This is a genomic window from Pontibacter coccineus (assembly GCF_030546575.1).
Taxonomy (GTDB): Bacteria; Bacteroidota; Bacteroidia; order Cytophagales; family Hymenobacteraceae; genus Pontibacter; species Pontibacter coccineus.
Map to the genome: position 1 here is coordinate 115,343 of NZ_JAUOTN010000010.1, position 57,671 is coordinate 173,013.

Annotated in this window: 44 protein-coding genes (2 of these 44 running past the window's edge); 23 read left to right on the forward strand and 21 right to left on the reverse strand. The window is 49.7% G+C overall.

The features are described 5' to 3' along the window. Nucleotides 1-1,771, reverse strand: partial view of a GH92 family glycosyl hydrolase gene (locus tag Q4E40_RS19145; RefSeq protein ID WP_303414544.1) — the 5' portion only. Its footprint begins 548 nt before the window's first position; only the first 1,771 of its 2,319 coding nucleotides appear in the window; the start codon lies at nt 1,769-1,771; the stop codon falls past the left edge of the window. A gap of 392 nt (nt 1,772-2,163) precedes the next feature. Here Q4E40_RS19145 and Q4E40_RS19150 point away from each other — a divergent pair, with 392 nt between their 5' ends. Continuing rightward, nucleotides 2,164-2,718 (forward strand): 3'-5' exonuclease, encoded by a 555-nt coding sequence (locus tag Q4E40_RS19150; RefSeq protein ID WP_303414546.1) that lies wholly within the window; start codon nt 2,164-2,166, stop codon nt 2,716-2,718. A gap of 129 nt (nt 2,719-2,847) precedes the next feature. On the opposite strand, the gene Q4E40_RS20445 is transcribed toward Q4E40_RS19150, so the two are convergent. From Q4E40_RS20445 to Q4E40_RS19160, 3 genes are all read right to left on the reverse strand, one after another. Further along, nucleotides 2,848-3,024, reverse strand: a complete 177-nt coding sequence (locus Q4E40_RS20445; protein WP_368411184.1) for a DcaP family trimeric outer membrane transporter — start codon at nt 3,022-3,024, stop codon at nt 2,848-2,850. A 304-nt stretch (nt 3,025-3,328) separates the two neighbouring features. Further along, nucleotides 3,329-4,456 (reverse strand): formylglycine-generating enzyme family protein, encoded by a 1,128-nt coding sequence (locus tag Q4E40_RS19155; RefSeq protein ID WP_303414549.1) that lies wholly within the window; start codon nt 4,454-4,456, stop codon nt 3,329-3,331. Between the two features lie 210 nt (nt 4,457-4,666). Next, on the reverse strand, nt 4,667-6,463 hold the full coding sequence (locus tag Q4E40_RS19160; protein ID WP_303414552.1) for an arylsulfatase: 1,797 nt from the start codon (nt 6,461-6,463) through the stop codon (nt 4,667-4,669). Between the two features lie 644 nt (nt 6,464-7,107). On the opposite strand from Q4E40_RS19160, the gene Q4E40_RS19165 reads away from it, so the two are divergent. The 3 genes from Q4E40_RS19165 (at nt 7,108) to Q4E40_RS19175 (ending at nt 9,340) form a co-directional block, all read left to right on the forward strand. Continuing rightward, the gene (locus Q4E40_RS19165; RefSeq protein ID WP_303414555.1) at nt 7,108-7,539 is read left to right on the forward strand and encodes an SRPBCC family protein; all 432 of its coding nucleotides are present in this window, start codon (nt 7,108-7,110) and stop codon (nt 7,537-7,539) included. A gap of 346 nt (nt 7,540-7,885) precedes the next feature. Further along, a complete protein-coding gene (locus tag Q4E40_RS19170) occupies nt 7,886-8,851 on the forward strand; it encodes an HNH endonuclease (RefSeq protein ID WP_303414558.1) in 966 nt (321 codons plus the stop codon). 252 nt (nt 8,852-9,103) lie between these two features. Further along, nucleotides 9,104-9,340 carry a hypothetical protein gene (locus tag Q4E40_RS19175; RefSeq protein WP_303414560.1) on the forward strand — a complete coding sequence of 79 codons (237 nt, stop codon included), beginning with the start codon at nt 9,104-9,106 and terminating at the stop codon, nt 9,338-9,340. A gap of 99 nt (nt 9,341-9,439) precedes the next feature. Here the strand turns inward: Q4E40_RS19175 and Q4E40_RS19180 are convergent, their stop codons facing one another. After that, the gene (locus Q4E40_RS19180; protein WP_303414563.1) at nt 9,440-9,751 is read right to left on the reverse strand and encodes a hypothetical protein; all 312 of its coding nucleotides are present in this window, start codon (nt 9,749-9,751) and stop codon (nt 9,440-9,442) included. A gap of 365 nt (nt 9,752-10,116) precedes the next feature. Then, nucleotides 10,117-10,377, reverse strand: coding sequence for a hypothetical protein (locus Q4E40_RS19185; protein WP_303414565.1), 261 nt, complete (start codon nt 10,375-10,377; stop codon nt 10,117-10,119). 508 nt (nt 10,378-10,885) lie between these two features. On the opposite strand from Q4E40_RS19185, the gene Q4E40_RS19190 reads away from it, so the two are divergent. The 8 genes from Q4E40_RS19190 to Q4E40_RS19225 all read left to right on the forward strand — a co-directional run bounded on the left by Q4E40_RS19190 (nt 10,886) and on the right by Q4E40_RS19225 (nt 21,836). Further along, nucleotides 10,886-11,311, forward strand: coding sequence for a hypothetical protein (locus tag Q4E40_RS19190; protein ID WP_303414568.1), 426 nt, complete (start codon nt 10,886-10,888; stop codon nt 11,309-11,311). Between the two features lie 107 nt (nt 11,312-11,418). Continuing rightward, nucleotides 11,419-14,583 (forward strand): DEAD/DEAH box helicase, encoded by a 3,165-nt coding sequence (locus Q4E40_RS19195; protein ID WP_303414571.1) that lies wholly within the window; start codon nt 11,419-11,421, stop codon nt 14,581-14,583. A gap of 34 nt (nt 14,584-14,617) precedes the next feature. Continuing rightward, a complete protein-coding gene (locus Q4E40_RS19200; protein WP_303414573.1) occupies nt 14,618-15,016 on the forward strand; it encodes an NUDIX hydrolase in 399 nt (132 codons plus the stop codon). A gap of 70 nt (nt 15,017-15,086) precedes the next feature. Then, nucleotides 15,087-17,312 (forward strand): FUSC family protein, encoded by a 2,226-nt coding sequence (locus tag Q4E40_RS19205; RefSeq protein WP_303414575.1) that lies wholly within the window; start codon nt 15,087-15,089, stop codon nt 17,310-17,312. 93 nt (nt 17,313-17,405) lie between these two features. After that, nucleotides 17,406-17,741 (forward strand): hypothetical protein, encoded by a 336-nt coding sequence (locus Q4E40_RS19210; RefSeq protein WP_303414578.1) that lies wholly within the window; start codon nt 17,406-17,408, stop codon nt 17,739-17,741. 387 nt (nt 17,742-18,128) lie between these two features. Continuing rightward, nucleotides 18,129-19,130 (forward strand): WG repeat-containing protein, encoded by a 1,002-nt coding sequence (locus Q4E40_RS19215; RefSeq protein WP_303414581.1) that lies wholly within the window; start codon nt 18,129-18,131, stop codon nt 19,128-19,130. A 149-nt stretch (nt 19,131-19,279) separates the two neighbouring features. After that, nucleotides 19,280-21,112, forward strand: coding sequence for a hypothetical protein (locus Q4E40_RS19220; protein WP_303414582.1), 1,833 nt, complete (start codon nt 19,280-19,282; stop codon nt 21,110-21,112). A 4-nt stretch (nt 21,113-21,116) separates the two neighbouring features. Then, nucleotides 21,117-21,836: a hypothetical protein gene (locus Q4E40_RS19225; RefSeq protein ID WP_303414584.1), complete on the forward strand. Its 720-nt coding sequence runs from the start codon at nt 21,117-21,119 to the stop codon at nt 21,834-21,836. Nucleotides 21,837-21,840: 4 nt separating this feature from the next. On the opposite strand, the gene Q4E40_RS19230 is transcribed toward Q4E40_RS19225, so the two are convergent. Beyond that, complete coding sequence (locus Q4E40_RS19230) at nt 21,841-22,737, reverse strand: aldo/keto reductase (protein ID WP_303414586.1); 897 nt, start codon at nt 22,735-22,737, stop codon at nt 21,841-21,843. A gap of 987 nt (nt 22,738-23,724) precedes the next feature. Between Q4E40_RS19230 and Q4E40_RS19235 the strand changes: the two genes are divergently transcribed. From Q4E40_RS19235 to Q4E40_RS19245, 3 genes are all read left to right on the forward strand, one after another. Next, entirely contained in the window at nt 23,725-24,192 is a 468-nt protein-coding gene (locus Q4E40_RS19235) for a MaoC family dehydratase (protein WP_076666409.1), read from the forward strand. Nucleotides 24,193-24,227: 35 nt separating this feature from the next. Further along, nucleotides 24,228-25,466: a cysteine desulfurase-like protein gene (locus Q4E40_RS19240; protein WP_303414591.1), complete on the forward strand. Its 1,239-nt coding sequence runs from the start codon at nt 24,228-24,230 to the stop codon at nt 25,464-25,466. A gap of 426 nt (nt 25,467-25,892) precedes the next feature. After that, a complete protein-coding gene (locus tag Q4E40_RS19245; protein ID WP_303414743.1) occupies nt 25,893-26,600 on the forward strand; it encodes a fasciclin domain-containing protein in 708 nt (235 codons plus the stop codon). Nucleotides 26,601-26,759: 159 nt separating this feature from the next. Here Q4E40_RS19245 and Q4E40_RS19250 read toward each other — a convergent pair whose 3' ends face one another. The 3 genes from Q4E40_RS19250 to Q4E40_RS19260 form a co-directional block, all read right to left on the reverse strand. Next, the gene (locus tag Q4E40_RS19250; RefSeq protein WP_303414593.1) at nt 26,760-28,274 is read right to left on the reverse strand and encodes a SpoVR family protein; all 1,515 of its coding nucleotides are present in this window, start codon (nt 28,272-28,274) and stop codon (nt 26,760-26,762) included. 323 nt (nt 28,275-28,597) lie between these two features. Beyond that, complete coding sequence (locus Q4E40_RS19255; RefSeq protein ID WP_303414596.1) at nt 28,598-29,857, reverse strand: YeaH/YhbH family protein; 1,260 nt, start codon at nt 29,855-29,857, stop codon at nt 28,598-28,600. Nucleotides 29,858-30,066: 209 nt separating this feature from the next. Beyond that, nucleotides 30,067-31,995: a PrkA family serine protein kinase gene (locus tag Q4E40_RS19260; protein WP_303414599.1), complete on the reverse strand. Its 1,929-nt coding sequence runs from the start codon at nt 31,993-31,995 to the stop codon at nt 30,067-30,069. A 520-nt stretch (nt 31,996-32,515) separates the two neighbouring features. Between Q4E40_RS19260 and Q4E40_RS19265 the strand changes: the two genes are divergently transcribed. Further along, entirely contained in the window at nt 32,516-32,977 is a 462-nt protein-coding gene (locus tag Q4E40_RS19265; protein WP_303414601.1) for a hypothetical protein, read from the forward strand. A gap of 56 nt (nt 32,978-33,033) precedes the next feature. Beyond that, nucleotides 33,034-33,357: a hypothetical protein gene (locus Q4E40_RS19270; RefSeq protein WP_303414603.1), complete on the forward strand. Its 324-nt coding sequence runs from the start codon at nt 33,034-33,036 to the stop codon at nt 33,355-33,357. Between the two features lie 64 nt (nt 33,358-33,421). Here Q4E40_RS19270 and Q4E40_RS19275 read toward each other — a convergent pair whose 3' ends face one another. After that, complete coding sequence (locus Q4E40_RS19275; protein WP_303414604.1) at nt 33,422-35,839, reverse strand: T9SS type A sorting domain-containing protein; 2,418 nt, start codon at nt 35,837-35,839, stop codon at nt 33,422-33,424. A gap of 442 nt (nt 35,840-36,281) precedes the next feature. Between Q4E40_RS19275 and Q4E40_RS19280 the strand changes: the two genes are divergently transcribed. Continuing rightward, complete coding sequence (locus Q4E40_RS19280; RefSeq protein WP_303414605.1) at nt 36,282-37,568, forward strand: citrate synthase; 1,287 nt, start codon at nt 36,282-36,284, stop codon at nt 37,566-37,568. Between the two features lie 969 nt (nt 37,569-38,537). Here Q4E40_RS19280 and Q4E40_RS19285 read toward each other — a convergent pair. The 5 genes from Q4E40_RS19285 to lepA all read right to left on the reverse strand — a co-directional run bounded on the left by Q4E40_RS19285 (nt 38,538) and on the right by lepA (nt 45,281). Beyond that, entirely contained in the window at nt 38,538-40,463 is a 1,926-nt protein-coding gene (locus tag Q4E40_RS19285; RefSeq protein WP_303414606.1) for an OmpA family protein, read from the reverse strand. A gap of 6 nt (nt 40,464-40,469) precedes the next feature. Further along, the gene (locus tag Q4E40_RS19290; RefSeq protein ID WP_303414608.1) at nt 40,470-41,123 is read right to left on the reverse strand and encodes a 7-carboxy-7-deazaguanine synthase QueE; all 654 of its coding nucleotides are present in this window, start codon (nt 41,121-41,123) and stop codon (nt 40,470-40,472) included. Between the two features lie 797 nt (nt 41,124-41,920). Beyond that, nucleotides 41,921-42,802: a bifunctional 5,10-methylenetetrahydrofolate dehydrogenase/5,10-methenyltetrahydrofolate cyclohydrolase gene (locus tag Q4E40_RS19295; protein ID WP_303414610.1), complete on the reverse strand. Its 882-nt coding sequence runs from the start codon at nt 42,800-42,802 to the stop codon at nt 41,921-41,923. 36 nt (nt 42,803-42,838) lie between these two features. After that, on the reverse strand, nt 42,839-43,339 hold the full coding sequence (locus Q4E40_RS19300; protein WP_303414613.1) for a class IV adenylate cyclase: 501 nt from the start codon (nt 43,337-43,339) through the stop codon (nt 42,839-42,841). A gap of 157 nt (nt 43,340-43,496) precedes the next feature. Then, nucleotides 43,497-45,281 carry a translation elongation factor 4 gene (gene lepA, locus Q4E40_RS19305; protein WP_303414614.1) on the reverse strand — a complete coding sequence of 595 codons (1,785 nt, stop codon included), beginning with the start codon at nt 45,279-45,281 and terminating at the stop codon, nt 43,497-43,499. 185 nt (nt 45,282-45,466) lie between these two features. Here lepA and Q4E40_RS19310 point away from each other — a divergent pair, with 185 nt between their 5' ends. The 3 genes from Q4E40_RS19310 (at nt 45,467) to Q4E40_RS19320 (ending at nt 50,031) form a co-directional block, all read left to right on the forward strand. Continuing rightward, the gene (locus Q4E40_RS19310) at nt 45,467-46,168 is read left to right on the forward strand and encodes a LuxR C-terminal-related transcriptional regulator (protein WP_303414617.1); all 702 of its coding nucleotides are present in this window, start codon (nt 45,467-45,469) and stop codon (nt 46,166-46,168) included. Nucleotides 46,169-46,327: 159 nt separating this feature from the next. Continuing rightward, on the forward strand, nt 46,328-49,714 hold the full coding sequence (locus Q4E40_RS19315; RefSeq protein WP_303414619.1) for a methylmalonyl-CoA mutase family protein: 3,387 nt from the start codon (nt 46,328-46,330) through the stop codon (nt 49,712-49,714). 155 nt (nt 49,715-49,869) lie between these two features. After that, complete coding sequence (locus Q4E40_RS19320; protein ID WP_303414622.1) at nt 49,870-50,031, forward strand: hypothetical protein; 162 nt, start codon at nt 49,870-49,872, stop codon at nt 50,029-50,031. A gap of 97 nt (nt 50,032-50,128) precedes the next feature. Here the strand turns inward: Q4E40_RS19320 and rnk are convergent, their stop codons facing one another. Together rnk and Q4E40_RS19330 are read right to left on the reverse strand one after the other, a co-directional pair. Then, nucleotides 50,129-50,539 (reverse strand): nucleoside diphosphate kinase regulator, encoded by a 411-nt coding sequence (gene rnk, locus Q4E40_RS19325; protein WP_303414624.1) that lies wholly within the window; start codon nt 50,537-50,539, stop codon nt 50,129-50,131. Between the two features lies 1 nt (nt 50,540). After that, nucleotides 50,541-52,097, reverse strand: coding sequence for an FMN-binding glutamate synthase family protein (locus tag Q4E40_RS19330; protein WP_303414627.1), 1,557 nt, complete (start codon nt 52,095-52,097; stop codon nt 50,541-50,543). A gap of 747 nt (nt 52,098-52,844) precedes the next feature. On the opposite strand from Q4E40_RS19330, the gene bamJ reads away from it, so the two are divergent. After that, on the forward strand, nt 52,845-53,444 hold the full coding sequence (gene bamJ, locus Q4E40_RS19335; RefSeq protein ID WP_303414632.1) for a BamJ family beta-barrel-assembly machinery protein: 600 nt from the start codon (nt 52,845-52,847) through the stop codon (nt 53,442-53,444). Nucleotides 53,445-53,529: 85 nt separating this feature from the next. On the opposite strand, the gene Q4E40_RS19340 is transcribed toward bamJ, so the two are convergent. Further along, nucleotides 53,530-54,021, reverse strand: coding sequence for a hypothetical protein (locus tag Q4E40_RS19340; RefSeq protein WP_303414635.1), 492 nt, complete (start codon nt 54,019-54,021; stop codon nt 53,530-53,532). Nucleotides 54,022-54,337: 316 nt separating this feature from the next. On the opposite strand from Q4E40_RS19340, the gene Q4E40_RS19345 reads away from it, so the two are divergent. Continuing rightward, the gene (locus Q4E40_RS19345) at nt 54,338-55,762 is read left to right on the forward strand and encodes a Glu/Leu/Phe/Val family dehydrogenase (RefSeq protein WP_303414638.1); all 1,425 of its coding nucleotides are present in this window, start codon (nt 54,338-54,340) and stop codon (nt 55,760-55,762) included. Nucleotides 55,763-55,790: 28 nt separating this feature from the next. Here the strand turns inward: Q4E40_RS19345 and Q4E40_RS19350 are convergent, their stop codons facing one another. Together Q4E40_RS19350 and Q4E40_RS19355 are read right to left on the reverse strand one after the other, a co-directional pair. After that, nucleotides 55,791-56,180, reverse strand: coding sequence for a hypothetical protein (locus tag Q4E40_RS19350; protein WP_303414641.1), 390 nt, complete (start codon nt 56,178-56,180; stop codon nt 55,791-55,793). Between the two features lie 406 nt (nt 56,181-56,586). After that, nucleotides 56,587-57,671, reverse strand: partial view of a M61 family metallopeptidase gene (locus Q4E40_RS19355; protein ID WP_303414643.1) — the 3' portion only. Its footprint extends 718 nt past the window's final position; the window shows 1,085 of its 1,803 coding nt (coding positions 719-1,803); its start codon lies off the right edge, out of view — the gene reads right to left on this strand; it ends in the stop codon at nt 56,587-56,589.

Here is a 57,671-nt window from a genome sequence, read left to right on the forward strand (position 1 = left end):
AGCGGGTCTTCCCTCCCATCATGGCGATCATCTGGGCTGGGTCGTGGGGCACATAGAGACTGTAGTTCCAGGAGTTGCCTTCAATAAAGCCCTGCCCATGCGTGTCCAGCGGGTCAAATTCTTTCTTCCAGGTGCCATCGCTCAGCTTCGGGCGCATGAAACCGGATTTGGCGTCGTACACGTTTTTGTAGTTCTGGGCTCGTTTGCTGAATTCCTCGTAAATATCCTGCCGGTTCAGCTTCTTGCCCATCTGCGCAATGCACCAATCGTCGTAGGCGTACTCCAGGGTTTTCGACACCGAAGATCCATTCTTGTCCTCCGGCACGTAGCCCATGTCCATGTAGTAGTCCAGGCCGTCGTAGTAACGGGTGCGGGCGGTCTGCACGCAGGCATCCAAGGCACGGTTCGCGTCAAAGTTGCCGTTCCCCTTCAACACCGCATCAGCAATCACGGGCACGGAGTGGTAGCCAATCATGCACCAGTTTTCGTTGGCGTAATGCGACCATACGGGCAGCATCTTATGCACACTCTGGTCGTAGTGCGTCAGCATGGATTTGATCATGTCGTTGTTGCGCGCGGGCTGCAGGATGTTGAAGAGCGGGTGCAGCGCCCGGTAGGTATCCCAGAGCGAGAAGCTGGTGTAGTTTGTAAAGCCATCGGCCTGGTGCACGTTCAAATCAATGCCTCTATACCTGCCATCCACATCCATGTAAGTGGTTGGGCCAAGGAAAGAATGGTACATGGCAGTATAGAAGTTCACGAGGTCGTCTTTGCCGGCATCCACGACCACTTTGCTCAGTTCCTTGTTCCAGGCAGCCTGCCCTTCGCGCTTCACCCGCTCAAAGTCCCAGTGCGGAATCTCGGCTCTCATGTTGGCCAAAGCGCCCTCGGTACTCACCGGCGACAAGGCAAACTTGATCTTGATCTTCTCTCCTTCCTCTGTTTTAAAATCGAAGTAGGCGCGGATCTTTTTACCGGCAAACTCAGGAAAGTTTTTGGTCTGGTCAAACTTGCGCCAGAAGCCTTTATATACCTGCGCTTCAGCAAAATCCTGGTTGCCATACTGGTGGAACGGCTTGCTGAAGGACATGGCAAAGTATACCGTGCGGGTGCGGGCCCAGCCATTGGTCTGGCGGTAACCGGTGATCAGGGTATCGTTCTCCACGCGCACAAAGGTCCAAGTGGTTTTGCCGTCGTAGTTGTAGATGCCCGACATCAGGTCCAGGACAATGTGCGATTCGTCAGACTTCGGGAAGGTATACTGGTGCATGCCCACGCGGTTGCTGGCCGTGAGTTCTGCCAGGATGTTGTGGTCGTCGAGCTTTACCTTGTAGTAGGCCGGTTCTGCTACTTCATTTTTATGCGAAAAAGCTGAGCGATACCCACTTTCCGGTCTCTCGGCGGTGCCCGGATTCAGCTGTAGTTTGCCGGTAGTCGGCGCGATCAGAAAATCGCCCAGGTCGGAGTGGCCGGTGCCGCTGAAGTGGGTATGGCTGAAGCCGACAATCGTCTTATCATCGTACTGGTAGCCGGCGCAGTACTTGTACACGTCCTTGTTATACTTGCCGTTCACCTCATAAGGGATAGTATCGGTATCGGGACTCAGCTGCACCATGCCGAAGGGCACCGTGGCACCCGGATAGGTATGGCCCATCTTGGCCGTGCCGATCATGGGGTTGACGTACTTCACCAGATCAGGCGCTGCAGGTTTCTTTTGCGCAAAGGTCAGGCAAGGTATAAACAGCAGAACGAATAGGGTAAAAACTCTCATAGTTCAGGGGTTAGGTATAGCTCTTAAAGTTAAAATTTATTTTTTAACTACAGCCAGAATAGCTGTTTCGGATTTATCAATCCGAGGGCCCCTACCCCCAACTGTTGCGGGTCTCCAGACCCGCGTAAACCGATAAACGGGGATGTGGACATCCCCAACAGTTTACTTCGGGACATGGATGTCCCAAAGAGCGTGTATTAAGCGTGTAGTAAGTGCTACCTCATGTCATTTCGACCTTTGGGAGAAATCTGAATTGTTAACATTACACAAACTTCCTCCAGCTCTCCGCTATCGTCGAGATAACAAAAGAGGTCAACTCCTCCCTCATACCTGCAAATTGACTAACTTGCGACCTCGCTTTTAACACCCTGCATTTTACACGTAGCCACCTGATGGATTTTATTGCGCTTGATTTTGAAACGGCCACGCCCCAGCGTGACAGCCCTTGTGAGATAGGTATAACTGTGGTGCGCGACAGGCGGATTGTAGAAACACGATCCTGGCTGATCAAGCCTTTGTATTACCCCAATTTCAATTCCTTTAACATCGCCGTGCACGGCATCCGGGCGACTGACGTACGGGACCAGCCTGATTTCGCGGAACTTTGGCCGGAGCTAAAACCTTACCTCGAAAACCAGTTGCTGATCGCCCACAATGCGAGCTTCGACATGAGTGTGCTGCGCAAAACACTGACAACCTATGGTATCCCGCTGCCGGAGGCACGCTATACCTGCAGCCTGAAGTTTTCGAAGAACATCTGGAAAGGAATGCACAAGTACGACCTCAAAACGCTCTGCAACATGCACCGCATTGATTTCCTGCACCACCGCGCCGCCTCCGACGCAGATGCCTGCGCCCGCCTCTCGCTCAAGGCTCTCGACCTGACGGGTACCAGCTCAGAAGCGGAATTTGATGCACGCATGGGAAGTAAAATTGCCAGGGTATAGCAGAGCCTTACCGGCTCTCCTTTTATGCCCAGAAGAAGACAGAAACCTGCTATAAAAATAATTTTGTATCAATTAGGCATTGTGTTTACTTGTTGAAGAAATCACCATAACCCTCTATCATTAAATACATTACCTGTAATCCAGGATATTGGGGTCTACATCAGTATCTGTGAAAATGCATTCGGTTTGCCCGACTAAAAATCTACCCAATTTTACAAAAGCCTTACGGAAGTGAAAAGTAGTCTGGCCTTCATCCGGCACCGATCCATAAAAACCAAACTCAAAACTTCCTTTGAGCTGGCCCATAGACGCCTGCTTCCAGCTCCTGCTAAAAGGGAAGCTGTTTTATTTCTGTAGTATAATAAAAGCAGGTGCCGGTTATCAGGTGAATGTTTGCCTGTGGGTGGTTCATGCAGGGGAAACTGTAGAAAGTGTAGCGGTTACACTACTTAACAGAGAGCTTGATCGGTCCGTGCGCAGAATCCTTCACATTAGCCTTTACAAATGCAAGGGAGGACTTCCGCGGCGCGCACTCCCTCCGGTAGGTATACCTGAGCAGGGTGAGGACTATTACTAGTATCGCAGAAAGCGGCATTCTATCTCGCCCTGCTTACTGCGAAGAAACGCATCGGAAGCCAGAATTCTCCAGCCCTGTATCAGGAGAGGATTTCATACGTGCCGATACTCTGTACCCTTTGCAATAGGAGGCATGACACATAAATGAGCCGCCCCTCATCACTCTTTTGGGAACAGTCGGCTCCATCGGATCAAAACTGGTAGCTGGTCCTTTGGGGTTTGCCATCACTTGGTCTGGGGAGCTGTTGTAGTAGTTGGGATCGTACCAGTCAGTGCACCACTCCCATACGTTACCGGCCATATCGTACAAGCCATAGGCATTGGGAGCAAAAGAACTGACCGGAGCTAAACCGCTATACTTGTCCCAGCCGTTGTTCCGGTTCGGGAACTGCCCCTGCCAGGTATTGGCTTTCGGCTTTCCTTGCTCTACCTGCTCGTTTCCCCAAGGGTATGGCTGGTTTTCAATTCCACCCCGTGCGGCAAACTCCCATTCTGCTTCCGTGGGCAGGCGCTTGCCGGCCCAAGTGGCATAAGCCACCGCATCATCCCACGACACGTGTACGACCGGATGGTTTTCTTTGCCTTCCAGGTTGCTGCCAGGCCCCTGCGGGTGCTTCCAGTCAGCCCCTTTTTTCCAAGACCACCATTGCCGTGCATCCTGTAGCCCTACTTCATAAGCAGGCGGCATAAAGACCAGAGAAGCGGCAACAAGCAAGCTATCGGCAGGTCTTGGCGTGCCAGCTGGCAGTTGTTTCCTGAGCTCTTCCCAATCCGGCGCTCTTTCCGCCGTGGTCACGTATCCTGTCTCCTGCACAAATTTGGTGAACTGGGCATTGGTCACCTCAGTGGCGTCCATCCAGAAACCATCCACTTCCACCTTATGCTGGGGATATTCGTCCTGCCTTCCTTCTGCATCGGCAGCGCCCATGTCAAACGCTCCCCCTTCGATCCATACCATACTATCGTGTGATACGTCGCCTCTTTTAAAAGGGACTGTCTTGCCGGTGCCTGCAAACCGGGAAGGCAGGCCTTCATGGCACGAAGCAGGTTCTCCCGTAACCATATTAGCATTCTCCTCCTGCGCACTTTGCTGTTGGCAGGAGATGGTGAGGCAGAGCGCACCATATAAAAAAAGAGAAGCCGGTGTTGCAGAAGTCAACATGTAGGATGTTCCGTTTTTAAGTATATGTTTTTTGATAGTTGCCCTTTGGCTGCAGCATCTTAACCCATCGAATCCAGGTATAACCGGCTTGATCGTGCTCCTGAAAGCAAAAGCAGGGCTTAGTCTGTATTGATAGCCTGATAGTTACACAGTACAACCAGGAAAAGCGGTATTGAAAAAGGAGCTGCAACATGCATGGCATCTTGAATACTACTCTCCACCACGTTGCAGCTCTAGCGTAGCTTTTCCTATGATGGCCCTATTCGTGGAGTCTAGCTTGGATTTAAAGAAATTCTCTGGTCCGAGCACACTATAGGCTCTGCCTCCATGAAATGGTATATAGCCCACTGCCTGTGTATATCCAATCCAGCCGCTTAACATTTCGTGGAGCTTTTCCGGTTTCTGATCGGCAAGGTCATGTTGCTCCCGGGGATCCTCCTTCACGTTAAACAGTTGCCAGTTCCTTCCCTCTCCGAAAGGTGGCATCAGGAACCGGATTTTCCAGTCACCTTTGAGGTAGGCTTTATTTTCCAGGCTTTCAATCCCAAAGCCGGCGTTTTCATCCCGCACAGTAGCTCGTTTATTACTCAACATTTCATTAAAAGGAGTTCCGGTCATGGCGGCGAGCTTGTTGTTTCTGTACGTATCCGGCCGCTTGGTCCCGGTGATTTCGAGCAGCGTAGGCATGATGTCGGTGCCTAAAATTTTGTTGCTGGCATCTATTCCTTTTAAGGTAACGCCTGGTCCGGAGATAATAAAGGGCACCCGGATACCTCCCTCGCCTGTGGTGGTTTTGAAATAAGAATAAGGCGTAGCGGTCACCTCTGCCCACGCCCCTTCCAATGAAATAAAGGAGTTGGGCTTCCCTAAATTCTCCAGGCTATTGTCGAACGGCTTCATGTTAGTCTTATAAAACGAAGGGTCTTTGGGGTTAGCACCGTTGTCACCGATCAGGATGATCAAGGTATTTTCCAGCTTGCCAGCTTTTTGCAGGGCATCCAGCACGCGGCCGATATTCAGGTCCATGATCTCCAGCATGGTGGCGTAGAGCTCCATCCGGCGGGCTTCCACTTTTTTCTGCTGCGCTGAGAGCTCGTTCCACTTTTTATATTCCCCTGAACCCGGGTTCATCGGAAGGTCTTTGGGAATCAGGCCAAGCTTTTTCATGTTGTCCATCCGCACCTGGCGAATGTGGTCATAGCCTTTGTCGTAAGCGCCCTTGTACTTATCCATCCATTTGTCTGGCACATGCAGCGGGTCGTGGGGCGCCGTGAAAGCCAGGTAGCCGAAGAAAGGCGCGTCGTCTTTCTGTTCGGTGATGTACTGGATCATTCTGTCTGCGTAGTAATCGGAAGAGTAAAAATCATCCGGAAGCTTTTTCACCAGCACACTGTCATCGTAGTACACGGTGTGTATCACTTCTTCTGGGCCCAGCGGAAACATGTTGTTGAAATGGCTCACGCCCCCGCCCAGAAAGGAGAAGCTGTGCTCAAAGCCTTCCTCAAACGGGCGCCTGCCTTTTTCATGCCCCAGGTGCCACTTGCCGCTCATATAAGTATGGTAGCCGTTTTCGCGCAACACTTCCGGAAGGGTCATGACCCGGTCGTTCAGGTACCCCTCATAGCCGGGCTGCATGTACTGGTTGGCTGCCTGAAATGGAGGCATCGAGCCAATGCCGCTGATATGGTTGTCCATACCGGACATAAACATGGCCCGGGAGGGCGCGCAGAGCGGCGTGGTATAGCAATGCTGCACAATCAACCCGTTGTCGGCCAGGCGCTGGACGTTGGGGGTACGGATCTCCCCTCCGAACGGCGACAGGTCTGAGTACCCCAGATCGTCCACCACGATCAGGAGAATGTTCGGCCTGCTTCGGGTAGAGGACGCATCGGTACCAGTATCTGTCTTGGCTTCATTTCCGTCTTTTGTTTTACGCTCCCCGCAGGAGCAGATAGTGAGGGGAAGTCCTATACACAACAGGAAAAGCAAAGTGGATACATTTTTCATACCCTTCGGTCATTAAATACTTTCAACTGGACGGTCTGGCATCAATGCACAAAGCAAAATTTCCATCAAGTACAATTGATGGCAACCTGCTTTCAGTGGGATAGCAAAAAGAATAATTTAATACAGCAGCAACGTTATCAGAAAGATACCGCTGAAGAAAAGGGTGTTGCTCACTGCTTGAAGCAGATGTTGATAGAAGTCAGATCGATTAATACAATTGCACCTTAATGTAGGTAGCAGATATCTTTACGTTATAAAATTCACTTTGATCATTAGGTAAGATGCATCTGTACGGTGACAGCAGCTAAAGCATTTGTGCTTTTATTGTATAATAACTTATGAATATTACTAAATTTTGAATAAAATTATACTTTGGAAAGAGCTCCGACAGCGGTAGGGAGCATAATCAGTTACGAAGGACATTTTTAGCCGAATACAGGCCCTCGGTTGAAGTACAGACTACCGGCCTTTACCTGATTAATCATAGGTATGCTTCCAAAGTCTATATAGTAAACTGGAAAGCCTACGGCCGATCCTCCACATCAACAAGTTCCAAAACCGTGTATGATGAGCTAAATCAAACAGTTGTCTGCATTACAATACCAGCTTTCTAATTTATATAGGAAACTCTTCAAATGATTACTATGGAAAATACTTCAAAAAATACGACCATCACCATCAGCGCAAACATACAGGCACCTGTAGCGAAAGTCTGGCAATGCTGGACTGAGCCGCAGCACATCACTCAATGGAACAACGCTTCTGCTGACTGGTATACCCCACGCGCAGAAAACGACCTTCGGGTGGGCGGCACCTTCCTCTCCAGAATGGAGGCCAAAGACGGCAGCATGGGTTTTGACTTTACGGGTACCTACACCGATGTGCAGGAGCACGCCCGCATTGCCTATATCCTGGAGGACGGCCGCACAGTCACGATCAGTTTCGAGCCAAATGGCACGGAAACCCGCCTCACGGAGGTCTTCGATGCAGACCCTAGCCATTCGGTAGAGATGCAGCAGGCGGGCTGGCAGGCTATTCTGGATAACTTCAAAAACTACGTGGAAGCCGCCGCCTAACCCCGCGCACTGCACAACAAAATTAATATACAGGCGCCCAACGAAAAGGTATACAGCATCCTGCTCGACGCGCCGACTACTATGGCAGTTTCGAAGACAAATTCAACGTGCACTGGATGTTCAACTGCGATCAGAAGTAACAGAATCAAAAGAGCCGCTCTTTCAGTTATTGAAGGCGGCTTTTTTGATTCGTAGCATGAATGTCTATTGCTCGTAGGTATAGCTTTCGCTTATAGTTGGCACCAGTTCCGTTGGACATCCTCACAGGTATAGCACTTGCTTTAGTTAGCTGATTTCGACCTAACTTTAAAATGTAAGTCTATCAGCAAATCGCTATATTGTCGAGATGAAACAGATGGGCTCCGTTACAAACAACCCGGCACTCAAAATCTACCTGAAGAAATTCACGAAGTTGCGCCAGGGCGTAACTCAATATGGCAAAGCACCACACAAACCGGTTCTGTTGCTAACTTTTATAGAGTTATTTGAGAAAGGCGAGCTCTCTGAGAATAGGATATACATTGCACCAGAGCTGGTTGCGCAGTTTAAAGAGACTTTCGCACTACTGGTGAGGACAGCACACACATCTGACTTCTCTTTACCTTTTTATCACTTGACAACTGAAGGTTTTTGGAGTGTTAAAACTAAAATGGGTACAGCTCTCCAAGTTCATATCAGAAGCATCCATACCCTTAGTGAAGTAGTTGACTTTGGTTTTTTTTCTGAAGACCTCTATACCTTATTGTTGGACACAGAGTCCCGAAATATTCTAAAGACTGTTATTCTAGACTATTATTTTCCGGATACCAAAGCTGAGTACCTCAGTGCAAAACACGGTGGGTACATCCAAAACCTGCAAAGCTATCTGCTTAACGAGAGTCCTGCCAGCTATACCTTGGCAGTGAACGAAACAGACGAGGAAGAGCAATTTATCCGGGGCGGGATGTTCAAAAAACTTGTGCCGCAGGTATACAACCACACCTGTTGCATTTCTGGTATGCGGTTGGTTTCCAACCACGGATTTTCTATGATCGATGCCTGCCATATCGTGCCTTTCAGTTTAAGCAAAGACGACAAAATCAACAATGGATTAGCTCTCTGTCCCAACCTTCACCGGGCTTTTGATCGTGGTCTAATATCCGTAGATGAAAAGCTCAAAGTGCTAGTATCATACGCAATAGCAGAAGACCTGACAAATGACTATGCGCTCTTACATCTAAGAGGCAAGCCACTTACCTTGCCCTTTGGAGAGAAGCATTTCCCAAATGCCTACAACTTGGCCTGGCACCGGGATCAGGTGTTTAAGAAGTAGCTAAAAGAGTCACTTTCAACTTTAAACACTGCCAGTACTCAAGGGCGGGTTCGCCTTTAAGCAATCCGAAATTAACTGGTTACAAGCTATCACTTAATAGGCTTAGAGTAGCAATAAATGCCTGAGCGGAGAGTTTGCAAAAGAAATTCACATATCTTATTGATTTAGTTGGCGTATGCTTTTCTCTATTGTTTCCACCATTTTTTATTTTATCTAATTCTTAACAAGTTGGGGAGAGCATTTTGATTAACTATGGAAAACGTTACAAGACAGGAATTAGAGGAATTGATTAGCCGATACAAGCACTACATTCATCTGAACGAAACGATTATTAAAACAAAATTAGATGTCATCAATAGCGATAACATCTACATCAATGTTGGTGGTAACCATGGCGATATTCTGGAACTAGTAGAATGCAGAGTTAAAATGCAGTCTTTTCACTCAGTCATAAAAGACTTGGAAGATATTTTAAGCCGTATTAAATGAGTTTGTAAAATGACCTTTTTACCTATCGCACTTTGCTCCTGTACAAAGCTTACTTCAGTTCCTTTTGAATAGATCGTATAGGTAGCTGGCCCTTATCATTTATTCAGAATCTGCAGCAAGGGTAATTGAAAAGAATGGTTCGCGAAGTATATGTTTTAACTCGATTTTATAGATTCTTCCGTCGGTATAGTTTCTCCATTCAGTATCTGATATCCTGACAAAATCCTCATTAAACCACCTTATAAATTCATTAACTCCATTTTCGATTTCTGGAATTAGTGTCTGTCGAATTACAACGCCATTAGTATTTAACACCAAAATCATTTGGTATCCGTTTTCAATTATCCACGATATTCGACTTGTGGTGTCTGTTACAATGTCTTCCGTAAACTTAATCTCTTTCTTCTCCAAAACAGTTTTTGCAAACTCTCTTGAGTCGCCGACGAAGAATTGAGAATAACCTAGTACCGATTGAGTGAGCAAGAAGAAAAGAAGTATATACTTCATGATATTATCCCATATTGTTAATTGCGCAAGTATAATTTAGTAGTCGAGTAATATGCCCATAATGGACTCAGCTTTAAATTGCGCTATGTATTTGCTTATACTATCCATTGTAAACTGATTTATTCATTCTCTTCAAACCATTTCACAATGGAGGGCATGTTTCTTTCAAATCCACCAGGGATAAAGAATTCAGCAGGCCTATTCGCTTGTCTGTTTGGTTTTTAAAGTCGTGCGCTGTCTTTGACGGAATTCTGATAAAAGCTCCTTTATCAGAATTCCGTCAATCCATTTGTCGCCAATGAATGTTGAGGCTGTTCCTTCCAGTAAATAAATACTTCGTCATTATCTTCATGTTGGTGCTGACCAGGACCATTAGCATTAGGCTCTAACCACCATTCCGAAATACTGTTTTTCTCATTCGTTTCATTTTCATCGGCTTTAAATATGGCTGTCATATTGCCACAGTTATAAACTCGCCCTTCTCCGCTTGAAAGAATCAGAGCATCCGTATGCTTGTCTTTATGTTTCATATATTTTCTTAATGCTGATAACATCTCCCATTCGCACTGGTTGTCATGCGCTTGCACCTCGCTCCGGCCTTGGTAGTGCCTGAACACTGCCTGCTGCTGGTCGATGAATTGCTGCTCACACGGGTACCTTGGTATGCAGCGGGGGCAATTGCATTTCCAGCTGAACCTGTCGAAGGCTTGCACACGCTACAGGCCGTTAGCCCCTCGGCCTGAGCCTCTGCTACCGTTGTTTCGAACGAGCTTTTGAGGTAACGACAGGTCTGAACGTGGTACTTGGCACCCGTCCTTGTTTTGTAAACCGTTTGTGCCTGGCATACCACTGCAATAAACAGGAACAGAACTAGTAACGCTTGTTTTCTTATTATAACAGCCATTTAAATATTTTTATTTAAATATATAATATCTTTAAAATAAAGCAAAAGATCCCTATTATTACCTAGTAAATTTCCATAGTGGCATTGATAAGCGTATTGTGCTATGGATGTATTGTGTGAATTTAACTTACTTTATGAGAGCAAAACTTCTATTCCTACTGACCCTCTCCCCTATTTTACTAAGTAGCCTTAGCGGCTGCGATTCCGGCTACTCCAATAGTCATACTTCTTACGAAGAGGCTAAGCTTACACTGGAAGAACAGGAAAGAATGTACCCTTCCAATTTTTTATCAACAGACGGTACACATCGGAAAAACCTGCTTGGGGAATGGGTTATGGAAGGGACTATAAACAGTACAGCCAGTGTTGCCACCTACAAGGATGTGGAGCTTGTGATCAGTTATTACAGCAAAACTGAGACACTTTTGGGCACTGAGCGGCAGACCGTTTATGACTATTTCAGACCGGGCGCCAAAGTAAAGTATAAGCTAAAGTCCTACGGTATTAAAGGCACTAAAAAGATAGGTGTTGAGGTCTTAAATGCATTGCCTGCAAACTGATTGACATCCTCCGAACACATCTAATCCAGCCTGGCATCGGGAACATGTGTTTAAAGGCTAAACGAGTAAAAAAATCTTCTTAATTTAGTCAGTCATATCACTACTCCATGCTCAAAGAAGGAATCTATGAACAGTTAATCACGGCTTCGCTGAAAGACAAGATCAATAGTATTCCTTCTGACAAGTTCTTCATAGCGCAAGCTCAGATTGATAAAGAGGAAGCTGCCAGTATTCTTTCTGACTATCTGATAAATCTGCTTCAATTAGCTTTAAGAGAGCTGAAGAAAGATAACATTCAGCAACAGGTTAAATTCTGCAATGAGATCATTCAGTTTGTGGATGAAAGGTTAAACCTAGAGGCGAGCGATAGTCTGATTTACCATGAAGGCCAAATTCTGACAGCTGTTTTGTCTAAGATTGGTAAAACTGACAAACAACTACAGGACGATTTGAACCGGAAAATTCCTCAAACTGGATTATCTGTTAGCAGTCTATTTACAGGAAGTAACTCGGATATTTCAATTGATACGGAGATCGAACGCGACATTGTATCGGCGGACAAAATCTATTGGATCATCTCCTTTATCAGGTGGTCTGGCCTGCGAATTTTTGAACGTGCCCTGAGAGAATTTACAGCCCGTGAAGGTGCCGAGCTTCGGATTATCACAACTTCTTATATGGGTGCTACGGAGGCAAGAGCGCTGGATTTTTTATCAAAACTTCCCAATACGCACATCAAGATCTCATACCAGACCAAGATCGAGCGACTGCACGCCAAGGCTTACATCTTTGAAAGAAATACCAATTTCAATACTGCATTTATTGGTTCATCCAACTTATCTAAATCGGCTTTAACTAAAGGCCTGGAGTGGAATTTGCGCGTAACCAGTCAGGAGAATCCTCACATCATAGAAAAGGCAAAAGCCACTTTCGATCATTACTGGAACAGCATCGATTTTGAGGATCTAACTGTCGGTGGTATAGCTAAATTCAAAGAAGCCATACAGCAAGAGAAACAACGTGAAAATGTAGTTTCCCTAACGGACTATTTTAAAATTAACCCTTTCCCATTTCAGAAGGAAGTGCTGGAAAAACTGCAGGTAGAACGGGAGATGTACAATAACTACCGAAATCTTGTGGTAGCAGCCACGGGCACGGGTAAAACCATTATTTCCGCCTTCGATTACCAAAGGTTTTTCCTGGCGCAGAAAGGCAAAGCCAACCTGCTTTTTGTAGCGCACCGAAAGGAGATTTTGGAGCAGGCCATTGCCTCTTTCAGAGCAGTGCTCGGATCCGGGTTCAATGATTTTGGACAGCTCTGGGTAGGGAACTATACCCCTCAGGATGGGGATTTAAAGCACCTCTTTGTTTCCATTCAAACTTTTAATTCACAGAAAGAACTCTTTCAGGAAAGGTTCCCGAAAGATTATTATGATTATATAGTCATAGACGAAGCACACCACAGCCAAGCCGATACATACCGTAGCATCTTTGCGCTGTTCGAGCCAAAAATTCTGCTCGGACTTACTGCCACGCCGGAGCGTATGGACGGCAAGAGTCTGTTGCCAGATTTCAATAATAAAATATCGGCTGAGATAAGATTAGCAGATGCGCTTACCTTAAAACTGCTCAGTCCATTCCAGTACTTCTGTATCTCTGATGAAAAAAGTGTTAACCTGAAAAACGTCAAGTGGGAAGCCGGTAGGTATAATACTACTGATCTGACAGCGGTGCTCTCTACCAGGCAAAGAGCGGCCTTGATTATAGAATCAGTAGAGCACTACTTGACAGATCCTTTCGAATCGAAAACGCTAGGGTTCTGTAGCTCAAAGGCGCATGCTCAGTTCATGAGCGATGCCTTTAATGCGGCTGGCTACAAAGCTGTTTCTTTAGTTAGCGGCAATGGCAATGATACCGAACGAACGACTATCAGGCAGCGGCTGATAAGAGGCGAAGTCAACTTTGTTTTCGTGGTCGACATATTTAACGAAGGGGTAGACATACCTGAGATTGATACCGTCCTGTTCCTGCGCCCTACCGAGAGTTTAACAATATTTCTGCAGCAACTTGGCCGCGGACTTAGAATTTCGGAAGGCAAGGAATGCCTGACTGTACTCGATTTTGTAAGCCAGGCACATGTTAACTATAACTTCTCCGATAAGTTTAGAGCACTCGCTGGTAAGTCGAGATTTAGTATTCAGAAAGAAATTGAAAACAACTTCCCCCATCTCCCCGCTGGTTGTAACATCCGCATGGAGAAACAAGCCAAAGAGTATATACTCGAAAATATCAAGAATGCCGTTTTCAACCTCCGTAGACTCCGAAGAGAGGTAACTAATTTTCAACATGTTGCGCATCAGCAACTGACGCTTACTAACTTCCTGCAGTTTCATCAATTAGATATCCGCACCATATACAGTACCAGTACCTGGTCTGAACTGAAGCAGGATGCAGGGCTCGTAATATATGAAGCTAAAGGCTTCCATACCCAGATAGCAAAGGGCCTGAAGCGAATAGTTCAAATCGATTCTCCCTCTTATCTTGCCTTCATCGCAAAACTTATAGCGCATGATTTTAATTATGCCTGCTCGAATTCAATAGATGAACAGTTTGCGCTGATGTTCTATTATGACATCTGGCAAAAAGGTATCAGGGAATATGGCTTTACAAGTATACAGCAGGGATTGAAGGAACTAGCAAAGTATTCGGTGCTCAAGGAAGAACTGCACGAGATCATCTCATTTTTGCAAAGCCGACTTGAGCATACTACTAAGGAGGTTGATTTAGAATTCCCCTTAGCACTGGAAGTACATGCGCGCTATTCGAGAGATGAAATTTTGTGTGCCTTTGGTAAAACAACTCCCGAAAGACCATTTCCTTCTCAAGAAGGAGTTATCAATATTCCCATATTAAATACAGAGTTACTTCTCGTTACTTTAAACAAATCAGACAAAGACTTCTCTCCTAGCACACAGTATGAAGATTATGCAATTAGCGAAAAGATATTCCACTGGCAGTCTCAGAATAAAACAGCCCCTGAAAGCCCTATAGGTACATCCTACATCACTCACAGAGAAATCAATAAAAACCTGCTGCTCTTTGTACGTGAAGAGAAGAAAGATAATCATGGATTTACAAGTCCATATTACTTCTTAGGCCCTGTAGATTATATCTCTCATAAAGGCTCAAAACCTATGAGTATAAATTGGGAGTTACAAGAACCTATGCCTGCCTTCTTATGGAAGGGCGTAGCTAAAATGGCTGTGGGGTAATTTTTCTAAACCAAACTTAAAAAATATCATAGTCTTGAAGCTGATCGACAAACTCGCCTGGATCGAGATCCAGGACGGTAAAATACTGAGTACCCGCAGCAAGGGAAGAACCAAATACTATTTTCCCGGTGGGAAACGGGAACTGGGAGAGAATGACTTTGAAGCTTTGTCGAGGGAAATAAACGAGGAGCTCAGCATATCCCTGATCGAAAACAGTACCCGATTCCTGGGTATATTTCTGGCGCAGGCCGACAGCCATCCGGATGGCGTGCAGGTACAGATGACCTGCTATACCGGTGCTTATACGGGAACGATCGCTGCAGCCAGCGAAATAGAGGAAGTGGTATGGCTCACCTATCAGGACAGACAAGCGGTGTCACCTGTAGACCAGATTATCTTCGACTGGCTAAAAGAAAGGAAGCTTATCCTGTAACCCTACACCAGTTTCTAAAACTTCCCCAATCAAATACTACTTCCCGCCCGCAATCCCGTAAATTTGCGGTATGCTGCAGGAGCTGAGACAATTTTTCAAGAGTATCGACTTTGTAAAGGCGCTGGTGATTTCGTTTGGGGCCGCTGTGCCCGTTTCACTGGGGCTATGGCTCGATCAGTTGCCCTACTTTCTGAGCATCGCCATGGGTACGGTGCTGGCTTCAGGGAGCGATGTGCCGGGGAGCAGAAAGCATAAAACCGTAGGTATATTGGCGGCGGCAGCTATTGCTATGCTGGCCAGTATCGTCATTGGCCTGGCATCGGGAAGTCTATACTTGCTGCTGCCGGTACTGGCCGTGCTGGTGTTTGCCATCTCCTTTATTTCCGTATATGGCTTCCGGGCCTCGCTGGTATCTTTTGCCGGACTGATGGCCATTGTGATGAGTTTTGTGCATGCCCATTCGGGCGCCGACATATTTATTCACGGCCTGCTGATGGGTGCGGGTGGCCTGTGGGCGCTGATGCTTTCGCTTGTTTTCCATTCGCTGCTCCAAAGGCGGCAAACCGAAAACCTGATCATTACCTGTCTGCGGCAGACGGCCCGCTACATACAGCTGCGCGGCAAGCTGGCCACGGATAGCGAGGACCAGGAGGCGCTCCTGAAGGAGTTCTACAACCTGCAGGTGAAACTGAACGAAACGCACGAGGCCCTGCGCGAGGTCCTCCTGCACGAAAGGCAAAGCTCCGGTACCTCCAACTACCACCGCAAACAGCTCCTGATCTTCATCGACCTGATCGACATCCTGGAGTTATCACTTGCCAACCCGGCCAACTATGCGCGTGCCAGGGAACTCTTCGGCCACTCCATCCGGGTGTTGCTGCCCTTCATCAAGCTGGTTTTTGAGCTGTCGGATAAGCTGGACAAACTGGCGGACAGCATGCAGCAGGAGCGCGCCCTATCCATTGAAAGCGACCTGGAGCCTTTGCTGGAAAAGTGCCGCGACAGCATCCGCCAGTACGTGGAAGAACTGCAACTGCCCCAGGCCCGGGAAGGTGCGCTCCTGCTCCACAACCTGCTGGACTACGAAGAAAAGCTACTGCAAAAGATCTCGTCGATCGAGCGCGTATACCTGGACCTGGAGGACAAGCAAAGTATCGGTATGCAGAGCAGGGAAAGCCGGCAATTTATCACCCAGCAGGATTATGACGTGCGAATCTTACGCGATAACCTCTCCCTGGAGTCGCCCATCTTTAAACACGCCGGCCGGTTAACGATCGCGATGCTGCTGGGCTATGTGCTGGGCATTCTCTTCCCGATTCAGAATGCATACTGGATCCTGCTCACAATCGTGGTGATCCTGAGGCCCGGCTATACCCTGACCAAAGAGCGCTCGAAGCATAGGCTCTACGGCACTTTGCTGGGTGCTGTGATAGCGGGCACGGTGGTGCTCCTGGTGCAGAACGTATACCTGTATGGCGCGCTGGCCTTGGTTTCGCTGGTACTTTCCTTCGCTTTTGTTCAGCGCAACTACCGCACCTCCTCTATTTTCGTGACCACCGGCGTCATCTTCATCTATGCCCTTATTTCCCCGGATGCCTTCGACGCGATCCAGTTCCGGGTGATCGATACCCTGACCGGAGCTGCCATTTCCCTGGGAGCCATCTCCTTTTTGTGGCCTTCATGGGAGTCGCTGAGTATCAAAAGTAACATTGTAAAAGCCCTGAACGCCAACCGCAGCTACCTGGCGGGTATAGACAGGTATAGTCAGCAAAAATCGCAGGATACCATGGACTACAAGCTCGCCAGAAAAGAAGCTTTTCTGCAGATGGGCAACCTGAACGCGGCATTCCAGCGGATGAGCCAGGAGCCGGAGTCCGCGCAGCACAAACTGATGGAGATCTACGAGATTGTCGGCCTGAACCATACCTTTCTGGCCGCTGCGGCTGCGCTGGGTACCTTTATCCGGGGCAATCAGGTAGAGGCCGCTTCAGAAGACCTGCACCTGGTCATTAAATCGATAGACGCCAACCTGGCGCAGGCCCTGCAAACACTGGAGCAGGAAGCACCCTTAGAAGCAGTGGCCAAAGAAGAGTTGGTGGAAGCTTACCAACATCTGGAGGGCAGGTATAACGAGTTGGTGGCCATCCGTACCCACGAGCTGGCCGGTGCCACATACAAGCCCATCGCCCCCGCCTTTCTCAAAAATCTGAAGGAGGCCCGCCTGATTTCGGACCAGCTGAAGTGGCTGCACACCATATCCGGTAACCTGAAGCATGCGGTAGAGGAACTGGTCTGATTGTGGCCTATCCGGCTTAATAGGTATACGGAGGCAACATTTGATGCACATTTCCCCTATCTTGCACGTGATTACGCTATCAACATATTACCTATGTCCCATCAACCCCACTACTCTCCCATGGCCCGGCAGTTGTTCGGCCAGTTCCTGGACCAGGAAATAGACCGCGACACCCTGATCGGGCGTTTGCAGGAAATGGAACTGCAGCTGCAGGCGGATGCAGACGATGAAATGGAGGACGAATCTGAAGAAGCGTTGGAAAGCACACGCTCGCTCCGCATCCGCATTTTCGGGGGCGACACGCAGGGCATGAGCATCCGGGAAATTGAACAGGACCTGCAGGACCCCTCCCACCCCAATGCGCAGATCCTGATGCGGGGAATTGCCTTCGGTTTGGCGGAAGATGAGCTGAAGGTGCATTACGAATAGAAAAATTACGTACCTTTATTCTATACCTTAAATCTAAACCTATGGCAAAGTCACAAGACGCAAAAAAGGACACAAAGAAAAAGCCGGCTAAAACTCCAAAGGAAAAGCAGGCGGCCAAACTCGAAAAGAAAAAGAAGAGCTACGACTAACACATACGCCCTGCCCCGAACGGCAGGTATACCCACACCATTTTTAAAAAGCAGCAGACCGGGACGTTTGCTGCTTTTTTGTTTTCCGGAAGCTCCATCTTCCGATTGCACAGATTCTTTATATAGCTTATCTTTAATATTTAATACCTCCACCCATTGATTAACTACATCGCTTATTAAGCAGCTTTTACTACTGATCGCTTTTCTTTCCCTTCCTTTCGCTCCCGCTTTCGCACAGGTGATAGAAGAACTGGATGAAATGCCACCGCAGCAGCTACAGCTGGAAGTATACTACAAGCTTATCGAAGAGAAAGGGAAGTTTGGCCTCGCTGATTACGATGGGAAGATCGTCGTGCCTGCCCAGTATACCTCTGTGGAGTACAAAGGATATGAGCCTTACATCAGAGTGGAACTGGACGGCAAATTCGGGCTCATGGATACGGAGCACAAATTCCTCCTCCCGATCCGGTACAGCAAACTGGAAGTATTCTTTCAGCGCACCGATGTGTATTATGCCGAGTACCAGGAAGAAGGGAAGCGCAAAACGGATATCATCACGGAAACAGGCAGCAGCATCCTGCCTGCAGGGGCCGTATTACAGGGCTACCATGGCGCTGAGATCATGGTAAATATCAACGGCAAAGATGCCCTGATCGACGGTGAAAGCGGCACCTACCTCCTCAAACCAATTTACGATAGTGTGGACAGCCAGGGGCCGCGCTACTGGGTTTGCCAGAACGGTAAATGCGGCTTCATCGACAAAAAAACACATGAAGTACTCGTGCCGCTTATCTATGACGACAAGTACACTTATTTCAGGAACGGCCTGGTCATTCTGGTGCTGAAAGGCAAAGCGGGTGTGATGGACGAGCAAGGGAAAATCGTGATCCCTTTTGAGTACGAAAAGATCAGCTCAGGAAGCGACAACAAGATCTTCAATGTCAGAAACACTTCTCAGAAGGAGGCGCTTTTTACAGCGGAGGGCAAACAGTTTACCGCCTGGTATGATTACATTACAGACGACATCAGCAAGCAATTCTACTACTACCGCCAGGATCCGCCTTCCGGAGATGTTTATAAGTTTGGTTATGTAGACAAGTCAGGCAAAGACATTACAGGTCCAGTTTTTGACAGACCCGTTATATTCTACGCTTCTGACGTCTGCATTGAACTGAAAAAGAACGGCCAGACCTTATACCTGACCAAAGAAGGAAAAATAAGGAAGAAGAACTGCAAATAGGCCAATACAGGTCTGGAAGGTATACCTGAAAGTAGCGTCAAAAACAACCAGGTATATCTTCCAATTTGTGCTTCGGATATAGTGCAAATACCAGACAATCTGTATATTTGCTCTCTCCTATACCTTGTGTTAATACCCGCCCTTCGCCTATGAAGCAACTTTTACGCCTGCTGCTCGGGATCATCCCGTGCCTTTTTCTTGCCTGCGACTACAGTCCATCCGGAAGCCACTTTGAGGAGGTTAGCCCACAGGTCGAAGTGATAGGCAATATTGAACTAGACAATTTTCCGGAGCAGGATACCCTGATGTTGCGGGGATCGGTCAACCTGAACTTCAATGTTTCCCTTCCGGGGCGCACCATCTACTCTGTTGAGCTTTTGCTGGGGAAAAACTCGCTGGGCGCGACTTCGTCTGCCACAGGGGGGCGTCAGCTCCAGACTACCGAATATGCCGACGGTTACTATACTCTACAGCTCAATGTGCTGGGCAACTCGGGTACCGGCAGCCTGGCAGACAAGTCGGGCGTCGAGGGCGTTCAGGTATACAGAACCTGGGTGGTGTACATCGACAATACGCCGCCAAAACCTGTCACGCTCACCAGTGTAATAGCCGAAGATGGCAGCCTGAAGCTGGAATGGAAAAAGTACAGGGGAACGGGCTTCCAGAAGTACGAGATTCTGCGGCATTACCCGGGCCAGTTTAATCATGGTATGGTTGCTGCCACGATTACCGATCCGAACCAGACCACCTGGTTCGACTACGAATACCTGGGAGAGCAGGTTTCCTACCGGGTCGTCACGCGGGTAAACGGGTACTACTATGACCTGCTCAGCAACTCGATCCCTTTCTTTTACCCGAAACCCCAGGTACTAAGCAGTACCATCAGCCCAGCCAAAGAGCTCAAAATCACATTCAGCTCCACTCCCTTCACCACAAATTTTGGCAGCTACGAATTAACCCTGAATTCCAGCAAGGTCATCCGCCTGACCGATCCGAAGGACACCGTTGTTACCATAGCTGCCAATATATTTGGGGAAGAGTTGCATGCCTCCCTGGCTACTTACTCCAGGTCCTACCCCAGCCCCGGCTCAAGGTCTGTGGTCGACTATGCCATACTGGAAGGTATAGGTGCTCCCTGGGGACCGCAGGACGTAGACAGGCTCTTCGGGAAGCCCTCCTCCGGAAAGCTTTACTTTGCTGACAGAGGCTATATCAAGGTAGTGGATGCGGCCACCCGCCATGTCGAGCAGGAGCGAAATGTCATGTACAAGCAGATCGGCAGCGAAAGGCAGGATGTGATCTCCCAGGATGGCAAGATCCTATACAGCATCATCGACTATTCCATACACAGGCTGGACCCACTCACGCTACATACGCTGGAGCGCTATGAACTGAATGATTTACTGCCGGAGGAGTTCTATCATTTCAGTATGCTAGATGGGGTGAGCAACACCAATCGCCTGATTCTGCGGGCCCGCAACGCGGACTACGATCCGGAGGATAAAGACATGGCCTATGTGATTGACATGGACCAGAAAAAGGTGGTCACCGCTGTGGAGGCCGATCTTAATTACAGCTATGCCATGATCAGTCCGGATGGGAAAACCATCAACGCTTCAGACCAGGTGTATGTAGAGCAGCCCAAGGGCGATTGGAAAAAGCTATCATTGACAAGACAGGAGGCAAATTCCCTGAAGTTTCATGCAACCAGCCCGCTGTTCTTTACCACCAAAGGGACCATGATCTCCTTTTACTCCACCAAGGACGGTACCCTGCAGTCAACGCTTCAAACAGAAAGGGAGCTATACCCAATTGATACGGATCCGGTGACAGGCCATCTATATGGCACTAGCTATAACCAGCTCTTTATTTACAACACAAGTACGGGCCAGCTGGTCAACAAACTTGATTTAGCGGGTGGCACCCCGGTTTTCCTTTACAACAACACGCTCTATTCCGACAACCGCTACCTTAAATTGTAAGGCTATGTCATACCCGAAAACTTTCCTGCTGGCAGTATGTCTGCTGCTAACTGCCAGCGCAGCCATGGCCCAGACTACCGTATACCTGGAACCGCGACTGGGCTTTGGCACTTTCCAGATGCAATCGATGAAGGAGTTGCAGCGCGTTATGATCGCCAACACCGGCCTGAATGCCAAAGCGACCGATACCTATGGCTCTTATTTTCAGTTTGGCCTCAATGTCGTATCTGATTTAGGGGATCAATCCCGCATCGGATTTTTCATCGAGCACGGGTCTACCGGTGGCAGGGTGGCCTATGCAGACTACTCCGGTGAGTTTTTACTGGACACTCCTCTCCAATACAATGCCTTCGGCGGTTTGTTTTATCACCACCAATCCATCAAAGAAAGCAAGTTACGCTATGTGGCGGGAACAGAATTGCATATGCTGATGACGACCATGAAGCTGCAGGCCTATACCAAGATAAACAGCGAAACCGAAAGCAGTGACGATAAGTTTAACTCCTATGGATTGGGCTTTAAGCCATTTGTGGGACTGCAGTACCCCTTGATGCAATTCCCGACTACCCTCTCTTTGGGCTACTTTTTGGATACGAACTATCCCTTCCATGTGCCGGGTGAGCTAGACCAGCAACTTGTCATCAACAGCAACAACAAAACGATACAGCCCAGCTGGAGCGGCCTGCGCATTAACTTAGCCGTCTCTATCCCCATCGTCCGATAGGCTATCAACGATGCTGTTCATACCTATTCGCCCGCAATGTTTGCTGCAGCGCTTTGATTTCTTCTGCCGTTAACGAAACACTCTTGCTGATCCGCAGGGCATCGTCCAGCTGCTCTTCGGTGCGAATACCCAGCACTGCCGCACTCACAGCCGGGTGGTACAAGGTATAGCGTACCGCCACTTCTGCTGACTTGCGGCCCGTACCGGCCACAGCCTGCACAGCATCAGCAGCCTTCTGCACCTCCTCTAAGGTATAGCCAAGGTATGGTTTGGCGGGCTTTCCAGCCAGCAGTCCCTGCGCCAGACTACCGCGGGCCAGCACGCCTATCCCCTGCTCCTGCAGCAGGTCCAGCACCGATTCCTCAGGTCTGCGGTCGAGCAGACTGTACTGCAGCATGACACTTGCAATACCCGACCGACTGACATACTCCCGTATTACATTGGGCCGGATAGACGAGATGCCATAGTGCCGGATCTTGCCCTGTTTTTTCAGCAGCTCAAAGGCTTCGATGGTGTCATCGATCGGATCGTCGATGGTGCCACCGTGCAATTGGTACAGGTCGATGTAGTCGGTTTGCAGTCGCTTAAGACTCTCATCCACGGCCTGCAGGATGTAACTCTTGGTAGGATTCCAGTCCCAGCCACTGCCATCTGCCCGCCACTGGTTACCAACTTTGGTCGCGATGATCACCTGCTCGCGCATCCCGGCAAACGCTTTCCCGACTGTTTCTTCATTTGCCCCTTTGTCATACAGATCGGCCGTGTCAAAAAAGTTTATCCCCTGCTCCACCGCACGGTGCAGCAGCCTGGCGTTAGCCGCATGGTCGCTGCCCAGCGACATACACCCGAAAGCGATCTCACTTACCTGTAGGTCTGATTTTCCCAGCTGTTTGTAGGTCATGGTGGTCGAGTTTTGCATGATTTGTTTCTATAGCGTAGTTTGGGGGAGAAGGTTGGGGTATACCTCATTACGATCCCACCCTTTTTCGGAGGCCCATAGTCCCAGTATTTTCAGGATTGAGAAAGTAGTCGGAAAGCGCAAAGACATCGCAGCGTCTTTCAAACCTGCGAGCGTCCGGTGGTCTAAGCAGGTATAGCTTGTCTGGATTATTACCTCCCCTAACCCCCTGCTAAAAACAGGAGGGAGAACCGTGCACGATTGACACACCCCTGCCCCTCTCGAGAGGGGAATTAGCAGTCATCGCCATTCCAAGGTATAAGCTTCGAAACTACTGCTCAACTATACCGGGTCCAACCACCCCCAGCCCCTCTTGGGGGGAGGAGCCCTCTAAAAAGTCTAAGGCGGGGAATCTGTTGCTGCTAATTCGCAGGTATAGACTTTGTGGCTACAGTTTCATGTGCACGATTAACATCCCCCTACCCCCTTCAAAGGGGGACTTCAGCCATTACCAATTCACAGGTATAGCCGTGTTGCAAAGGCCACACACACCACTGGCAGGTATAGCAAGACTAACTTGCACGTTCACTATGAAACAGATAGCTGTGCTCGGTGCGCCTTTGACGATTTTTTGTTTGAGCGGTCAGCGAGTTCAAAAGCGTCTTGATTTTTTTGCTTACTTTTTTCATCAAGGAAAAAAGTGAGTGCCCGCCGCACAGGCGAAGCAATGAAACAAAACAGTTTAGGTATAGCAAGTCAACAGCTATGGCAGTTGTAGACTGGCTATCATATGTAACCACAAGTTGCGCTGAAGCTAAACTATCGGGAAGCCAGAGTGCTATACCTGGGCCAGAGGCCCCACCTTAGCCTTCACGAGCGAAGACACTCACACCATCACCAGAATTCGCCCCCCCGCTTAAGCATAGGAAATAACTAATTTTCCAGAATAAAACGTATGTTTATACCACCAACACAAACACTAAACCTAACATGAGTCAATTAACCATTAACAGCCTCGAAGAACTGGAATCGTACCAGGGGAAAGAACTGGGCGTATCCGAGTACCACACCATCACGCAGGAGCAGATCAAGAAATTCGCAGACGCGACCCTCGACCACCAATGGATACACCTGGACGAGAACCGCGCTACCATCGAGACTCCTTTCCGGTCGACGATCGCACACGGTTACCTTACGGTTTCCTTGCTGCCCTACCTGTGGGGCCAGATCGTGAAGATCGGGAATGTGAAGATGCAGGTGAACTACGAGATAGAAAGTCTGCGCTTCAACCAGGCCGTAACCGTGAACAGCCGGGTGCGACTGCGTGCCAAAATGCTGTCTGTTAAAAACCTGCGCGGCATCGCCAAAACGCAGATCGAGGTTACCCTCGAAATTGAGAACAGCCGTAAACCGGCATATACCGGCGTGGTCACGTTCCTGTATCACTTTAACGATTAACTGGCCCTTCGGCGGGTCATTCAGCTAAACAGCTTATGAGCGCTTTAACCATAGCAGAGATTCGTACATCCTTTCCGGCCCTGCAGGCATCCGGTGATAAAGCACCTTTCATCTATTTCGATGGGCCCGGCGGCACCCAGATGGCGCAGCAGGCCATCGACGGGATGCTGGCTTACATCACTGGCGGCATGGCCAACCTGCACGGCGCCTTCCCGACCAGCGTAGGCACCGACAACCTGCTGCTGGAAGGCCGCAAGGCGGTGGCGGATTTGGTGCACTGCGCTCCTGAGGAAGTGGCCTTCGGGCAGAACATGACCACGCTGGCCTTCAGCATCGCCCGCAGCCTCGGTAACTTTATTTCTTCTGGAGATGAAGTGGTGGTGACAGAAATGGACCACCGCGCCAACGTAGATCCATGGGTTACGCTGGCCACTGACAAAGGCGCGAAGGTGCGGTTCATAGAGCTGAACCCGGATACCTATACCCTGAACCTGGACAAACTCGACGAGCTGATCACAGAGAAAACAAAACTGGTGGCAGTCGGGATGTCGTCGAACGTGACAGGGACGGTGTCAGATGTCAGTCGCGTGATAGCGCGGGCCAGAGAGGTGAATGCGATCGTAGTGCTGGATGCCGTGCATGCCGTACCGCACCTGCCCGTCGACTTTCAGGAGTTGGGCTGCGATATCCTGCTTTGCTCTGCCTATAAGTTTTTCGGTCCGCACATCGGCATCGCCGTGATCGCGGCTTCGCTCTTCGAGAAACTGCAGGTATACAAACTGGCGCCTGCACCGCAGCAGATTCCCGATAAGCTCGAAACAGGCACACAAAACCACGAAGCCATTGCCGGATTGATCGGGGCGATCACGTTTATAGAGCAACTGGGCGAAGGAAATACCCGAAGAGAGCGGCTGGTTTCAGGTATGCAGCGCATCGAAGAACATGAACAGCAGCTCACAGACCGGCTGGACAGTTTTCTGCGCCAGGTTCCCGGACTGAAGCTATATCGAGCGACAACAGGTATTTACAAGACACCAACCTTCGCCTTTACGATACCAGGTATAAAAGCCCGAGAGGTGACGAGCTGGTTTGCCGAACACTACCAAATGTGCATCGCCGACGGCCATTTCTACGCCTCTACCATGGCCGACAAACTGGGCGTAAACGAAATGGGCGGCTGGGTCAGGATCGGGCTAGCGCCCTACAATACGCTCGAAGAAGTCGAGCTTTTTGAGGAAGGCCTGGAGGAATTTATCACCACCCACTGTACATAATAAATACACTGTAGATTGCTTGACTCACTGCTTCTAATCAGCCTGCAGTAACAGAGCAGCAAATAGGTTATCAACCTCTTTAATCTTCTAATTTTACAATTACAAGATTACTGAATGCTGCCACCAACAGCGTAAATTCCGTGCACAGTTAACTAAAAGCAATGCTTTGCCACATTATGGCAAAGCATTGCTTTTTTTATGCCACTGGATATAATCATCAGGCTAACAGGCAAATAAATTTAGTTAAGGGTTTACCATTGCGCTATTAAAGTACATACAAATGAAACAACATTCATTTAGAACAGTAGAAATTCATAGTACTTGTTTTCTGGATCAATCAAGAAGCCAGGTACAGATTTTTATATTTTGTAACCATTAACAAAGAAAGTTATGAAGATGAAGAATATTTTAAAGCCGATTGCCGTGATGGCAATGTCGACTTTTGTGATGTACGGTTGCGCTAGCTCTGGAGAGACAACTGATGCAACTGCTATGGAAGAAGAAGCCACTTATAGTGAGACCGAGCGTATGGCAGGGACAACCACTGAAGAGACAACAACTGATGAGGAAGGACAGGTGCTGGATGTGTTGGTTGTGGAAGAGAAAGCAGTAGTGCCGGTAGGGACGATCGCCGTTACAGCGCTGGCCCTGGAAAACCCCGTTCCGATTGACGACATGTTTGACGACATCGACGATACAGAACAGTACACGGTAATGGAGCTGGCCAGAAAAAGTCCCAACCTCTCCACGTTTGTGAAATTAATCGAGCAGGCGGGTCTGGAAAACGATCTGGAGCGTTTGGATAAGATGACATTTTTCGCCCCGACAAACGAAGCCTTTGCCAAATTGCCGAAAGACAAGCTCTCCAAGCTGTTGCTAACTGATAACAGGGCCATACTCTCCGCCATGGTTCAGGCGCACATTTTGCCTTCGGAGGTAGCTTCAGGACAGTTACAAAGCAATACTAGAATCCGGATGACAGACCAAAGTTACCTCCCTGTCAATACTGATAATAATGGTACCATCACCTCTGTAGGAAATGCAGAACTGATTAAGACGGATGTGGAAGCATCTAATGGCAGAATCCACGTACTTGACTCCGTTATCATGCCATCCGCAGTGGTTGATCTATAAGGCAAATCAGCCGGATTAACGCTACGCACTCTTTTAGAGAGACAAGATAAACACAAATGATAAAAGCGCTGAAGGATATGTTCCTTCAGCGCTTTTATCGTTTTATAGCCAGTGATTAAGACATAGCAACCATCGTTGAGGAGCGGTTTCTGCTGTCCCCTACTTTATTTCAAACACACTCTCATTTATCCCCAGCTTGTTCTTGGAGTGCAGCTCGATCGGGAAGCCCCAGAGGTAGCGAAGGTGTGCCAGGGTCTGGCGGGCGCTTTTGGTTTCGAGTTTGCGATCCCGCTGCATGGAGTGCGTCAGGTATAGCTTGCTGGTCTGGTGACGGTCTACGCGAGTAACCTGGATGTTGGGAATATGGCTGGAACGGTCGTACTGCGCCGCCAACTGCTCCCGCACGCGGCGGTAGCCCCGTTCGTTGTGAATGGCCCCGATCTCAAACTCCGTCTCGCCTTCGTTGTCGATGATCGTAAACAGTTTCATGTCGCGGATCACTTTCGGGGAGAGGTACTGCAGAATAAAACTATCGTCTCGGAAGTTCTCCATCATGTACAGCACCTGGTCCAGCCAGTCCTTACCGATCAGATCCGGGAACCAGGCCCTGTCTTCCTCAGTCGGCTCCTGGCAGATGCGCTTGATGTCCATGAAAATATTGAAGCCCAGGGTATAGGGGTTAAGCCCGGAGTAGAACTTGCTGTTGTACTCCGGTTGATAGAGCACGCTGCTGTGGCTCTTGATAAACTCCAGCATAAAGCCGTCGTTAAGGTAGCCCTCCTCGAACATCTTATTGATGATGTGGTAGTGCACGAATGTCGCAAAACCCTCATTCATCACCTTAGTAGCGCCCTGCGGGTAAAAGTACTGTGACACCTTACGGACAATGCGCACAAGTTCCCGCTTCCATGGCGGCAGAGCCGGGGCATATTTTTCAATAAAATAAAGGATGTTGTCTTCCGGCTCTTTAGGGAAGCGGCCTTCGTCCAGCGCACTGATCTCGTGCTCGGCTGTGCTTTTGGGCAGGGTGCGCCACAGTTCGTTGTAGTTTTCGTGCCGGATCAGGGTGAGTTTTTTCAGCCGCTCGTTCTCCTCCAGTGCCGACAGTTTAGAGGGTTTCCTGTACTTATCGACGCCGTAATTCATGAGCGCGTGCGCAGCATCGAGCACCTTCTCTACCTCCTCTTCTCCGTGCTCCTCTTCGCAGCGCAACACATACTCCCGCGCAAAAGCCATGTAGTCGACAATGGAGTCTGCGGAAGTCCAGTCGAGGAACATGTAATTGTTGGCAAAAAATGCATTGTGTCCCTGGCAGGCGTGGGCGATCACGAGCAGCATCATGCAGGTGGAGTTGTTCTCCATGTTGTAGCTGATGCAGGGGTTAGAGTTGATCACAAGTTCGTAAGAAAGCCCCATGCGTCCCTTGCTGTAGTTGCTTTGGTTGAGCACAAAGTCCTTCCCAAACTTCCAGTGCGGGTACGAGGTAGGCAGCCCGGTGAGCGCATAGGCGTCCAGCATCTGCTCCGAAGTCACGACCTCGATCTGGTTCGGGTAGATCTTCAGCTTCAGGTACTCCTTCCCTATCCGGCTGATCACTTCATCCGCCGCCTGCAGCGTTTCATAATCCCAGTTCGGATCACAAAACATCGCCCGGTATTTTTCTTTCTCTGTCATGGATCAGGATTTACAGAATTTTAGGATTTTCAAGATTAGATATTCTTAACCTTTAATTGTTTTTCTTATGTCATTTCGACCTTAGGGAGAATGTGGGGAATTACTGTCATCCCCCTTCCCCCCCTTAAAAGGGGGACTTTTAGCTACTACTTCTTATCTGTCATCCAGAAAGGATCTTGGTTGCAGAGAGAATGGCAGTTACTATGACACACCCCTTAATCCTCAATTTATCGAGAGCCTCTTCCACAGAGGAGAATACTCGTGCAGAGAAGTCCCCCTTTGAACGGGGCAGGGGGATGACATTTGTGCACGAAAATACTGATTCAGACGGCACTCCGCTTCCTGAACAGCCCCTGGAAAACAGGCCAGATCTCGAAGGGTTCGTATACCTGCCGGATCGCAAAAGAGTCGTCGTCACTGATGCGGTTGTAGGCCTGCCACAGGTCACTCTCGCGCGGACTGTTGCTGATCTCAATGTAGGCCATGTACTGAATAACGGGTAGAATATTTTCCAGCAAAAGCTGTTTGCATTCGGTCGCATCCTGCTTCGACCACACGTCGCCGTCGGAGGCCTGGCAGCAGTACACATTCCAATTCTCGTCGTAGCGGGTCCGCATGATCTGCTCCATCAGCTTGAGCGATGGCGCCACCACTGTGCCACCACTTTCTCTTGAGTTAAAAAACTCCTCCTCAGACACTTCCTTGGCTTCGGTGTGGTGCCGGATAAAGACCAGCTCCACGTTTTTGTACTGCCGGGTCAGGAAGATGTATAGCAGCGTGAAAAAGCGCTTGGCCACGTCTTTTTCGTGTTGCCCCATCGAGGCTGATACGTCCATGATGCAGAACATCACAGCCGAAGTGATCGGTATGGGCACCCGCTCAAAATTGTTGTAGCGTAGGTCGATGTCTTCGAAAAAAGGCAGGGTGTTCGCCTGTCGCCGGACTTTCTCCACCTCTTCGGCGAGTTCGGTTTTCAGCTGCGGGTCGGTCGCCAGCGACAGCTGCTCCTCCAGTAGCGCCAACTTCTTGTCCAGTACGCCCTTCAGGGCCAGTCGACGCCCAAGCGACTGTTGGTAGCTGGTCTTGATGTTGAGGCGGGAAGGAACGCTGTCGCGGGTATAACCGGCTCGTCGCATCTCAAAATTCTCGGTGCTGTCCATCAATTTTTTCACCATATTGGGCAGCGCCAGGTCGTCAAAAAAGTACTTCAGAAACTCCTCCCGCGACAGCACCACGGTAAACTCATCCTCGGTCACTTCCGGACTGTTGGAGCCCTTGCCGCGGCCGCCGCCCCCCCCTCCCCCTTTGGGTTTAGGCACGCGGTCGCCTTCGCTATACTTGTCGTTGCCGGGGCGCACTGCCTGCTTCTTGCCTGTTTTGGGGTCGTGATGAAAAGTAGGCTCCTCGAGTCCGCGCACGGGCACCTTCACACTACCACCGGTACTGCTGTCTTTGATGCTCTCCTGCGAGATGATGTCAGGTATAGCCTTCTTGATCTGGTTCTCCACCCGCCTCAGAAACTTCTGCCGGTTCCCAGTAGACTTCCCCTTGTCGTTCTTCCGTCTGTCGATGATGTGGCTCATTGGAGTGAGTGAATTAGAGATTGAGTGATTGAGTGAGTTGCTGCTGAGCGAATGAGTGAATTTTAGGTGAATAATAATGATTAGTGTATAATGTATAGTTGGCGAGGCGTCTGGTATATTCGAATGAATGAATCATGAAATCTTTAATTCAAAAATCAATCATTCACCCCCTCACTAACTCACTCATTCACCAAATCACTCAATCCCAACTACGCCATTGTCTTACGCACGCGCATGAACCAGTCAACCAGGATGCGGATCTGCTTGTCGGTGTAGCCGCGGTCGCGCATGCGGCGGGTGAAGTCGCGGTGCTTCTTCTCGTCTTCCTCGTTGGTTTTCACATTGAAGGAAACGACTGGCAGCAGGTCCTCGGTGTTGGTGAAGATCTTCTTCTCGATCACATTCTTGATCTTTTCATAAGAATCCCAGCGTGGGCTTTGTCCGCCATGGTTGGCCTTAAAGCGCAGGAAGAAGTTGGTCACCTCAGAGCGGAAGTCTTTCGGATTGGCTATACCTGCCGGCTTCTCGATCTTCTCCAGTTCATCGTTCAAAATGCTGCGGTCGAAGATCTCACCGGAGTCCGGGTCGCGGTAATCGTTGTTCTGCATCCAGTGGTCGGCGTATACCACATATTTTTCGAAGATGTTCTGTCCGTAGGAGCTGTAGGATTCAATGTAGGCCTTCTGTATCTCGTCTGAAATAAACTCAGCATACTTACTGGCCAGCACTGACTTGATCAGGTGCAGGTACTTGGTTTCGGTTTCGGGTGGCAGCATCATCTTGATCACCTCCTGCTCCAGCACATAGAGCAGGTGCACCGGATTGGCGGCAATCTCCTCGCTGTCGAAGTTGAAAACCTTGGAAAGGATCTTGAAGGCGAAGCGGGTGGATATACCTTGCATGCCTTCGTTTATACCTGCATCGTCGCGGTACTCCTGTATGGACTTGGCGTTCGGGTCTGTCTCGCGCAACGTCTCGCCGTTGTACACCCGCATCTTGGAGTAGATGCTGGAGTTTTCTGGCTCCTTCAGGCGCGACATCACCGAAAACTCGGCCAGGAGCTCAATGGTTTTGGGTGCGCAGGGAGCTTCTTTAAGCGAGCTTTCACGGATAAGTTTTTCGTATATCTTGATCTCCTCGCTCACACGCAGGCAGTAAGGCACCTGCACTTTGTAGATGCGGTCGAGGAAGGCTTCGTTCTTTTTGTCGTTGAGGAACTTGGCCCACTCAGACTCGTTGGAGTGCGCCAGAATAATGCCGTCGAAAGGTATAGCGCCGATCGGCTCCGTGCCTTTGTAGTTCTTTTCCTGGGTGGCCGTGAGCAGTGGGTTCAGCACCTTGATCGGGGCCTTGAACATCTCCACGAACTCCAGCAATCCCTGGTTGGCGAGGCACAGACCACCGGTATAAGAGTAGGCGTCCGGATCGCTCTGCTGATAATCTGCCAGCTTGCGGATGTCGACTTTGCCCACCAGGGTGGAGATGTCCTGGTTATTTTCGTCGCCGGGTTCGGTTTTGGAAATCGCGATCTGCTCCTGAATGGATGGGAAAAGCCGCACTACTTTAAAGCGGTTTATGTCACCATCAAACTCGCGCAGCCGCTTGGAAGCCCAGGGGCTCATGCAACCGGGTATGTAGCGGGCAGGTATAGCATACTCCTCTTCCAGCTCTTCGGCATAATCGGCAAACAGCCCGAGCGGGCTCTCAAACACCGGACTGATCTGTTCGTCTGCCTTGAGCACGTAGATGGGGTACTGCTGCATCAGATGCTTCAGCTTTTCGGCCAGGGAGCTTTTGCCGCCCCCCACCGGGCCCATCAGGTATAGGATCTGCTTTTTTTCCTCCAGGCCCTGCGCCGAGTGGCGAAAGTACGACACGATCTGCTCAATGGTGCTTTCCATGCCGTAGAAATCGCGGAAGGCGGGGTAGATCTTGATTTTCTTGTTGGAGAAAATGCGGCTCAGTTTGGGGTCCTGGCGCGTGTCGAGCATTTCCGGCTCGCCGATGGCGTCGAGTATCCGCTCAGCGGGCTTGGCATACATCTTCGGGTCTTTCCGGCACTCCTCCAGATAGGCAGCTACTGTCATCTCGTTCGTGGAGGCACTGTAATTGGTCTTGATCTTTTCTAAAATGTTCATTGGGCGTATTTTTAGAGAATCATTTTAAATCTGAGAGCAATAAGCAGCGGCCTCGTGATTGATAGCCCGTTTACTGCCTGTCAGCTGAATGTGTCATCATTTGAGTTATTATATGGTCTGCACGCCTTACATGAAAGGAATGCCGCTATGCTTGTTTGTCTGATACCGTGCCGTAGCCAGCCCTTGGTTGGATGAGGCTATACGCTCACGCACAGGTATGCGGGCAGGAAATGTGTACGCGTACACATGAAGCAGGGCGCTGCTTTCCATTGCCCGGAACAGGGGAAGAGTGGCTCGGCGACAAATTGACTGTCCCCTGTGCCCTATGTTATGCTATACGTAGATTTTATACTTATGTAACCGGGTTTGTGCCCCTCTTTATTTGCAAAACAGTGCACTTGTATTTTAAATTCAAAATCAGCAATATTTTATAACTTCACATCTATACGTATTTTGTACAAAATTGTCTATCCCTATACCTGTTGTTGCAGGCAAGGCAGCACTGACTCAACAAACAGCTATGCAAGAAGATAACTTCAATCCACGCAAGATGCCGCTTTTCCGGAAGGGTCGCGAAATCTACGAGCTCACCGTCAAGATAGCGGATCTCATACCTGAGGATGACCCCAGGCTATCCAGCAGCAAGGCTTTCATGTTGGAAGACGCGGCACTGCTGAGCGTAAAAGTGGCCGGTGCTGAGGGCGGCGACCTGTACGATATCCGGATGGAATGCGCCACCCTGATTCGCAAGGCGGCCCGTGACCTGCAGAACCACTGCAACACACTGACCATGTTTGGCTTTGAGCACATCCACTACCTGCACCTGATCAGGGAAGCGCTGGAGGAGTACCGCCTGCTGTTTGTGGACTGGGTGAAAACGTTCGACGCCTGGAACTACGCCGTAGACCGCTGGGGCCTTTTCAACCCGCCTGGCGTGCAGCCCGACGACCCTGATCCGGCTCGGGGGCTGGACGAATTATGATGGAAGCATGTAGCCTTATGCACAGGAATGAGTATAATTGATAAACGAAGCAGCTTATGGCGCAGGAAATGGAATTCTGGGATGAAGACAGGTACATGGAACTGAACACCTACTTCAGAATAAAAATACAGGGCATGGTAGACTCCGATCCTTACATCCGGGATCTTCAGAAATCGGAAGACGGGCTGCAACTGACCGACCTCATCAACCGCATGTCGGCAAGTGACCAGGAGCTTTGGGAGGAGTTCATCAAGCTGGATCGCATCAAACTGCACCTGGATATGCAGAACCACCTGGAGGGCAAAGGCACCCCCTATACCCCGCGCCATGGTTTCGGGGGCACAGACTCCGGGACCGATGACGGCCCTTCTCCCTGGTGAGCTAACTGAATCAAAAAGGGAAGCGTCGATGGGCTTCCCTTTTCCTTTGCGAATTTCTTTAAGATTATTTCTGCACAACCAATTTCACGGACCTCGTCTCATGGTCCGTTACCAGGCGGGCCAGGTACATCCCTTTGGGCAGGGCGCTGGCATCTACCTGTACTTCCACCACCTCGTTCGCCTGCGCACTGCCAGGCCGAAGTTCCTGCACCAGTACGCCTTTCATATCATACAAGGCCACGGTATAGTTGCTCTGCTCTTTCAGCTCGAAACGCAGCGTAGATGTGCCTGCAAATGGGTTTGGGTAAGCGGTAAGCTCGCCGGCCACCAACTCCTGCGCATCCACACCGTCCTTGTTCTCTGCATACAGGTTGCCTTTGCGGTGAATCACAATATTGCCCCCACCAATTGCGGGCCCCTGGTCTGAGAGGAAATAGGCAAAATTATCTGCTGCATGGCTGTCATAGTAAAGCTTGTTGCCCTCATGCTTATCCCAGATGCGCAGCCGCAGCATATCTCCCTCCTGCTGTTTACCCTCTCCAGCATCCACCACAGAAATAGTGAAACCAAAGTTGCCGCGTCCGTTTATCTGGCCTGAACCTTGCCACACCGCCTTGTCTTCCTGCACGACCAACCAGTCGTAGTTGGTGCTCTCGAACCGAAGTGCATTGCTAAGTTTAAAACTGGTCGCGCCAGTCAGTTGCAGATTCTCCTTGCCCTGCTCCTTATACCTGATGTTGAAGTCGAACTGCACCTTAACTTGTTCGGGTATACCGGATGGCGTGAACCAGCCGCCGCCTGTCACAAAACCGGCATTGGGATCATAGATAGCGAGCGGCTGCATGTTCTCCGGCCCGGTTGACTCCAGGCAGGCATCAGTAAATTTCAGCTGAGGCAAATAGACACCGGTGCTGGTATAGGTATGCTGGCCCGTCACTTGATTGGCGCCGGGTGTATGGTAAGCGGCAGAAGTTGCGCCATCTCCCCATACCCATTGGGCTACAACGTTTGCCGGCAACTTTTCGGCCTCCAGCATGGCGGTGGTACTAACCGCTTTGCCCACCTGCTGTCCACCCGGCGGCAGTACCAGCTTCACCGCCACCGGGGTGTCGCAGGCATTGGTGGCGGCACCATACTTCATGGCAATGACCACGCCCTTCCCTTCGGCCCTTCCTGCACCGCTCAGGTACAGGTTGTTTTGCCTGTCAAAATGAACATTATACCCTTCACTATAAAGTGGCTCAGCCGATTCGAAAAGCTTTTCGAATAGGGTTTCGCCGTGCTTGTCGTACTTTGTCAGCACCATGGTGTTTCTCATGGCTTCCATGGAGAAAATACCTCCGGTTACGGCTATGTTTCCTTCAGCGTCCACCGCCACTGCTCTTCCCGATCCTTGCTGATACTGCTTAGCCCATACCTTTTCGCCTTCTTTCGAGTATTTAGTAAGTTGGGTGCCAGAAGACCAGGTAGAAAAAATCAGATTCTCTTCCGCATCCACAGCCATGTCCCAAACATTGCCGGCGTCTTCGCTTCGCGCCCAGATCAGATCTCCAGCCGCTTTTGATTTAGAAACAATGACGGCCATGCCCCCGCGCTGAGACACCATGTAAACCGTACCATCGGGGTTAATGTGTATGCGTCTCGGATCAATATCATTACCTGCTATACCCGCTTCAGTATATTTCTTCGTAAAAAGCACCTGTCCACTTGTCCGGTCAAGCTTGATGAGCAGCGGATTCGGTTCATTGTCCTGTGAAAATATTCTGCCTCTGACCGCTATGTAGGGATCACCGGCGGGATCGAGCGCAAGCGTAGGTCCGTAGGTAGAATGGCCTTTCATGTTGTCCAGCCTCTTTTCCCAAAGCATATTACCGGCCTTGTCAAATTTTAACGCAAACATGTCATGACCCTGTGTGGAAGAGTGAAAGCCCGCCACATACAAATCATCATTACTGGAGAGCTCAAAGTCATAGGCCCGGTCTATACTCCCAGACTGGTAACCGTAAGGCCTTATCCATTGGGTAGAGCCTTCCGGAGAGACTTTATAAAAGAGTATGCCCTGGCCACCGGTAGTGCGTGAAAATACAGCCAGCACGTACACATCACCGTCTTTACCTACTTTTAATGTAGTGGGGAATTCGCTGTGACTAAACTCAAAGTTCTCCAGCTTTTTGTGCCACAGTTTGTTACCATTCGTATCATATTTCATAAGCGTCATGGTACGCTCAACCGATGGCGAGTCCTGTGAGCCGAGCATATATACATTACCATCAGAATCCAGTGCGCTGTCCGAAAAACGTTGTTCTGTGCTGCCCTCTGTAGTGGCCAACACCTCCCACTGCTGCACCATCTGGGCGGAGGCACTACTTATAAAAAGTACTAAAAAGGTGACTGTAAGAACGGAGAATTTGTACAAACAGGAGCTAAATCTGACAACACATCCTTTTAATATCACAAAATCAAAGCGTAATTTTTGTTTCATAGTGTTAGGGTTACAGGTGTAATTAATAATTAAAAGAAGGAAAAATGCTATTAATAAAAGCAGATATAAAGGTAATGGAGCTTTGCTCAAAGAGCTGAAAGGCAATCTCATGGAATAGATTTTACATTTCGGGTGGACTACTAATATTTATATATTGCTTTTTGAAATTGTACTGAATTGTTATAAAAATGTTGTACTGATTTCAGAAATTTTATCAGCACCTATTACCCTACTACAAACTTGATGAGTCCGCTATACTTAACAAGATGGATTTTAGAAACTTTTTAGCGGGCTGACGTTTATACAAAAGGCGGGACAGGATGTGCAGGTTAAAATATTATTAACTTAAGATATTCATGCGCTCCTAATTTCATTTTATTACATTATTTGCATAATTTCGCTCGTATAAGAGACACTATCACGGACATAAAAAAATACAGGCATGTCAGAACACGCTGAAATAATTTTAGAAGGGAAGTCCTACAAGTTCCCGGTTGTAACGGGTACTGAGAATGAGAAAGCAATCGATATAGCTGCTTTGCGTTCAGAGTCAGGTTACATCACCCTGGACTCAGGTTATAAAAATACGGGTGCCACCAAAAGTGCCATCACTTTCCTGGACGGAGAGCAGGGCATTCTGCATTACAGAGGCTACCCGATCGAGCAACTGGCTGAGAAGTCAAACTTTGTTGAAGTGGCTTACCTGCTGATCTACGGTGCACTGCCAACCGCTCAGGAACTGGAGGACTTCAGTGGCAAGATCAAAATGCACACCCTCGTGAACGAGGACATGCGCAAGATTCTGGATGGCTTCCCGTCTACGGCACACCCAATGGGTATCCTTTCTGCCATGATCAGCTCCCTGACTGCTTTTTATCCGGAGTCGCTTAATCCAAACCAGTCAAAAGAAGAGGTGGACCTGTCTATCATTCGTTTGATGGCCAAGATCTCTACCATAGCTGCCTGGTCTTATAAAAACTCTGTAGGGCATCCGGTTAACTACCCAAAAAACAAGCTGGACTATTGCTCTAACTTCCTCCACATGATGTTCGCCTTCCCAACGGAAGACTACGAGATCAACCCGGTGGTTGTGGATGCGATCAACAAGCTGCTTATCCTGCACGCTGACCACGAGCAAAACTGCTCTACGTCTACCGTGCGTCTGGTAGGTTCTGCCAATGCCAGCCTCTACTCTTCTGTGTCTGCCGGCATTAGCGCTCTTTGGGGCCCGCTGCATGGTGGTGCTAACCAGGCTGTGATTGAAATGCTGGAGCAGATCAAAGCGGATGGTGGTGACTCGAAGAAATTCATCGCGAAAGCAAAAGACAAAGACGATCCGTTCCGCCTGATGGGCTTCGGTCACCGTGTTTACAAAAACTTCGACCCACGCGCCCGCATCATCAAGAAGGCTGCTGACGAGGTATTAACTGCCCTGGGCATCAACGACCCAATCCTGACCATCGCGATGGAACTGGAAGAAGCGGCGCTGAACGATCCGTATTTCGTGGAGCGTAAGCTATACCCGAACGTAGACTTCTACTCAGGCATCATCTACCGTGCGCTCGGCATCCCAACCGATATGTTTACGGTAATGTTCGCCCTCGGTCGTCTGCCAGGCTGGATCGCACAATGGAAAGAAATGCGCGAGCAGAAAGAGCCAATCGGCCGTCCGCGTCAGATCTACACCGGCGAAACAGAGCGTAATTACGTGGATATCGAGAAGCGATAATCTGAGAATAACTGATAAAAAACGGCCCGTTGCTACACTGCAGCGGGCCGTTTTGTTTTGTGTAGAGGCGCTGCTGGAAAGTATGACACTCATGGCGCGAACGTTCTCGCTCGTGTCTGCTATAGTGAGGCCTCTGGTCCAGGTCCAAGTGTAGGTGTAGGTATAGGTATAGCTTCAGCCTGACTTACCGTAAGCGAATCTGTTTCATTGCTTCGCCTGTGCGGCGGGCACTCACTTTTTTCCTTGATGAAAAAAGTAAGCAAAAAAGTCAAGACGCTTTTAAACTCGCTGACCGCTCAAACACAAAATCGTCAAAGGTGCACCTAGCTTAGGTGATCTGTTTCATAGCATCCGGGGCAAGTTAGCCTCGCTATAACTGCCAGTGGTCTGTGTGGTTCTTTTACAAGACTTATACCTCTGGATTGGCAGTTACAGATTCCCCGCATAGCTAGGGAGGGATTAGGGGCAATGCCGTCAACTTAAACGATGAAAAACTCAAGCTGTCATCTCGACGATAGGAGAGATCTGGATCCTTTTAAAATTTGCGCACTCATTCAGATTTATCCCAAAACGAGGGGCCCTACCCCCGGTCGAAACGACATAAAATTACTTAAGCTGACGGCATTGGGAGTTATGGTGGTTGAGACCGGTATGGTATAGAAAGTTGCAATGAAGCTTATATCTGCAAGTTGGCAACGGCAAATTCCCATCTTGAGAGGGACAGGCTTGGGTCAATCGTACACGTGCATCCTGAAAATTCACAAATCCTGAAAACCCTGATTCAGACAAGCTATACCCGCAGACTACGCGGTGTGCACAGCTCACGCGAGTTTCTGGCGTTACATCCGTGGCTATACCTGTCTGGCAAAGGTCGAATGTAGACATACAGGTCTGGATGCCTGCCCTGATCGTTCTCGGGGAGACGTTGCGAGGTCTTCATCTGCAACGCAATTGCTCACCTCTTCCCTCCTACAGCACCCGCATTTCAATGCGTCGGTTCTGGCTGCGGTTTTCGTCTGAGGTGTTTGGCTTGACCGGGCGATTCTCGCCGTGTCCGACTGAGGTGATGCGATCTTTGGGCACTTTGTTGCTGCGCAGGTAATCAGCTACGGAGCGGGCGCGGCGCTCGGAGAGCACCTTGTTATCAGCATCAGAACCTACATCATCTGTGTGGCCTGATATCTCGATCCTAATAGCAGGATTCTGCTGCATGAAAGTGATGAGCTTGTCTAACTCTGTCTTTGACTTGCGTTCCAGCTTATACTGCCCTGTGTCAAAGAAGAGGTTGTTGAGCACGATGGCAGCCCCGGATTTGACCGGTTTCAGGTATACGTCGAGCGCCACTGGGTCTAGTGACTTGCGGGAGGTGTAGTCAAAGCTCAGGCTGTTCATCAGGAAACCAGGCGCTGACACATAAAGTGCGTACTGTTGTCCCTCGGAAAGCACAATCGTATACTCCCCTGACACCTTATCAGAGTTTACCTGCTGCACCAAAGAGTCAGCGCTTACGTCGTAGAGTTGCACCACCGCAGCGAGCGGCTTTTTGGTATCAGCGTGGAATACGCGGCCCTGGGCATAGGTACTGGTTACTTTGCTGCGCCAATTTTCCGGCACATCCAATTCGTAGAGCTGTATAGTAGCAGCGCCGGCTTCCGTCATTTCCTGGCGGGAGTAGTAGCCTTTTTTATTGTCGGCGGTGATGAAGAGCGAGCCTTCATCGGCGTGTGTGTTAAGCGGATAACCCATGTTTTCGGGTACGCTCCATTTACTTTTGTTGTCCTGTGTTGTCATAAACACATCGAGGCCACCCATACCCAAGTGTCCGTCGCTCACAAAATAGAGTGTGCTCCCACTCACGTGGATAAAGGGTGCCATGTCGCGGCCTTTGGAGTTCACGGTTTCGCCCATGTTCTCAGGCTTCTGCCACGAGCCGTCTTCATTCAGCCTGGTCATCCAAATGTCTTCTTTGCCTATACCTCCCGGCCGGGTGGAAGTGAAGTATAAGGTGCGCCCATCTGCAGAAAGGCTGGGCTGTGAGTCCCATGCTTTGGAGTTCACGACTGTGCCCATGTTCTTGGGTTTACTCCACTCATCGCCGCTTCTGAAAGAAATGTACAGATCGCAATCGCCCTGGCTGTCGGAGCGGTTGCAGGAAGTGAACACGATTGTTTTGCCGTCTCCGGAGATGGTGGCGGCTCCTTCGTTGGCAGTGGTGTTGATGGAAGGCGAAATAGAGCTCGGCGGGCTCCATTGGTTGTCGCGGTACTGGCTGACGAAGATGTTTTCGTCCTGGTCGGGACGGTGGCCCGCACGCGCTGTAAAGATCAGGTGACGCTGGTCAGCAGTAGTGGATGGAAAGTATTGCAGCTCAAAGCGGTTGACGTTGTTGGGTAGTCTGACCGGGTTAAAGCTCACAGGCTTTGTCATCGCCTCGGCAGCAAACTCAGCGGACTGGATCTGCTGACGGGCAAAGTCTGTCATGCGGCCATTACGGGGTTTGCCGCGCAGGAAAAGCTCGAAGTTTTTGCGGGCGTTTTCGTAGTCGCCCCGTTCAAAGTACAGGTCTGCCAGGTCGAAGTAGCTGTTCATCAGACCAGCGTTAAAAGGCTTCAGAGTCAAGCCTTTCTGCAGGTTTTCAAACACTTCCGGCTTATTGCCCATGGCCCGGTGCAGGCTCGCGATTTTCAGGTAGGCATCCGCATACTTGGGGTCACGTTCAATGGCCTCGTCCAGGTATGCGAGCGCTTTGTCGAAGTCTCGTGCCTGGGCTGCTTCTTCCGCTTTGTAGTAAAGTGTTACTGCTTTTCTGGAATTGGAGGCGGGTCTGCCCTGCGCCAGGCAAGCGGTCGCTATACTTAAGGTAATCAGAGTCAGAAGAAGCAGTGGCTTAAGCATAGCTTGTTACGGGATATCCATGTACTTGTGTGTCTGCAAGGACACACGCCATTGGGGGTTGTTTTTAACGTATTCAACAATCAGCGGCATAAGTTGCCCGGCCTTGCTCCACTCTGGTTGCAGGAATAACTTACAGCCAGCTCCTACCCTTGCCGCATGCTCTTCTGCCCAGGCAAAATCCGATTTGTTAAATATAATGACTTTTAGCTCATCTGCAAAAGGATAGACAGAAGCATCGGGCGCCTTGAATTTTTTAGGAGACAAACACACCCAATCCCAGTGGCCGCTCAGAGGGTAAGCCCCGGAAGTTTCGATCATGGTGCGTATACCTGCCTCCTGCAATCCGGCTGTTAGCGGGTGGAGATTGTACAGCAAAGGTTCGCCTCCTGTTACTACGACGGTTTTGCCCGGAAAGGTTTTGGCGGTATCCACGATCTCAGGCACAGGCGTGAGCGGATGCAGTTCAGCATCCCAGCTCTCCTTTACATCGCACCAGTGGCAGCCCACATCGCAGCCTCCCAGCCTGATAAAGTAAGCTGCCGTGCCGGTATTGCCACCCTCTCCCTGAATGGTATAAAAAGCCTCCATCAACGGAAGTTCACTGCCATCTTTGGGCACCGTATGTATCGAGGCGGTCTTGTATGCTTTTGTATTTTCCAATTCTGTATTCCATCGGCTATACCTGAACATTCAGGTATAGACCTTCATTAAATTAAATTTCGGCTAAGCCTGTCCATTCTATAACCTATCCGAACTTGCAAAGTTAGTTAAAAAAGCAACAAGGTAGAGATCAACTTATGTTCCGCTATACCTGAGCGGAACATAAATTTCTGTCATCTGGCTGTTGTAGGGACAGGTCGCGACCTGTCCGAATCGTGCACAAGCATTAGCGGAGTGGATGCAGAGGTAGTGCAGACTAATTCAGGGAATATATGAAAAAGCTCTTTCGTGCATAAATGTCCCAAAGCTACCTGCTGATGATTTCGACATCGGCGCGAGCAGGTATACTAAACGCTCTTTCGGACATCCGTGTCCGAAAGCTATCTGTTGGGGATGTCCACATCCCCGCAAGCCGATCTTGCCAGCTCTTCGGGATTTATCAATCCCGAACCAAAGAGGGCCTCCCCCCCACTTTCGGGGATTTCCTAATTCCCATGTTTGGGTTCGCCTTCAGGTATAGGGGACATGGATGTCCTAAAGAGCGCTCAGGAGCGCGCCGGTTGGCTACCTCCTAATGTGCTTATGCCAGCCGGGAGACCCTTCACAGTTGAGAACTGTCAACCTCCTTTTGATTCAGATACAGATCTATCTGAGCCAGCTTTACGACCATTTGAAAGCTTCCATGGGGCAGTTCACAATATGTTCATAGGCAGCGAACAACTGAATCAAATTTAAAAAGGCTCCTACCTGTTTTAGAGAGGTAGGAGCCTTTTAGAATAATAGGGGCAAGAGACAGGTTACGCGTATACCTCTTTTCTCGCCGCTCGCAATGTGTTCTTTAGCAGCATGGCAATGGTCAGCGGACCAACCCCACCTGGAACCGGCGTAATGTAGCTGCATTTTGGTGCCACGTTGTCAAAATCTACGTCGCCACGCAGCCTGTAGCCGGACTTGCGGGTAGGGTCCGGTACACGGGTTGTGCCCACGTCGATCACCACAGCGCCTTCTTTTACCATATCGGCAGTTATTAATCCTGGCAGGCCAACAGCGGCAATAATGATATCAGCCTGACGGGTGTGGTAGGCCAGGTCGTAGGTGTTGCGGTGGCAGAGCGTAACAGTAGCATTTCCCGGATAAGCGGCCTTGGCCATCAGGATGCTCATCGGAGAGCCCACGATGTTGCTGCGGCCGATCACCACGCAGTGTCTGCCGTTTGTTTCGATGCCGTAGCGCTCGATCAATTGCAGGATGCCATAAGGAGTGGCAGGCAGGAAAGAAGTCAGACCGGCTACCATACGGCCCACGTTTGCCGGATGGAAACCATCCACGTCTTTTTTCGGGTCTACCGCTTCCAGTACTTTCTGCGTGTTGATGTGCTTTGGCAGCGGTAACTGCACAATAAAACCGTCCACCTCTTCGCTCTCGTTCAGCTCCTTTATTTTGCTAAGCAGTTCTTCCTCGGTTACATCGTCTTCATAACGCACCAGTGTAGAGCCGAAGCCTACGCGTTCACAGGCCAGCACCTTATTGTTCACGTACGTAACAGACCCACCGTCATTGCCTACCAGTATCGCCGCCAGGTGCGGCACCTTGCCTCCATTGGCTTTAATTTCGGCAACTTCAGCAGCAATCTCTTGCTGAATGGTTTCAGATGTTTTTTTACCGTCGAGGAGAATCATGTTTTTTGTTAAAAATTATAAGTTGATTGTTCTGAATTATAAGTCGACATAAGAGTCGTTTATCAGGTCTTCATCGGCGATCTGCAGCAGCTCTTTATAGTAGCCGCATTGCTGTCGCAGCACATCCATACCTAACGAACCCTCCAGGTCTATGGCTTCGATCTCTATAAAGTGCCCCGCCCCTTCCAGGTGATCGATGTGAAATTTCACATTGTCAATAAAGAAGATCTTGCGAAATTTCTTTACCTGTGCCAGGGTCTGTTTGCCATCGCAAATCTGCGCAACAGTGGTCGGGCTGGGATTCTTCAGGTATAGCAACACTTCAGTCTTTTGCACGCCTCCACTGATTTCCCGCCTGTAGTGCATCAGCACATTTTCAATATTGCCTTGCCGATGCTTGAGCTTGCCTGTCTCGGTTTCATAAAAAGTGTCTGTCTGCACGTCGAGGCCTACATATTCAGCCTTGTGTTGCAGCAATATATTGGCTGCAACAGAGGGATCGGTACAGTGGGCTTTTATCGTGATGTCAGTGTACAATTCGTCCGTAAATTTTAGTCGAACAAGGACTATGTGGCGGAGCACGAAAAGGACTAGTTCAAATATGTGTCCTTTATCCTTCGTCAAAAACTTCCTTTGCCAGGGAAATATAAGCGACAAGCCCCGGCGTGCAGGGGCACGTCGGGGCTTGTCTTTGTTAGTCGAGCTTGAGCACAGCTAAGAAGGCTTCTTGCGGGATCTCCACGTTGCCTACCTGGCGCATGCGTTTCTTTCCTTTCTTCTGTTTCTCGAGGAGCTTGCGTTTACGCGAAATGTCACCGCCGTAGCATTTGGCCAGTACGTTTTTGCGCAGGGCCTTCACCGTTTCACGGGCGATGATCTTCTGCCCGATTGCCGCCTGTATGGCGATCTCGAACATCTGGCGCGGCAGCAGCTCACGGAGCTTCTCGCACAGGCGCTTGCCCCAATCGTAGGCTTTGTCGCGGTGCACGATGGCACTCAGGGCATCCACCTTCTCACCGTTCAGCATCACGTCCAGCTTCACCATGTTCGACTGACGGAAACCAATCAGCTCGTAGTCAAGCGAGGCGTAGCCCCTGGAAATGGTCTTCAGTTTATCAAAAAAGTCGAATACGATCTCAGCAAGCGGCATTTCAAACGAAAGCTCCACACGGTCGCTAGTCAGGTATGTCTGGTTTTTCAGAACACCGCGCTTGTCCATACACAGCGTAATGATCGGGCCTACATACTCCGCCTTTGAGATGATCTGCGCTTTGATAAACGGCTCCTCGATGCGGTCGATATAGTTGGGCTCCGGCATTTCGGAAGGTGCGTTTACCTTCAGCAGCTCACCTTTGGTAGAATAGGCATGGAACTGCACCGACGGAACGGTCGTGATCACCGTCATATCGAACTCGCGCTCCAGACGCTCCTGCACGATTTCCATGTGCAGCATACCCAGGAAGCCGCAACGGAAACCAAAGCCAAGGGCGGCGGATGTCTCCGGCTCCCATACCAGCGAAGCATCGTTCAGCTGCAGCTTCTCCATGGAGTTGCGCAGCTCTTCGTACTCGCTCGTCTCTACCGGGTAGATACCGGCAAATACCATCGGTTTCACATCTTCGAAGCCCTGTATACCTACAGCGGGACGATCGACGTGCGTGATGGTATCGCCTACTTTTACCTCTTTCGCGTTCTTTATACCGGAGATCAGGTAGCCCACGTTACCGGCAGCCATCTCCTGGCGCGGCTCCTGGTTCAGTCTCAGCACACCAATCTCGTCGGCTTCATAGGTTTTGCCGGTGTTGATGAACTTTACCTTCTCCCCTTTTTTAAGGGTTCCGTTGTAAATTCTGAAGTATACCTCAATGCCTCTGTAGGAGTTGAAAACCGAGTCAAAGATAAGTGCCTGCAGTGGAGCGGCCGGATCACCCTTCGGAGCCGGAATACGATCACAGATGGCATTCAGGATATTTTCGATACCGATACCAGATTTGCCGGAAGCCAGGATAATGTCTTCTTTGTCACACCCAATCAGGTCGATGATCTGGTCGCTAACCTCCTCGGGCATAGCGTGCGGCAGGTCAATCTTGTTCAGCACCGGTATGATTTCCAGGTCAGAACCGATGGCCAGGTATAGGTTGGAGATCGTCTGCGCCTCTATTCCTTGTGAAGAGTCCACGATCAACAGTGCACCCTCGCAGGCGGCAATGGAACGGGATACTTCATAAGAGAAGTCAACGTGGCCTGGCGTATCGATCAGGTTCAACACATATTCCTCTCCTTTGTATCGGTAGTTCATCTGGATGGCGTGGCTCTTGATGGTAATGCCGCGCTCACGCTCCAGATCCATGTTGTCGAGCAGCTGGTTTTGCATTTCACGCTCTGCCACCGTAGAAGTAAACTCTAACAGGCGGTCAGCCAGGGTACTTTTACCATGGTCGATGTGGGCGATGATGCAGAAATTGCGAATGTTCTTCATAAATAGTAATTACGAAAAACAAAGTTAAGAAGAATGTAGGTTTGTTGCTGTATTCCGCCTAAAATGATTTTTTGTTTGCCGCAATCGTCGGGCTGCACTTATGAATTAGGTATGCTAACTATTTCATTTTCCGCATATTCCTTATAACTTTAGTTTCTTGTATAAACCCGCTCTTCCTATACCTTATGCCCGAACAGTCTTCCGATGCGATTAAGATGGCTGCCATGGAGCGCGAGATCCGAAATCTGCGCGAGAAATGTGCGTTCCTGGAAAAAGTCATCCATGAGGTGCCGGCCAACATCTACATCTCCAACCTCAATTCGGGCGTAGTCTGGTGCAACCGCACCAACGAAGAGGCCCTGGGCTATACCCTGGAAGAGATCCTGGAAATGGGCGGCATGGCTTATCTGGAGGCCATTGTGCATCCAGACGACCAGAATATACCTGAGGACAGCATCACCCATTACCAGCATTTTGACGGGGCTGAGTTCGGTGGTTTGTTCCGGGCGAAGCACAGGCAGGAAAGCGAGTACAAGTGGTTTCTGGGCTGGGCTAAAGCCTTCAGCAAAAACCAGCAGGGCGAGGTGAAAGAGGTCATTTGCGTGGATGTGGACATGAGTCCCCACATGAATACCGAAGAACAGCTGACGCAGGCGCTCAAGGAAAACCTGAAGCAAAAGAACAAACTCCTGTTGAAAAGTCTGCGCAAGCGCGAAATCGAGATACTGGAATTAGTCTGCAAAGGCTGCAGCACAAAAGAAATTGCCGATCGGCTCTTTATCAGTCCGAATACCGTGAGCACCCACCGCAAGAGCATCCAGAAAAAGCTGGGCACTAGCAATGTGGCTGACCTGGTATCGCTGGGCAAGGAAGCAGGTATAGGCTAAGGCACATTTTAGTGTGACAGGTATAGCCTGGTGCTTCGCTGCATCAGGCTATATTTTTTTGAGGGCTTGTCACGTAGAGCAAGGTATAGCCTGCGCTGTCAATCCTGCGCGAAAATGACTATATTCGCATCAAATTTGAAAAACCCTTGTTAGTAAATTATGCAAGTTACTAAAATAGAGCCATATAAGCCCGTTAACCATATTCGTATCGTGACGGCAGCTTCGCTGTTCGACGGGCACGATGCTTCGATCAACATCATGCGCCGCATCATCCAGGCCTCCGGCGCCGAGGTCATTCACCTGGGCCATAACCGCTCCGTGCAGGAAATTGTGGACTGCGCCGTGCAGGAAGATGCACAGGCCATCGCCATCACCTCTTACCAGGGCGGCCATATAGAGTATTTTAAATACATGTACGATCTGCTCAACGAGCGCGGCTGCGGCCATATCCGCATTTTTGGCGGCGGTGGCGGGGTTATTCTCCCAACTGAGATCGAGGAACTGCACGAGTACGGCATTGCCCGCATCTACTCCCCTGACGATGGCCGCGCCATGGGCCTGCAAGGTATGATCAACGACATGCTGGAGAAATGCGACTTCCCGACAGGCAAAGACCTGAATGGTGAGGCCAAGCACCTACGTGACAAAGATCCGAAAGCCATTGCTCGCCTGATCTCTGCGGCTGAGAACTTCCCGGAAGAAGCCCGCAGCATCCTGAATGAAGTAAGAGAGCAGGCCAAAGAAGTAAAAACACCGGTGCTGGGTATAACCGGTACAGGTGGTGCCGGTAAGTCGTCGCTTGTTGACGAACTGGTACGCCGCTTTTTAATTGATTTCCCGGAAAAGAAGATCGCCATTATCTCCGTAGACCCATCGAAGCGCAAAACGGGTGGTGCCCTACTGGGAGACCGTATCCGCATGAACTCGATCTCGAACGAGCGGGTATACATGCGATCATTGGCTACTCGCCAAAGTAACCTCGCCCTGAGCAAGTATGTGCAGGACGCGGTGGACATCGTGAAGGCGGCTGATTTTGACATGATTATCCTCGAGACCTCCGGAATCGGCCAGTCTGACACGGAGATTATCGAGCACTCAGACATGAGCCTTTATGTGATGACGCCGGAGTACGGTGCCGCCACGCAGCTCGAGAAAATCGACATGCTCGACTTCGCCGACGTGATCGCGCTGAACAAATTCGACAAGCGCGGTGCCCTAGACGCCCTGCGTGACGTGAAGAAACAATACAAGCGCAACCACCAGCTATGGGACGTGAGCGACGAGGAGATTCCCGTGTTCGGCACCATTGCCTCGCAGTTCAACGACCCGGGCATGAACCAGCTCTACCGTGCCGTGATGGCCAAGCTGTCGGAGAAAACAGGGATAGCATTCGATTCTAACCTGCAAACCTCCAAAGAAATGTCGGAGAAGGTGTTCATCATCCCTCCTGCTCGTACCCGCTACCTTTCTGAAATCTCCGAAACGATCCGCAACTACGACAAGTGGACGAAGGACCAGGCCGAGGTGGCCCAGAAACTCTTCGGCATCAAGAAGTCGATTGAGGCGGTGCAAGGGATTGAGGTGGAAGACAAAGACCGTCTGATCAGGCAGCTCGAGCAGGCCTATGCCGAGGTGGAGTTGAGTCTGGATGGACAAAACAAGAAGATACTCGAGAACTGGAAAGACAAAGTACAGTCCTACAAAAACGAGTTCTATGTCTTCAAGGTACGCGATAAGGAGCTGAAGATCAAGACACATACCGAGTCGCTTTCGCACCTGCAGATCCCGAAGGTGTCTACGCCACGCTACGAGGCCTGGGGTGACTTGCTCAAGTGGAACCTGCAGGAGAACGTGCCGGGTGAGTTCCCTTATACGGCGGGCGTGTTCCCGTTCAAGCGCGAAGGCGAAGACCCTACGCGTATGTTTGCGGGCGAAGGCGGACCGGAGCGTACGAACCGTCGCTTCCACTACGTGAGTTTGGGCATGCCGGCCAAGCGCCTGTCTACGGCTTTTGACTCGGTAACGCTCTATGGCGAGGACCCGGATTTCAGACCCGATATCTACGGCAAGATCGGTAACTCCGGCGTAAGCATCTGCTGCCTGGACGATGCCAAGAAACTGTACTCCGGCTTCAACTTGGCCGATCCGATGACGTCCGTTTCCATGACCATCAACGGCCCTGCTGCAATCCTGACCGGCTTCTTTATGAATGCCGCCATCGACCAGCAGTGCGAACTGTACATCAAGGAAAATGGACTGGAAGACGATATCAACCAGAAAATTGAAGCGATCTACCAGGAGAAAGGTATAGCGCGTCCGAAGTACCAGGGCGAACTGCCACAGGGCAACGACGGCCTTGGGCTGATGCTGCTCGGCGTAACAGGTGACCAGGTGCTGCCAGCCGAGGTATACGAGCCGATCAAAACCCGCACCTTAGCAGCCGTACGCGGCACGGTGCAGGCTGACATCCTGAAAGAAGACCAAGCGCAGAACACCTGCATCTTCTCTACCGAATTCTCGCTTCGTTTGATGGGCGACGTGCAGGCGTACTTCATCGACAAGAACGTGCGCAACTTCTACTCGGTGTCTATCTCCGGTTACCACATTGCGGAGGCCGGCGCCAACCCGATCTCGCAGCTGGCTTTCACACTGGCTAACGGCTTCACGTTTGTGGAGTACTATGTGAGCCGCGGCATGGACATCAACAAGTTTGCGCCGAACTTGAGCTTCTTCTTCTCCAATGGCATCGACCCCGAGTATGCGGTGATCGGCCGTGTAGCTCGTAGAATTTGGGCAAAGGCGATGAAGCACAAGTATAACGCCGATGCCCGTTCTCAGATGTTGAAATACCACATCCAAACGTCCGGCCGTTCGCTGCACGCCCAGGAAATCGATTTCAACGATATCCGTACCACGCTGCAGGCACTGTATGCCATTTACGACAATTGTAACTCGCTGCATACAAACGCTTACGACGAAGCCATTACTACGCCAACCGAAGCTTCTGTTCGTCGTGCGATGGCCATTCAGCTCATCATCAACCGTGAGTTGGGTCTGGCGAAAAACGAGAACCCACTGCAGGGTTCGTTCATCATAGAAGAACTGACTGACCTGGTAGAAGAAGCTGTACTGCTGGAGTTTGACCGCATCACGGAGCGTGGCGGTGTGCTGGGCGCCATGGAAACCATGTACCAGCGCGGCAAGATCCAGGAAGAGAGTTTATACTACGAGACACTGAAGCATACCGGCGAATACCCGATCATTGGCGTGAACACCTTCCTGTCTTCTACCGGCTCTCCTACGGTACTTCCCAAAGAAGTTATCCGGGCGACAGAAGAAGAAAAGCAGTACCAGATCGCCATGCTGCAGACCTTGCAGCAGCGCAACGCTGACAAAACGCCTGAGATGCTGAAGCGTCTCCAGCAAGTGGCCATCGCCAACGGCAACATCTTCGAAGAAATGATGGAGGCTGTGAAGTACTGCTCGCTGGGCCAGATCACGAATGCCCTGTTCGAAGTAGGCGGACAGTACCGCAGAAATATGTAAGCACGATTATACAATGCCCGCTTTAGCCGGCGTTTATAAAAAAGAAGGCCGGTCAATTGACCGGCCTTCTTTTTTAGGCCTGCTGACAGCGAGCAACCTGACAACAAATTGCTGCTTAGCAAGGTATTATACAACAACGAACAAGCATCGCGTTTATGAAAACAAAAAACAAAGACTTAGAGAACTTCCCTTTTGTGCTGGTAGGTTCTGCCCTCCTTTTCTTAGGCCTGGCAACGTATGTATACCTCAGCACAAGAATTGAAGACGAAGACATCGATTTTGACCTGTGGGACGAAGATGTTAACAACTACGCCTGATCAAGCTAAGGTATAGATCTTCTTTATTAAAGATAAAAAAAGCCAGTTCGCTATACCTTGGCAGGCAGCGAACTGGCTTTGTATGTTTTAAGGAGCCTTATAATGCGAAATTGCCGGATGCCTCCGGTTGGAAAGTTACTTTCTCTATCTTATAGTTGATGGTGCCGGAGGGCACAGGCCACTCTACCTCATCGCCTTCTTTGCAGCCGATAATGGCGGTGCCTACCGGAGCGAAGATCGAGATCTTTCGGGCATTCACATCGGCGTCCTTCGGGTATACCAACGTGATTTCCATTTCATTGCCGCTCTTCATGTCCCGCAGCAATACACTGGAATTCATAGTCACAACCTCAGCCGGAATTTCATTCGAAGCGACTCTTTTGGCCCGCTTCAGTTCCTCGCCGAGCTTGGCAATGTTCGCCTGCATACCTGGCCCCTGCCGCTGCTGCTGCACCAGTTCAATCAGGCGCTTATAGTCCTGCTCCGTAAGATAGATCACATTTTCCATATCAATTAAGTACGTAATTTTTGCTGATGGGACTGGCTGAAGCTTTTTTCGGAAAGTAAATTTCCCGGAAGCTCTTCGTTTGCCCCTGCTCCACTCGTCTGAATATTTTGTCTGGTGTAATGCCTTCCAATGAGGCAAATCCGCAAGCCTCCATCACTTCGATGGTAGACTTAATGGTATTGCCATGGAAGTTGGCCACGCGCACCCGTTTATCAGCTACGTCCAGCCCCTTGTACAGGTTCTTGTCCTGCGTGGCTATACCTACCGGGCAGCGACCGGAATCACACTGCAACGCCTGTATACAGCCCAGCGCGAACATCATGCCGCGCGCGCTGTAGCACATGTCGGCGCCCAGCGAGATGGCCTTGATAATGTCCACCCCTGTGATGATCTTGCCCGCTGCGATGAGTTTTATCTCGTCACGCAGTCCGTACTGCTCCAGCATGTGCTGCACGTAGGCCAGCGCATCGAAAAGCGGCATACCCAGGCTATCGGTAAACTCAAGCGGTGCCGCACCGGTTCCGCCTTCTGCCCCATCTATCGTAATGAAATCCGGGTAGATGCGGTTGTGCTTCATCTCCTTGCACAGAAGCTCAAACTCCTGCTTGTTTCCTATACAGAGCTTTATACCGATAGGTTTTCCTTCTGACAGTACACGCAGTTGTTCAATGAAAAGCAACATCGTGAACTGGTCGCTGAAAGCGGCGTGCGCCGGCGGAGAAGCCACCGTAGTATAAGGTTCTACCTTACGTATAGCCGCGATCTCAGGTGTGTTCTTAGCGGCCGGCAGTATACCGCCGTGCCCTGGCTTGGCTCCCTGCGACAACTTGATCTCCACCATTTTGATGTGTGGATGCGCCACCTGCTCCTGAAACAGCTTCTCGGAGAAGTTGCCGTCTTTGTCACGGCAGCCGAAGTAGCCCGTACCAATTTGCCAGATCAGGTCACCGCCCCCCTCTATGTGGAAGGGACTCACACCACCTTCGCCGGTGTTGTGGGCAAAGCCGCCCAGTTTGGCACCGGCACTCAAGGCGGTCACGGCGGTCTTGCTCAGTGAGCCGTAGCTCATGGCCGAAATATTATAGATTGAAGCACTGTACGGCTGCTTGCAGCGACTGCCCCCTACCATCACGCGCAGGTCCTGTGCCTGCACGTGCACTGGGAACATGGTATGCGCGATCCACTCAAAGCCTGCCTCCTGGCTATTGGCCTGCATCCCGAAGGGCACCGTTTGGCGCACGTTTTTGGCACGCTGGTATACAATAGAGCGCTGTCGGCGACTGAAAGGCTTGCCGTCCAGGTCAGACTCAAAGAAGTACTGCCGGATTTCCGGACGAATGCTCTCAAAGAAATAGCGCAGGTAGCCTACCAGCGGGTAGTTGCGCAGAATAGAATGCCTGCCCTGCCGGATGTTGCGCAGGTAAAGCAGGTGCAGCGGCACAATGGCCACGAACAGCCACAGGTACTGCCGCTCAAACACCGATAAAAACAAGGTAATCAGATAAGCTGATAAGAAGGCATATCCCATGGATTGCCTGACACTGACCTTACTTGCCATGATGAAAAATCAATGAAAATAAATTAGATGAGTAAAAAAGCTAAACCGGAAATCTGTAATTGCCAGTTTTGTTTGCGGGGCGCCAGAGCTGTAAGCTCCGGCTTACTTGCTAAAGGCCTTGGGGGAGGAAAAAAAGTTAAGGCAATAACCATTCAGCCCATCACACATTACTACGTGATGCGAAGCTGCTACAAGTCCTGAAGCAGGTATAGCGAGCCAGGAAGAAAGGTATTTGCCAGATGGCCTCATAATCTTTAAGATTAATAGTGCAAAGTTAGCGGAAAGAAAAGGAGAAAACACAAAAATCAGCCACTAATAATTATAGATAGTCGTTTTTTTGATCCTAATGACTAGCTAAACGGTCAACGCGACGTTTTATTACTTAAATACAATAAACCATTCAGAAAGGGGTACAACCTTAATTACTATATAGCGTTAAGAAGTTCAAGTTTAACTCTTCAGGCTAACAAACATGATGCGCTTTACTACAATATCCTCTCTCCTGCTTATTGGTACCACATTTGGCTATTTCGTGAAAGGCTGGATGTCACCTGAGCAGCTCCAAATGGACCTCCACGAAGAAGACATACACCTGTATCTCTAGACTTGCACTGCTGATTTGATGAATTATAAAGCAGGTTTTCGAACCTGCTTTTTTTCTATTGACACTTCCCGAAGTAGGTAAATCGACCCATTAGCCGTACCTTTATTACCCGAAAATCATTTTTATCACCTAGTACATCATACATGACACAACAGGAAAAAATAAGCTACATTATTGGCCGCGACATGGCTGCCAACCTCAAAAAACAGGGTATCGACATCGAAGCGGAGGCTTTCTTCAAAGGACTGAAAGAAGTGATCGCAGGTGAGCCTTCCTCGCTCTCGCAGCAGGACATCCAGATGGCCATGATGGCGCTGCAGCAGGAAATGCAACAGAAGCAGGGTGCTAAAGGCGGAGAAAACCAGAAAGCTGGCGAGGCCTTTTTAGCTGAAAATAAAAACAAGGAAGGTATAAAAACATTGCCAAGCGGACTGCAGTACCAGGTGCTGGAGGAAGGTACCGGCAAGTCGCCTGCAGCCACCGATAAAGTAACCACCCACTACCACGGCACTTTGATCGATGGTACTGTGTTTGACTCGAGCTACGAGCGTGGACAGCCAGCCACTTTCCCAGTAAACGGCGTGATCGCGGGCTGGACAGAGGCGCTTCAGCTGATGAAAGAAGGTGCCAAATGGAGACTCTTCATCCCATCAGACCTGGCGTATGGGGCACAGGGTGCCGGTGACACCATCGGACCAAACACAACCCTTATTTTTGATGTAGAGCTGATCTCCGTACACTAAAACATATCGGCATATATCATAAAAAGAGGTCCGGCTGCGCGATAAAACGCCAGCCGGACCTCTTTGTTTTTAGATAAGGCTATACCTAGGCCATTTTCAAATCTGTTTCAGCCATCTCACGCAGCCAGCGGCGGCTCTCCTCCTGGTATAGGAAATGATGGATGATCATAAAGTTATCCCCGTCCATCAGTTCGTCTCCATCTATTTCATTAACCAGGCTGCTATAAGCGAAAACCGGCATTACGATCGCCACAAACACATTTTTGTTTACGGCACGCAGCACCTGCGGGAAAATATACTTGAACACCCACTGCTGATCCTCTTTTTCAATGCTTAACCTGTTTTGCAGGTCCATGATCCACTTTTGAGGCTTGTAGGTCAGAACCATGTTCATGATGTGGGCATACCCCTGACGCAGCTCATTCGAGCTTACCTCTCCCTCCCACTTTATATAAAGGGTTTGTTCTTCATGATTATACTTAAGTATGAGCTGCTCCTGCAACACGCTCCGGTGCTTGTCCTTTACCGAAAAATGTCTACCAAAAGCACTGGCACCCATTAAATTATCTGTGTACATGGTACGAATCAGGTTTACGGCGATTGGCCAATATTTAGAAACAATAACAGAATAATATCCATATAACCAAGAGGATTGTGTTTCTGTCATAAACAAAGATGTAATATTTATATATTAGAAACAAAATATAATTAAATATTTTATTGGATTGTTATACTTATCTTCCTTAACTCGCTTACTGACAAGTAGCTAGACGGTTGAATTATTTTTCTTTCATCTACGGCCTCATTCTGAAACAAACGCCTCTTAGCAAACAAATTAGCACGGCAGACGTTCTAAACACATTTAATGCATTCACCAAAAAAGATATACTCGTATGGCAAAAACCGACAATGAGGGCAGAAAATTTCTGGAGAGCGTGCACCAGTTCTTCGACCATGCTGCCAGTTACTCAAAACTAGACCCTGGTATTCTGGCACAGATCAAGACTTGTAACAGTGTTTATAAAGTGTCATTTCCGGTTGAGATCGAAGGCCGCGTAGAAGTATTCGAAGGCATCCGAGTACAGCACAGCCACCATAAGCTTCCGTCTAAAGGAGGTATCCGATTTAGCATGCAGGTAGATGAGGATGAGGTGAAGGCACTTGCAACCATTATGACATTTAAGTGCGCTGTGGTGGACGTTCCCTTTGGTGGCGCCAAGGGGGGCGTGAAGATCAACCCCCGCACCAGCTCCGTGAAAACACTTGAGAAAGTAACACGCCGTTATGCGGCCGAGCTGATCAAGAGAAACCTGATTGGTCCGGGTATGGACGTGCCGGCTCCCGACTACGGTACGGGCAGCCGAGAGATGGCCTGGATCGCCGACACCTACCAAGCCCTCAAGTATGGCGAAACCAATGCGCTGGGCTGCGTGACGGGTAAGCCTGTTGGGCAGGGAGGTATACGGGGACGTGCAGAAGCCACTGGCCTGGGTATATACTATGGTATACGCGAAGCCTTCAGCGATACGGATCTGATGAAAAAAGCAGGTATAGAAGGCAATACCATGGAGGGCAAACGCATTATTGTGCAGGGTCTGGGCAATGTAGGCTACAACGCCGCCAACTTCTGCCAGCAGGACGGCGCCATCATCATCGGTATAGCCGAGCGCGAAGGAGGCATTTACAACTCCAACGGTATTGATGTGGCAGAGGCCTTTAAACACCGCAGCGAAACGGGCTCCATCCTGAACTTTGGACAGTGCAAGAACTTCGAAAACTCGGCTGACCTGCTGGAAGAAGAGTGCGACGTGCTGCTGCCTGCTGCGCTAGAAAACCAGATCAACGCCGACAATGCCGGCCGCATCAAAGCCAAAATAGTGGCTGAAGGGGCCAACGGTCCCGTTACCCGCGATGCCGAGAAGATCCTGCTGCAGAAAGGCATCATCATTATACCTGACCTATACCTCAATGCGGGCGGTGTAACGGTCTCTTACTTCGAATGGCTCAAGAACCTGTCGAACGTGCGCTTTGGCCGGATGGGCAAACGGGCAGAGGAAGCCAGCCACCGTCGACTCGTGAACGCGATCGAAAGTGCTTCTGGTAAGAGCATGTCCACCCACGAACGCAGCCTGCTGATACAGGGGTCTGACGAGATCAGCCTGGTGCGCTCCGGTCTGGAGGACACCATGATCAATGCCTATCACGAGGTCAGAGGGGTGATGAACAGAAAAGACATAGAAGACATGCGTACGGCCGCTTTCCTCTCGGCTATCGAGAAGATAGGCGTCAGCTACGAAGCGCTTGGAATTTTCCCTTAACAGGTGAGCACACCTACTATAGTATAGGTCAGGATTTTGCTAATATGGCGAGGTCCTGACCTTTTTGTATAAACATAAGCCAATCCATCGCTTCCCCCTTGTCTGTAAAGTAATTGAAGTGAATGAAGTCATGCACCGGTAGCAAAGGGGAAGCAATATAGTTGTTGACCAGCGCCTTAAAATGACCTTCTGAGAAGATAACGGCTGCATAGATGTCCTGCCCGATTATCTTGGATACCTGCGGGTAATACTCGCGACTCAACCAGGCTTCCTGCTCCGCATCAAGGGGGCCAATGCATGAAGTGTCTGTGCTGTAAAAGCAGATTTTAGGATTGCTCTTCACAAATTGTAGCACCTGCCAATACAGATTCCTGAACTGCTCTATACCTGGATTCAACTTCCAGCTAATGCACAGCACATTTGCGCTCTTTGAATAGTGAACAAATGCATAGGACGAATCACTGATAACCATAAGGCAAACCGCTTGGTTTCTGGCATTTATATTCGAAATATAAAATACATTTTATTTATGTGCAAATACTCACCTGCGAAAGTTTCTAAAACTGATCCAATTTAAACTTTCATTCATAAGACCAAAACAGCGATAACTTCTAATAGCCATATGAACATAGGCATACTTCTATCTATATTACAGACCCATTGTCTTTGGTCGTTTGGTCTAGTCTCACGGGAGAATAATACTACCAATCGCTCTGAAGCGAGCAAATTAGGCTGCCGCACTAAGGTTAAATCCAGACAGAAGCCTAATTAAAAAGGCGACGCTTTTGCAAGCGTCGCCTTTTTGTTACCTCATGGTATTCAGATTAACCCTGCTTTAGCCACTTGTTGTAGATTTTCTCTTGCACAGCAGTTGGATTCTCCACCCGCTTAAACTGGTAGCGAACGCTCTTGTCTGCCACAATCGGAATTTGCAGCTCCAGTAGCTTGCCGTCACGCACAATGGTTACCGGTACGCTGCCACCAATGGCATGGCCGCTGATCAAGGGAGTAATGTCACTTTCCACTCTGTATCCGTCAATCGCAATGAGCTCGTCGTTTACGTTCAGTCCTCCCTCATACGTACTGCTGCCACGGGCCACGGTTTTGACGATTGTGCGGCCATTCTCCAGGGCAGTACCGGCGCCCCAGTTGAGGTTGAGCACGCCTTCGTTTTGATTGACAAGACGCAGACCAGCTGCCTCGAAGTATTGATTGTAATCAGGTGTTTTGGTGCCGTGCACATAGTTCTGGAAGAAATCATCCAGCTTGCGGCCGGCGAAACGCTCCAGCGCCTCTTTAAACTCCTGCTCCGTAAAGCCACGGTTGAGCTTCGTGTAATAACGGTCATACATGTAGCGCATCACGTCGTCCAGGCTCTTCTCCCCTTTCGTACTCTTCATGATCTCCATATTGAGCAGCTGGCCGAGAACGCCACCTTTGGTATAGTAGGACACCTCCGCGTTATTTGAGTTCTCGTTGCGTCGGTAGTACTTGATCCAGGCATCGAAGCTGGACTCTGCTATGGTCTGCACCTGGTTGCCCGGTGTGTTTTCCACTGAGTTGATGCTGCCCGCCACTAAGTCCAGGTAGCGCTGTGTGCTCATAATGCCAGCTCGCTGGGTGAACAGGTCATCGTAATAACTGGTAATGCCTTCTGACACCCATAGCAAACGGGTATAATTCTCTTTGTCATAGTCGAAGGGGCCGAGCGGTGCCGGACGCAGACGCTTTACGTTCCAGAGGTGGAAATACTCGTGGGCCACCAGCGCCATAAAACCGGTATAGCCTTGCTCCGTGCCATAGTTCCAGCGGCTCGTCTGCAAAGTGGTTGAGTTCAGGTGCTCCAGTCCGCCGCCGCCTCGATGCAGGTTGTGCACGATGAACACATAGCGGTCAACAGGCAGTTTGC

Excerpts from the sequence above, each read along its gene's own strand:
- Q4E40_RS19150 (WP_303414546.1), top strand. The coding sequence starts at position 2,164 with ATGGATTTTATTGCGCTTGATTTTGAAACGGCCACGCCCCAGCGTGAC.
- Q4E40_RS19235 (WP_076666409.1), top strand. The coding sequence starts at position 23,725 with ATGAGTCAATTAACCATTAACAGCCTCGAAGAACTGGAATCGTACCAG.
- Q4E40_RS19265 (WP_303414601.1), top strand. The coding sequence starts at position 32,516 with ATGCAAGAAGATAACTTCAATCCACGCAAGATGCCGCTTTTCCGGAAG.
- Q4E40_RS19310 (WP_303414617.1), top strand. The coding sequence starts at position 45,467 with ATGCCCGAACAGTCTTCCGATGCGATTAAGATGGCTGCCATGGAGCGC.
- Q4E40_RS19255 (WP_303414596.1), bottom strand. The coding sequence starts at position 29,857 with ATGAGCCACATCATCGACAGACGGAAGAACGACAAGGGGAAGTCTACT.
- Q4E40_RS19285 (WP_303414606.1), bottom strand. The coding sequence starts at position 40,463 with ATGCTTAAGCCACTGCTTCTTCTGACTCTGATTACCTTAAGTATAGCG.
- Q4E40_RS19210 (WP_303414578.1), top strand. The coding sequence starts at position 17,406 with ATGTCCCATCAACCCCACTACTCTCCCATGGCCCGGCAGTTGTTCGGC.
- Q4E40_RS19220 (WP_303414582.1), top strand. The coding sequence starts at position 19,280 with ATGAAGCAACTTTTACGCCTGCTGCTCGGGATCATCCCGTGCCTTTTT.
- Q4E40_RS20445 (WP_368411184.1), bottom strand. The coding sequence starts at position 3,024 with ATGGGCCAGCTCAAAGGAAGTTTTGAGTTTGGTTTTTATGGATCGGTG.
- Q4E40_RS19190 (WP_303414568.1), top strand. The coding sequence starts at position 10,886 with ATGAGAGCAAAACTTCTATTCCTACTGACCCTCTCCCCTATTTTACTA.
- Q4E40_RS19245 (WP_303414743.1), top strand. The coding sequence starts at position 25,893 with ATGGCAATGTCGACTTTTGTGATGTACGGTTGCGCTAGCTCTGGAGAG.
- Q4E40_RS19170 (WP_303414558.1), top strand. The coding sequence starts at position 7,886 with ATGAAACAGATGGGCTCCGTTACAAACAACCCGGCACTCAAAATCTAC.
- Q4E40_RS19250 (WP_303414593.1), bottom strand. The coding sequence starts at position 28,274 with ATGACAGAGAAAGAAAAATACCGGGCGATGTTTTGTGATCCGAACTGG.
- Q4E40_RS19340 (WP_303414635.1), bottom strand. The coding sequence starts at position 54,021 with ATGTACACAGATAATTTAATGGGTGCCAGTGCTTTTGGTAGACATTTT.
- Q4E40_RS19165 (WP_303414555.1), top strand. The coding sequence starts at position 7,108 with ATGGAAAATACTTCAAAAAATACGACCATCACCATCAGCGCAAACATA.
- Q4E40_RS19240 (WP_303414591.1), top strand. The coding sequence starts at position 24,228 with ATGAGCGCTTTAACCATAGCAGAGATTCGTACATCCTTTCCGGCCCTG.
- Q4E40_RS19280 (WP_303414605.1), top strand. The coding sequence starts at position 36,282 with ATGTCAGAACACGCTGAAATAATTTTAGAAGGGAAGTCCTACAAGTTC.
- rnk (WP_303414624.1), bottom strand. The coding sequence starts at position 50,539 with ATGGAAAATGTGATCTATCTTACGGAGCAGGACTATAAGCGCCTGATT.
- Q4E40_RS19230 (WP_303414586.1), bottom strand. The coding sequence starts at position 22,737 with ATGACCTACAAACAGCTGGGAAAATCAGACCTACAGGTAAGTGAGATC.
- Q4E40_RS19330 (WP_303414627.1), bottom strand. The coding sequence starts at position 52,097 with ATGGCAAGTAAGGTCAGTGTCAGGCAATCCATGGGATATGCCTTCTTA.
- Q4E40_RS19345 (WP_303414638.1), top strand. The coding sequence starts at position 54,338 with ATGGCAAAAACCGACAATGAGGGCAGAAAATTTCTGGAGAGCGTGCAC.
- Q4E40_RS19155 (WP_303414549.1), bottom strand. The coding sequence starts at position 4,456 with ATGTTGACTTCTGCAACACCGGCTTCTCTTTTTTTATATGGTGCGCTC.
- Q4E40_RS19195 (WP_303414571.1), top strand. The coding sequence starts at position 11,419 with ATGCTCAAAGAAGGAATCTATGAACAGTTAATCACGGCTTCGCTGAAA.
- Q4E40_RS19260 (WP_303414599.1), bottom strand. The coding sequence starts at position 31,995 with ATGAACATTTTAGAAAAGATCAAGACCAATTACAGTGCCTCCACGAAC.
- lepA (WP_303414614.1), bottom strand. The coding sequence starts at position 45,281 with ATGAAGAACATTCGCAATTTCTGCATCATCGCCCACATCGACCATGGT.
- Q4E40_RS19295 (WP_303414610.1), bottom strand. The coding sequence starts at position 42,802 with ATGATTCTCCTCGACGGTAAAAAAACATCTGAAACCATTCAGCAAGAG.
- Q4E40_RS19175 (WP_303414560.1), top strand. The coding sequence starts at position 9,104 with ATGGAAAACGTTACAAGACAGGAATTAGAGGAATTGATTAGCCGATAC.
- Q4E40_RS19320 (WP_303414622.1), top strand. The coding sequence starts at position 49,870 with ATGAAAACAAAAAACAAAGACTTAGAGAACTTCCCTTTTGTGCTGGTA.
- Q4E40_RS19205 (WP_303414575.1), top strand. The coding sequence starts at position 15,087 with ATGCTGCAGGAGCTGAGACAATTTTTCAAGAGTATCGACTTTGTAAAG.
- Q4E40_RS19160 (WP_303414552.1), bottom strand. The coding sequence starts at position 6,463 with ATGAAAAATGTATCCACTTTGCTTTTCCTGTTGTGTATAGGACTTCCC.
- Q4E40_RS19315 (WP_303414619.1), top strand. The coding sequence starts at position 46,328 with ATGCAAGTTACTAAAATAGAGCCATATAAGCCCGTTAACCATATTCGT.
- Q4E40_RS19270 (WP_303414603.1), top strand. The coding sequence starts at position 33,034 with ATGGCGCAGGAAATGGAATTCTGGGATGAAGACAGGTACATGGAACTG.
- bamJ (WP_303414632.1), top strand. The coding sequence starts at position 52,845 with ATGACACAACAGGAAAAAATAAGCTACATTATTGGCCGCGACATGGCT.
- Q4E40_RS19185 (WP_303414565.1), bottom strand. The coding sequence starts at position 10,377 with ATGAAACATAAAGACAAGCATACGGATGCTCTGATTCTTTCAAGCGGA.
- Q4E40_RS19225 (WP_303414584.1), top strand. The coding sequence starts at position 21,117 with ATGTCATACCCGAAAACTTTCCTGCTGGCAGTATGTCTGCTGCTAACT.
- Q4E40_RS19275 (WP_303414604.1), bottom strand. The coding sequence starts at position 35,839 with ATGAAACAAAAATTACGCTTTGATTTTGTGATATTAAAAGGATGTGTT.